Source organism: Nesterenkonia sandarakina (genome assembly GCF_014138825.1).
Lineage (GTDB): Bacteria > Actinomycetota > Actinomycetes > Actinomycetales > Micrococcaceae > Nesterenkonia > Nesterenkonia sandarakina.
In genome coordinates, this window is the sequence record NZ_JACJIH010000001.1 from 2,111,773 (window position 1) to 2,167,246 (window position 55,474).

56 protein-coding genes and 1 tRNA gene (2 of these 57 running past the window's edge) are annotated in these 55,474 nt (G+C 68.9%); 29 read left to right on the plus strand and 28 right to left on the minus strand.

Features of this window, described 5'->3' with window-relative positions; translation table 11 throughout:
- The 3 genes in view from HNR24_RS09505 to HNR24_RS09515 are tightly spaced (each overlapping or abutting the next) and all read right to left on the minus strand, a layout consistent with a single transcriptional unit that may run on beyond the window.
- Positions 1-528, minus strand: partial view of a response regulator gene (locus HNR24_RS09505; protein ID WP_179441413.1) — the 5' portion only. The gene continues 153 nt to the left of window position 1, outside the view; 528 of the gene's 681 nt are visible here — the first part of the coding sequence; it begins with the start codon at positions 526-528; its stop codon lies beyond the left edge, outside the window.
- Positions 525-1,853 (minus strand): sensor histidine kinase, encoded by a 1,329-nt coding sequence (locus HNR24_RS09510; RefSeq protein WP_182495655.1) that lies wholly within the window; start codon positions 1,851-1,853, stop codon positions 525-527. Before HNR24_RS09510 ends, HNR24_RS09505 begins: the two co-directional genes overlap by 4 nt.
- Entirely contained in the window at positions 1,828-2,244 is a 417-nt protein-coding gene (locus HNR24_RS09515; protein WP_182495656.1) for a PLDc N-terminal domain-containing protein, read from the minus strand. Before HNR24_RS09515 ends, HNR24_RS09510 begins: the two co-directional genes overlap by 26 nt.
- Before the next feature lie 224 nt (positions 2,245-2,468).
- Here HNR24_RS09515 and HNR24_RS09520 point away from each other — a divergent pair, with 224 nt between their 5' ends.
- Positions 2,469-4,226: an alpha/beta-hydrolase family protein gene (locus HNR24_RS09520; protein WP_182495657.1), complete on the plus strand. Its 1,758-nt coding sequence runs from the start codon at positions 2,469-2,471 to the stop codon at positions 4,224-4,226.
- Between the two features lie 3 nt (positions 4,227-4,229).
- On the opposite strand, the gene HNR24_RS09525 is transcribed toward HNR24_RS09520, so the two are convergent.
- The gene (locus tag HNR24_RS09525) at positions 4,230-4,595 is read right to left on the minus strand and encodes a universal stress protein (RefSeq protein WP_182495658.1); all 366 of its coding nucleotides are present in this window, start codon (positions 4,593-4,595) and stop codon (positions 4,230-4,232) included.
- A 264-nt stretch (positions 4,596-4,859) separates the two neighbouring features.
- Between HNR24_RS09525 and HNR24_RS09530 the strand changes: the two genes are divergently transcribed.
- From HNR24_RS09530 to tctA, 3 genes are read left to right on the plus strand one after another with little or no spacing between them, the layout of a single operon-like run.
- Positions 4,860-5,876, plus strand: coding sequence for a tripartite tricarboxylate transporter substrate binding protein (locus HNR24_RS09530; RefSeq protein ID WP_182495659.1), 1,017 nt, complete (start codon positions 4,860-4,862; stop codon positions 5,874-5,876).
- Complete coding sequence (locus tag HNR24_RS09535) at positions 5,873-6,469, plus strand: tripartite tricarboxylate transporter TctB family protein (RefSeq protein ID WP_310735423.1); 597 nt, start codon at positions 5,873-5,875, stop codon at positions 6,467-6,469. The genes HNR24_RS09530 and HNR24_RS09535 overlap by 4 nt, the downstream gene beginning before the upstream one ends.
- Position 6,470: 1 nt before the next feature.
- Positions 6,471-7,976 carry a tripartite tricarboxylate transporter permease TctA gene (tctA, locus tag HNR24_RS09540; protein ID WP_182495660.1) on the plus strand — a complete coding sequence of 502 codons (1,506 nt, stop codon included), beginning with the start codon at positions 6,471-6,473 and terminating at the stop codon, positions 7,974-7,976.
- 9 nt (positions 7,977-7,985) lie between these two features.
- Here the strand turns inward: tctA and HNR24_RS09545 are convergent, their stop codons facing one another.
- The 14 genes from HNR24_RS09545 to HNR24_RS09610 all read right to left on the minus strand — a co-directional run bounded on the left by HNR24_RS09545 (position 7,986) and on the right by HNR24_RS09610 (position 17,872).
- A complete protein-coding gene (locus tag HNR24_RS09545) occupies positions 7,986-8,534 on the minus strand; it encodes an AbrB family transcriptional regulator (protein WP_182495661.1) in 549 nt (182 codons plus the stop codon).
- Between the two features lie 13 nt (positions 8,535-8,547).
- On the minus strand, positions 8,548-9,096 hold the full coding sequence (locus tag HNR24_RS09550; protein WP_182495662.1) for an AbrB family transcriptional regulator: 549 nt from the start codon (positions 9,094-9,096) through the stop codon (positions 8,548-8,550).
- A gap of 16 nt (positions 9,097-9,112) precedes the next feature.
- Positions 9,113-9,946 carry a glycerophosphodiester phosphodiesterase family protein gene (locus tag HNR24_RS09555; RefSeq protein WP_058887952.1) on the minus strand — a complete coding sequence of 278 codons (834 nt, stop codon included), beginning with the start codon at positions 9,944-9,946 and terminating at the stop codon, positions 9,113-9,115.
- Complete coding sequence (locus HNR24_RS09560; protein ID WP_058887951.1) at positions 9,947-10,903, minus strand: Cof-type HAD-IIB family hydrolase; 957 nt, start codon at positions 10,901-10,903, stop codon at positions 9,947-9,949.
- A gap of 4 nt (positions 10,904-10,907) precedes the next feature.
- A complete protein-coding gene (locus tag HNR24_RS09565) occupies positions 10,908-11,900 on the minus strand; it encodes a carbohydrate kinase family protein (RefSeq protein WP_058887950.1) in 993 nt (330 codons plus the stop codon).
- 28 nt (positions 11,901-11,928) lie between these two features.
- Positions 11,929-13,170, minus strand: coding sequence for a molybdopterin-synthase adenylyltransferase MoeB (gene moeB, locus HNR24_RS09570; protein ID WP_058887949.1), 1,242 nt, complete (start codon positions 13,168-13,170; stop codon positions 11,929-11,931).
- Positions 13,171-13,183: 13 nt separating this feature from the next.
- Entirely contained in the window at positions 13,184-13,993 is an 810-nt protein-coding gene (locus tag HNR24_RS09575) for a thiazole synthase (RefSeq protein ID WP_058887948.1), read from the minus strand.
- Between the two features lie 12 nt (positions 13,994-14,005).
- Positions 14,006-14,245, minus strand: a complete 240-nt coding sequence (thiS, locus tag HNR24_RS09580) for a sulfur carrier protein ThiS (protein WP_182495663.1) — start codon at positions 14,243-14,245, stop codon at positions 14,006-14,008.
- A gap of 117 nt (positions 14,246-14,362) precedes the next feature.
- Positions 14,363-15,715, minus strand: a complete 1,353-nt coding sequence (locus HNR24_RS09585; RefSeq protein ID WP_182495664.1) for an FAD-dependent oxidoreductase — start codon at positions 15,713-15,715, stop codon at positions 14,363-14,365.
- 2 nt (positions 15,716-15,717) lie between these two features.
- A tRNA-Gly gene (locus tag HNR24_RS09590) sits at positions 15,718-15,788 on the minus strand.
- A 115-nt stretch (positions 15,789-15,903) separates the two neighbouring features.
- Positions 15,904-16,359, minus strand: coding sequence for an Asp23/Gls24 family envelope stress response protein (locus tag HNR24_RS09595; RefSeq protein ID WP_058887945.1), 456 nt, complete (start codon positions 16,357-16,359; stop codon positions 15,904-15,906).
- Positions 16,349-16,789: a hypothetical protein gene (locus HNR24_RS09600; RefSeq protein ID WP_058887944.1), complete on the minus strand. Its 441-nt coding sequence runs from the start codon at positions 16,787-16,789 to the stop codon at positions 16,349-16,351. Before HNR24_RS09600 ends, HNR24_RS09595 begins: the two co-directional genes overlap by 11 nt.
- Positions 16,782-17,291 carry a hypothetical protein gene (locus HNR24_RS09605; protein ID WP_058887943.1) on the minus strand — a complete coding sequence of 170 codons (510 nt, stop codon included), beginning with the start codon at positions 17,289-17,291 and terminating at the stop codon, positions 16,782-16,784. The genes HNR24_RS09600 and HNR24_RS09605 overlap by 8 nt, the downstream gene beginning before the upstream one ends.
- Positions 17,288-17,872 carry an RNA polymerase sigma factor gene (locus tag HNR24_RS09610; RefSeq protein WP_058888167.1) on the minus strand — a complete coding sequence of 195 codons (585 nt, stop codon included), beginning with the start codon at positions 17,870-17,872 and terminating at the stop codon, positions 17,288-17,290. The genes HNR24_RS09605 and HNR24_RS09610 overlap by 4 nt, the downstream gene beginning before the upstream one ends.
- A 112-nt stretch (positions 17,873-17,984) precedes the next feature.
- On the opposite strand from HNR24_RS09610, the gene HNR24_RS09615 reads away from it, so the two are divergent.
- The 4 genes from HNR24_RS09615 (at position 17,985) to thiE (ending at position 22,108) form a co-directional block, all read left to right on the plus strand.
- Positions 17,985-18,596 (plus strand): malonic semialdehyde reductase, encoded by a 612-nt coding sequence (locus HNR24_RS09615; protein WP_058887942.1) that lies wholly within the window; start codon positions 17,985-17,987, stop codon positions 18,594-18,596.
- Between the two features lie 168 nt (positions 18,597-18,764).
- Positions 18,765-19,319 carry a type 1 glutamine amidotransferase domain-containing protein gene (locus HNR24_RS09620; RefSeq protein WP_058887941.1) on the plus strand — a complete coding sequence of 185 codons (555 nt, stop codon included), beginning with the start codon at positions 18,765-18,767 and terminating at the stop codon, positions 19,317-19,319.
- A 156-nt stretch (positions 19,320-19,475) separates the two neighbouring features.
- A complete protein-coding gene (locus HNR24_RS09625) occupies positions 19,476-21,311 on the plus strand; it encodes an ABC transporter ATP-binding protein (protein ID WP_220477200.1) in 1,836 nt (611 codons plus the stop codon).
- A gap of 68 nt (positions 21,312-21,379) precedes the next feature.
- Positions 21,380-22,108, plus strand: a complete 729-nt coding sequence (thiE, locus tag HNR24_RS09630; RefSeq protein WP_083504659.1) for a thiamine phosphate synthase — start codon at positions 21,380-21,382, stop codon at positions 22,106-22,108.
- Here thiE and HNR24_RS09635 read toward each other — a convergent pair.
- Both HNR24_RS09635 and HNR24_RS09640 read right to left on the minus strand, forming a co-directional pair.
- The gene (locus HNR24_RS09635) at positions 22,005-22,994 is read right to left on the minus strand and encodes a LysR family transcriptional regulator substrate-binding protein (protein ID WP_083504658.1); all 990 of its coding nucleotides are present in this window, start codon (positions 22,992-22,994) and stop codon (positions 22,005-22,007) included. The two genes, thiE and HNR24_RS09635, sit on opposite strands and share 104 nt — an antisense overlap.
- Positions 22,960-23,673, minus strand: a complete 714-nt coding sequence (locus HNR24_RS09640; protein WP_058887939.1) for a dienelactone hydrolase family protein — start codon at positions 23,671-23,673, stop codon at positions 22,960-22,962. The genes HNR24_RS09635 and HNR24_RS09640 overlap by 35 nt, the downstream gene beginning before the upstream one ends.
- Positions 23,674-23,920: 247 nt before the next feature.
- Here HNR24_RS09640 and HNR24_RS09645 point away from each other — a divergent pair, with 247 nt between their 5' ends.
- Genes HNR24_RS09645 through HNR24_RS09680 form a run of 8 tightly spaced genes read left to right on the plus strand, consistent with a single transcriptional unit; the run spans position 23,921 to position 31,449 of the window.
- Positions 23,921-24,202 (plus strand): hypothetical protein, encoded by a 282-nt coding sequence (locus HNR24_RS09645; protein WP_058887938.1) that lies wholly within the window; start codon positions 23,921-23,923, stop codon positions 24,200-24,202.
- Positions 24,199-24,537, plus strand: coding sequence for a monovalent cation/H(+) antiporter subunit G (locus tag HNR24_RS09650; protein WP_058887937.1), 339 nt, complete (start codon positions 24,199-24,201; stop codon positions 24,535-24,537). The genes HNR24_RS09645 and HNR24_RS09650 overlap by 4 nt, the downstream gene beginning before the upstream one ends.
- Positions 24,534-25,472: a hydrogenase subunit MbhD domain-containing protein gene (locus HNR24_RS14300; protein WP_058887936.1), complete on the plus strand. Its 939-nt coding sequence runs from the start codon at positions 24,534-24,536 to the stop codon at positions 25,470-25,472. The genes HNR24_RS09650 and HNR24_RS14300 overlap by 4 nt, the downstream gene beginning before the upstream one ends.
- The gene (locus HNR24_RS09660; protein WP_058887935.1) at positions 25,469-25,873 is read left to right on the plus strand and encodes an NADH-quinone oxidoreductase subunit K; all 405 of its coding nucleotides are present in this window, start codon (positions 25,469-25,471) and stop codon (positions 25,871-25,873) included. The genes HNR24_RS14300 and HNR24_RS09660 overlap by 4 nt, the downstream gene beginning before the upstream one ends.
- Positions 25,870-27,531: a complex I subunit 5 family protein gene (locus HNR24_RS09665; RefSeq protein ID WP_157075359.1), complete on the plus strand. Its 1,662-nt coding sequence runs from the start codon at positions 25,870-25,872 to the stop codon at positions 27,529-27,531. Before HNR24_RS09660 ends, HNR24_RS09665 begins: the two co-directional genes overlap by 4 nt.
- Positions 27,525-29,087 (plus strand): complex I subunit 5 family protein, encoded by a 1,563-nt coding sequence (locus HNR24_RS09670; RefSeq protein WP_058887934.1) that lies wholly within the window; start codon positions 27,525-27,527, stop codon positions 29,085-29,087. The genes HNR24_RS09665 and HNR24_RS09670 overlap by 7 nt, the downstream gene beginning before the upstream one ends.
- Entirely contained in the window at positions 29,087-30,910 is a 1,824-nt protein-coding gene (locus tag HNR24_RS09675) for a complex I subunit 5 family protein (protein WP_182495665.1), read from the plus strand. The genes HNR24_RS09670 and HNR24_RS09675 overlap by 1 nt, the downstream gene beginning before the upstream one ends.
- Positions 30,907-31,449: a Na+/H+ antiporter subunit E gene (locus tag HNR24_RS09680; RefSeq protein ID WP_182495666.1), complete on the plus strand. Its 543-nt coding sequence runs from the start codon at positions 30,907-30,909 to the stop codon at positions 31,447-31,449. Before HNR24_RS09675 ends, HNR24_RS09680 begins: the two co-directional genes overlap by 4 nt.
- 34 nt (positions 31,450-31,483) lie before the next feature.
- Here the strand turns inward: HNR24_RS09680 and HNR24_RS09685 are convergent, their stop codons facing one another.
- Positions 31,484-31,846, minus strand: coding sequence for a hypothetical protein (locus HNR24_RS09685; RefSeq protein WP_182495667.1), 363 nt, complete (start codon positions 31,844-31,846; stop codon positions 31,484-31,486).
- A 134-nt stretch (positions 31,847-31,980) separates the two neighbouring features.
- Here HNR24_RS09685 and HNR24_RS09690 point away from each other — a divergent pair, with 134 nt between their 5' ends.
- The gene (locus HNR24_RS09690; protein WP_058887931.1) at positions 31,981-32,211 is read left to right on the plus strand and encodes a hypothetical protein; all 231 of its coding nucleotides are present in this window, start codon (positions 31,981-31,983) and stop codon (positions 32,209-32,211) included.
- Positions 32,212-32,217: 6 nt separating this feature from the next.
- Here the strand turns inward: HNR24_RS09690 and HNR24_RS09695 are convergent, their stop codons facing one another.
- Complete coding sequence (locus HNR24_RS09695) at positions 32,218-33,435, minus strand: ROK family protein (protein WP_182495668.1); 1,218 nt, start codon at positions 33,433-33,435, stop codon at positions 32,218-32,220.
- A gap of 107 nt (positions 33,436-33,542) precedes the next feature.
- Between HNR24_RS09695 and HNR24_RS09700 the strand changes: the two genes are divergently transcribed.
- The 5 genes from HNR24_RS09700 to HNR24_RS09720 all read left to right on the plus strand — a co-directional run bounded on the left by HNR24_RS09700 (position 33,543) and on the right by HNR24_RS09720 (position 39,510).
- Positions 33,543-35,063, plus strand: coding sequence for a sugar ABC transporter ATP-binding protein (locus HNR24_RS09700; protein WP_182495669.1), 1,521 nt, complete (start codon positions 33,543-33,545; stop codon positions 35,061-35,063).
- Positions 35,060-36,121, plus strand: a complete 1,062-nt coding sequence (locus tag HNR24_RS09705) for an ABC transporter permease (RefSeq protein ID WP_182495670.1) — start codon at positions 35,060-35,062, stop codon at positions 36,119-36,121. The genes HNR24_RS09700 and HNR24_RS09705 overlap by 4 nt, the downstream gene beginning before the upstream one ends.
- Before the next feature lie 69 nt (positions 36,122-36,190).
- A complete protein-coding gene (locus HNR24_RS09710) occupies positions 36,191-37,243 on the plus strand; it encodes a substrate-binding domain-containing protein (RefSeq protein ID WP_182495671.1) in 1,053 nt (350 codons plus the stop codon).
- A gap of 9 nt (positions 37,244-37,252) precedes the next feature.
- Positions 37,253-38,503 (plus strand): Gfo/Idh/MocA family protein, encoded by a 1,251-nt coding sequence (locus tag HNR24_RS09715; RefSeq protein ID WP_182495672.1) that lies wholly within the window; start codon positions 37,253-37,255, stop codon positions 38,501-38,503.
- 5 nt (positions 38,504-38,508) lie between these two features.
- A complete protein-coding gene (locus HNR24_RS09720) occupies positions 38,509-39,510 on the plus strand; it encodes a sugar phosphate isomerase/epimerase family protein (RefSeq protein ID WP_058887926.1) in 1,002 nt (333 codons plus the stop codon).
- A gap of 93 nt (positions 39,511-39,603) precedes the next feature.
- Here the strand turns inward: HNR24_RS09720 and HNR24_RS09725 are convergent, their stop codons facing one another.
- The 6 genes from HNR24_RS09725 to HNR24_RS09750 form a co-directional block, all read right to left on the minus strand.
- Positions 39,604-40,137, minus strand: coding sequence for a YceI family protein (locus HNR24_RS09725; RefSeq protein ID WP_058887925.1), 534 nt, complete (start codon positions 40,135-40,137; stop codon positions 39,604-39,606).
- Positions 40,138-40,258: 121 nt separating this feature from the next.
- Positions 40,259-41,263 carry a LacI family DNA-binding transcriptional regulator gene (locus HNR24_RS09730; RefSeq protein ID WP_182495673.1) on the minus strand — a complete coding sequence of 335 codons (1,005 nt, stop codon included), beginning with the start codon at positions 41,261-41,263 and terminating at the stop codon, positions 40,259-40,261.
- 47 nt (positions 41,264-41,310) lie between these two features.
- Positions 41,311-42,756, minus strand: coding sequence for a GH1 family beta-glucosidase (locus HNR24_RS09735; RefSeq protein ID WP_058887923.1), 1,446 nt, complete (start codon positions 42,754-42,756; stop codon positions 41,311-41,313).
- Complete coding sequence (locus HNR24_RS09740) at positions 42,753-43,718, minus strand: carbohydrate ABC transporter permease (RefSeq protein WP_083504656.1); 966 nt, start codon at positions 43,716-43,718, stop codon at positions 42,753-42,755. The genes HNR24_RS09735 and HNR24_RS09740 overlap by 4 nt, the downstream gene beginning before the upstream one ends.
- Positions 43,715-44,716 carry a carbohydrate ABC transporter permease gene (locus HNR24_RS09745; RefSeq protein ID WP_058887922.1) on the minus strand — a complete coding sequence of 334 codons (1,002 nt, stop codon included), beginning with the start codon at positions 44,714-44,716 and terminating at the stop codon, positions 43,715-43,717. The genes HNR24_RS09740 and HNR24_RS09745 overlap by 4 nt, the downstream gene beginning before the upstream one ends.
- Before the next feature lie 2 nt (positions 44,717-44,718).
- The gene (locus HNR24_RS09750) at positions 44,719-45,990 is read right to left on the minus strand and encodes an ABC transporter substrate-binding protein (RefSeq protein ID WP_058888160.1); all 1,272 of its coding nucleotides are present in this window, start codon (positions 45,988-45,990) and stop codon (positions 44,719-44,721) included.
- Positions 45,991-46,349: 359 nt separating this feature from the next.
- On the opposite strand from HNR24_RS09750, the gene HNR24_RS09755 reads away from it, so the two are divergent.
- The 7 genes in view from HNR24_RS09755 to HNR24_RS09785 are tightly spaced (at most 13 nt apart) and all read left to right on the plus strand, a layout consistent with a single transcriptional unit that may run on beyond the window.
- A complete protein-coding gene (locus tag HNR24_RS09755) occupies positions 46,350-47,129 on the plus strand; it encodes an FHA domain-containing protein (RefSeq protein WP_182495674.1) in 780 nt (259 codons plus the stop codon).
- A 13-nt stretch (positions 47,130-47,142) separates the two neighbouring features.
- Positions 47,143-47,643 carry an FHA domain-containing protein FhaB/FipA gene (locus HNR24_RS09760; protein ID WP_058887921.1) on the plus strand — a complete coding sequence of 167 codons (501 nt, stop codon included), beginning with the start codon at positions 47,143-47,145 and terminating at the stop codon, positions 47,641-47,643.
- A gap of 3 nt (positions 47,644-47,646) precedes the next feature.
- A complete protein-coding gene (locus HNR24_RS14090; protein ID WP_182495675.1) occupies positions 47,647-49,554 on the plus strand; it encodes a BofC C-terminal domain-containing protein in 1,908 nt (635 codons plus the stop codon).
- Positions 49,551-51,056 (plus strand): FtsW/RodA/SpoVE family cell cycle protein, encoded by a 1,506-nt coding sequence (locus HNR24_RS09770; RefSeq protein WP_232301704.1) that lies wholly within the window; start codon positions 49,551-49,553, stop codon positions 51,054-51,056. The genes HNR24_RS14090 and HNR24_RS09770 overlap by 4 nt, the downstream gene beginning before the upstream one ends.
- Positions 51,053-52,498 (plus strand): penicillin-binding transpeptidase domain-containing protein, encoded by a 1,446-nt coding sequence (locus HNR24_RS09775; protein ID WP_182495676.1) that lies wholly within the window; start codon positions 51,053-51,055, stop codon positions 52,496-52,498. The genes HNR24_RS09770 and HNR24_RS09775 overlap by 4 nt, the downstream gene beginning before the upstream one ends.
- The gene (locus tag HNR24_RS09780) at positions 52,495-54,366 is read left to right on the plus strand and encodes a protein kinase domain-containing protein (protein WP_182495677.1); all 1,872 of its coding nucleotides are present in this window, start codon (positions 52,495-52,497) and stop codon (positions 54,364-54,366) included. The genes HNR24_RS09775 and HNR24_RS09780 overlap by 4 nt, the downstream gene beginning before the upstream one ends.
- Positions 54,363-55,474: the 5' end (the start) of a protein kinase domain-containing protein gene (locus HNR24_RS09785; RefSeq protein WP_182495678.1), read on the plus strand. It continues 1,168 nt past the right edge of the window; only the first 1,112 of its 2,280 coding nucleotides appear in the window; its start codon is at positions 54,363-54,365; its stop codon lies off the right edge, out of view. The genes HNR24_RS09780 and HNR24_RS09785 overlap by 4 nt, the downstream gene beginning before the upstream one ends.

Below are 55,474 nucleotides of genomic sequence, written 5' to 3' on the forward strand. Positions count from 1 at the left end.
GAGTTCCAGCAGGATCTCCCGCTCCCGGTTGGTCAGCCGGTCCAGCCGGAGCTGCTGCTCGGCGTCGGGACTGCGACGGTGGTGCGGCTCCCGAAGCGTGGCGTCCAGGAGCCGGCGGGTCGTGGTCGGGGCGATGACGGCCCCACCGGCGGTGACGGTGCGGATCGCCTCCAGCAGGGACTCCGGCAGCACATCCTTGAGCAGGAAGCCGGAGGCGCCGGCGCGCAGCGCCTGGAGCGCGTATTCGTCGGTGTCGAAGGTGGTCAGCACGATCACTCGGGTCTTCGAGAGCGCCGGGTCCTCGGTGATCCTGCGGGTGGCTTCCAGCCCGTCCATGATCGGCATCCGGATGTCCATGAGCACCACGTCGGGGCGGTGCGCGCCGGCGGCCGCCACCGCATCCTGACCGTTGCCGGCCTGCTCCACCACCTTCAGATCCGACTGGGAGTCGATCACCATGGCGAATCCGGCGCGCAGCAGCGCCTGGTCATCGGCGAGCAGCACCGTGATCGGTTCCGGGCCGGTCATCGGGTCTCCTCGGTGCGGTGCGGCGGCGCTGCCTCGGCAGTGGTTCTGGCTGTCGTCTCACCGGCTCCACGGGTCAGCGGGAACCGGGCCAGCACGTCGAAGCCGCCGACGTGGGCGCGGGTGGTCACGGTGCCGCCGTAGAGCCGGGCGCGCTCGGTCATTCCGAGCAGCCCGGAGCCCGCGCCGTCGTCGGTCGCGGCCGAGCCCCGGCCGGAGTCGCGGACCTCCAGCATCAGCGCCGGCGAAGGCTGCGCCGCCGTCGCCACCCAGACCTCCGCCTGAGCCTGCGGGCCTGCGTGTTTCAGCGTGTTCGTCAGCGCCTCCTGCACGATCCGGTAGGCCGCCAGTCCCACCCCTTCGGGCAGCTGCGGGATGGATTCGCTGAGCATGTGCAGCCGGACCGGCAGCCCCGAGGCGGCGACGTCGTCGATCAGCTGCGGCAGGTCCTGGACCCCGGGGGCCGGCCGCTTCTGCAGCGCACCGTCCTCCTCGCGCAGCACCCCGAGCATCCTGCGCATCTCGGTGAGCGCCTCCCGCCCGGTCTGGCTGATCGTGGTGAACGCCTGCTCGGCGCGCTCCGGGCTCTGCGCCAGGACGTAGCGGCCGCCGTCGGCCTGGGCGATCATCACCGACATCGAATGCGAGACCACATCATGCATCTCTCGGGCGATCCGCATCCGCTCGGCATCGGCGGCCAGTCTGGCCTCCTGGTCCCGCTCCCGGATCAGCAGCTGGTTGCGCTCGGAGATCGCGCCGAGCTCACGACGACGGCGCCCCGCCAGGTGCCCGGCCAGCCAGAAGACCAGGGACACAGCAGCGGCGAAGCCTGCAAAGAGCGCCGCGCTGACCAGCGAATCGGACCAGTCCCGGTAGTACTCGTACTGCTGCATGTAGTACATGTCGACGTACATGACATAGGCGGCCAGGGCTGCCGCACCGAGCAGGGCCACTGCCAGATAGCTCCAAGACACGCGGGGGGTGCCGTATTTCGCGCAGGCATAGAGGATCAACGGCACCGCCAGGGCAGAGACGCTCGGTGCCGCGCCGATCACCAGCTGCGCCGCGCAGAAGACCGCCATGAACCCGGCGGCGGCCCCGGGATTGGTGCGCGAGAACGCCAGCGGAAGGATGCACAGGATCTCGATGAGGATCCCGGCGTACCAGGGGACCTCGATCCCGATCTCGTTGAAGGAGCGTGTGCCGCCGGAGTGGGACAGGAGCAGCAGCACCAGCACCGGAAGCACCTTGACCAGCGCATCGATCAGACGCTGCCGGGTGCGGGTCTGGGCCTCCTGGGTATCAGTCAGCAGCGGCGCCACGGTCATCACCTCGTTCCCTCGCTCGCCGGTCCTCCTCGCTGCGGCCCTCCTCGAAGTGGGCGCCTTCTCGCCGGGCCGCTTCCCGCCGAGCCTGCGCGCGGCGCTGCGCCGCCTCTTCGGGAGCGTGCTTCTCGACCAGGCCCTTCTCTGGGCGGCCATGCTGTCTTCGGTACCGGATGGTCTCGACGATCAGATAGGTCGCAGGCCCCAGGATGGGCAGCGCAAGGATCAGCAGGGCCCAGATCGCGACTCGCCGGCCCCTCGGCCGCGGCTCCTGGATGAGCACCATCAGCGCCGCCACCAGCAGTCCCACTGCGGCGACACCGAGCGCCCAGGACCAGACCGGATTGCTCTGGGCGAGCAGGCGCGCGGCGACGGCGGAGACGGGAGGATTCACCGTCTCAGTCTAGAAGCCGTGCCTGGGCGGGTCCTCATACTGCAGGACCAGATCAGGACCGGGTGAGATGAGGCAGACCCGGGGCGGGTGAGGCTCACCGGGGTTGAAGCGGGCACTGCCGCAACGGGCCCGACAGGCCTAGACTTCGCTCACGGATCGACCTGCTGGGCTGGAAGCTCCTGGTCCAGGGCCGCGCCGAGGTGGTTCACGAGAGGCGGGACGACATGGCGGGGTTCTCCGCGCGCGGCGCTGAGTTTCTGCGAGCGCACCTGATCAACCTGATCCTTGCCCTGGCCCTGGCGTCCCTCGCGCTGACCCCCTCCCTGGTGCCCCGCCCCACGGTCTTCCAGGGGGTCATGGCGGGGCTGTGGTTCATGATCGGCTTCCAGCTCGGGTTCGCGGTGCGTGCCGCTGCGCGGATCCTCGCCCGGCGTGTGCACGGTGGGCGGTCAGCCTCCGGGGCGGCAACGAATCCACCTGCCGGGTCCAGCCCGGCTGCGCAGAGCAGCCGGTCGCCGCTTCGCGCGGCGGGCCTGGCCGCTGCCATCGGGGTGGGGTTCTTGGTCTATGTGCTCGGTTATGGGGCGCTCGTGGTGTCCTGGCAGAACGAGGTCCGCGCACTGGTGGAGATGGAACCGGTCGACGGCGCCGGACACCTCGCGTTCCTGATCAGCATGTTCACCACACTGCTGCTGCTCTTCGGCATCGTCCGGGGGATCAGGGCGCTGCGGCAGGCGGCGGGTGCTCAGGTGGCTCGCCGCGGCGGATCCCTCCGGCAGGCCCGCTGGGCCTCACATGCCACCGGCCCGGTGGCGGTCCTGGCGCTGGTCCTGGGACTTCTCGGCGGTGGGCTCGGCGTCGTCGCGGAGGTCTATCAGGACCGTGATGCGGCGACGCCCGAAGGCATCACCGCCCCGGTGCTCCCCGGCCGCTCCGGGGGCCCGGACTCCGCTCTGGCCTGGGACGGGTTGGGCCGGCAGGGACGAGCCTTCGCCCGCGGTGGCCCCAGCGCGGCGCAGATCAGCGCCGTGACCGGGACCGCTGCCCAGGAGCCGGTGCGGGTCTACGCGGGACTCTCCCAAGGTGCGGACCTTCAGGCCCGCGCCGAGCTGGTCGCGGCGGAGCTCGAGCGCCACGGCGGGTTCGACCGCGAGGTGCTGCTTCTGGCCACACCCACCGGCTCGGGCTGGCTTGAGCCGCAGGCGATCGCGGCCCTGGAGTACCTCTACGCCGGGGACGTCGCCAGCGCGTCGATGCAGTACTCGACCCAGCCCAGCTGGGTCTCCTTCCTGTTCGATCCCGAGCTCCCAGAAGACTCCAGCCGGGCGCTCTTCGAGGCCGTGCACGAGCGCTGGCGGGAGCTGCCCGAGGCGGAGCGGCCCAGACTGGTGGTCTACGGGCTGAGCCTCGGGGCGCTGGGCATGTCCGGCAGCTTCGAGGACCTCGATGACCTGCTGGCCCGCACCGACGCGGCCCTGTTCACCGGGCCTCCGTCGAACACCGAGCCCTGGGCCACCCTGCAGGCGAACCGGGACCCGGGCAGCCCGGTCTGGCAGCCCGTCTACCGGGAAGGTGAGCAGGTGCGCTGGCAGTCCAAGCCCGGTGACTTCGCCGCGCTCGACGGGGCCTGGCAACAGCCGCGCCTGGGCTACCTCCAGCACGCCACCGATCCGATCACCTGGTTGGACCCTGCGGTGATCCACAGGTCCCCGGAATGGCTCCAGGGGCCTTCGGCCGCCGGGGGCCGCGGCCCCGACGTCAGCGATTCGATGCGCTGGATCCCGGGGGTCACCTTCGCGCACCTGGTGGCGGACATGCTGGTCAGCGAGGCGGTCCCGCCGAGCCACGGCCATAACTTCGGCGACGTCGCCGTGGACGGGTGGGCGCAGGTGCTCCCCGGACATGGGCGCAGCCAGGCTCAGCGGGACGCGGTCCAGACCGTCGTCGAGCAGATCGACACCCAGAACCCGTCCTGGGAGTGAGGCTCAGCGGGGGTTCATGCCGGGTTTCACGCAGAGCACCGGGGTGTTGGCCTGCAGGATGATCTGCTGCGCCGCGGAGCCCATGATGAACTTGCTTGCCGGGGTGCGCTGCCGGATCCCGACCACGATCACCGAGGCCCCGGTGCGCTCGGCGGTGTCCAGGAGGTCCCCGATGCCGTCCTTGCCGCGCGCATCCGGCTGCGCGTAGCTCTGCTGGACTCCGGCCTCGGCGGCAGTCTGCGGGGAGGGCTGCTCTCCGCTGAGCCCGAAGTAGAGCAGCTCTTCACCGCGTCGCGCCGCCTCCTGGAGCGCGTAGGTGTAGGCGGCCTGCCCCTCGGCGGTGTCGGTGCCGGCGACGAGAACGGTCATCAGGTGCTCCTTGGAGATCGAAGGTGGGGTCGAGGCGTGAGTCGAGGGGGTGTCTGAGAAGGTGCGAATGCGGTGTCGAAGATCCGCGCGATCCGCTGCAGCGACCACGAAGTGGAAGTCTGACCTCGGAACTGCAAGAGCGCTGCCCGACCTGTGTAGGATACCGCCCTATGGCGTGACACCGGTCACTGGCGATCCGGTGCGCGCCGCACTACACGAGAGAGTCCGATCCGCAGTGACGCTGATCGGCGCCGAAGGGAACTGATGAGCCAGCAGGCCATACCAGATGCCGCACCGCCATCGCGCACCAAGAAGATCCTCACAGGGGCATTCGCCGTCGTCGCAGTGGGCTGCGTGGCGGCCGCCTCGTTCTTCTCCATCCAGTCCGCCTCCGGGGGCACCGATGTGCGCGGGAACATGACGCTGATCGCACCGGCGGCGGCCGGCGGCGGCTGGGACACCTTCCAGCGGGAGCTGCAGCAGAGCCTGCAGACCAACGATCTGGTCAGCAACGTCCAGGTCATCAACGTGCCCGGGGCTGGTGGCACCATCGCCATCGGCAACGTCGCACAGCTGCCCGAGGCGAACAACCTGATGGTCGGCGGCACCGGGCAGATCGCGGCCCAGATCCAGTTCGACACCCCCTCCCGGCTCCAGGACGTCACCCCGGTGGCCAAGGTGCTCGAGGAGTACGACATCGTCGTGGTTCCGGCCGATTCACCCCACGAGACCATGGGAGACCTGGTCGAGGCGTGGCAGCAGGACCCCAGCGGCACGCCGTGGACCGGCGGCGGCTCCTTCGACCAGCTGGTGATGACCGAGATCGCTCTGGTCTCGGACATCGCGCCCAGTGAGACCACCTACATCCCCTCCGACGGTGGCGGCGAAGCGATCCAGGCGCTGCTCAACGGGACCGCCGTCGCCGCCGCGGGCGGCTTCGCTGATATGTACCCCCAGGTCGAGTCCGGCCGGCTGCGGGTGCTCGGGGTGGCCGCCGAGGAGCGCCTCGACGGGGTCGATGACATCCCGACCCTGGCCGAGGAGGGCTACGACGTGACCCTGACCAACTGGCGGGCGCTGTTCGCCCCGCCCAGCGCCACCGACGAGGAGGTCCAGGCTCTGACCGAGGTGATCGACGAGGCCGTTGAGACCCCGGAATGGAAGGCCACCGTGGAACGGAACTACTGGCGCGAGGCGCCCCTGCAGGGCGAGGAGCTGGATCAGTACATCGCCGAGGAGACCGAGCGCATCGGCGGCCTGTTCGAGGAGATGGAACAGTGAGCGGCTCGATGCCAGCGTCCGCGGCGGCGCACGAGGAGCCCTCGGCCTCGGTGGGCTCCGGCGCGCCTGCCGAGAAGTCCGACCTGCCAGGCCCGGCCCCCGCCGGGGAAGGCACCTTCTGGTACGGGCGCTCCGGGCTGATCATGCCCGCCGTGATCGCCGGGTTCAGCCTCTACATCCTCATCGGGGTGGCGAGAATGGACGCCGGTGACGCCGATTTCCCGGGTCCGCAGTTCTTCCCCGGCATCCTCGGGGTGCTGGGACTGGTGCTGGCCGGGATCATCGCCCTGGGGGTGTTGCGGCGCCCTGAGCACCCAGAGAACGCGTCCGGGCGGTCCTGGCGGTTCCACTCCGACTTCACGGCACTGGGCTGGACGGTCGGGGGCTTCCTCGCCTTCGCCGTGCTGCTGCCCTGGCTGGGCTGGATCCTCGCCGGCGGGCTGCTGTTCTGGTGCGCCGCGCGCGGCTTCGGGTCCCGCCGGCCGCTCTTCGATGTGCTGGTGGGACTGTTCATGAGCTCCGTGGTGTACCTGGCCTTCGGGGTCGCGCTGGGTCTGAACCTGCCCTCGGGCATCCTGGGGGGCGGTTTTTGAGATGGAATCACTGTCACTGTTGATGGAGGGGTTCGCCGGTGCGCTGACCCCCATGAATCTGCTCTGGGTCGTGGTGGGGTGTCTGCTGGGCACCGCCGTGGGCGTGATGCCCGGCCTGGGCTCCTCGATGGCGGTGGCGCTGCTGCTGCCGATGACCTTCGCCCTGGACCCGACGGCGGCGTTCATCCTCTTCGCCGGGGTCTACTTCGGTGGGCTCTTCGGCGACTCGACGATGGCGATCCTGATGAACACCCCGGGGCAGGCCTCCGCGATCGCCTCGACCTTCGAGGGCCACCGGATGGCCATGGACGGGCGGGCACCCCAGGCGCTGGCCACGGCGGCCATCGGCGCGTTCATCGGCGGGATCATCGCCTCGGCGATCGTGGTGTTCTTCGCCCCCACCTTGGCGGAGCTCTCCCGCTACTTCGGGCCGGCCGAGTACTTCGCGCTGGCGGTGTTCGCGTTCATCGCGACCTCTTCGGTGGTCTCCGACTCGGTGCCCAAGGGTCTGGCATCTCTGGTGCTGGGCCTGGGCATCTCCACCGTGGGCATCGACGCGGTCACCGGGACCCAGCGCTTCACCATGGGAGCTCCGCAGCTGTTCGAGGGAATCTCTCTGATCACCGTGACGGTGGCGATCCTGGCGCTGGGCGAGGTGTTCTACGTGGCCTCGCGGGCGCAGCGGGATCGTCGGGACCTGAAGACCCGGTCCGCCGGGCGGCCCTGGCTGAAGTGGGCGGAGTTCAAGGAGGCGGCTCCTGCCTGGGGCCGCGGCACCGCGATCGGGCTGCCGTTCGGCGTGATCCCGGTGGGCGGCTCCGAGGTGCCCACTTTCATGGCCTACGACGTGGAGCGCCGACTGGACCGGCGGCGTCGGTTCCCGATGTACGGCAAGGGCGCCATCCGCGGCCTGGCCGCCCCGGAGGCCGCCGGGAACTCGACCACCGGCATGGCCATGGGGGCGTTGCTGGCCCTGGGGCTGCCGGTCTCGGCGACCGCGGCGATCATGCTCGCCGCCTTCCGGCAGTACGGCCTGCAGCCGGGGCCGCTGCTCTTCGACCGCAACCCCGATCTGGTGTGGGCGCTGCTGGCGAGCTTCTTCATCGCCATGGTGGTGCTGCTGATCATCAACCTGCCCTTCGCGCAGCTGTGGTCGAAGCTGCTGCTGATCCCGCAGCCCTATCTCTACGCCGGCATCACCTTGTTCTGCGGGCTGGGGGTCTTCGCCACCTCGGGGCGGGTCTTCGACCTGCTGCTGCTGCTGGGCATCGGCGTGCTCGGCTTCGGGATGCGACGCTACGGCTATCCCCTGGCCCCGCTGATGATCGGCATGGTGCTGGGGCCCCTGGCCGAGACCTCCATCCGAGACGCCCTGCTGTCCTCGGACGGCGACTACGCGGCACTGATCGACAGTCCGATCACCTGGTTCATCTACGGTCTGCTGGCCCTGGTGCTGGCGTTCACCGTGCGTGCCGCGGTGCGCAAGCGCAGTCGCCAGGACATCTGAACCGGTGGGCTAGGACGGGTCCGGCTCGGCCCCGTCCTGCCCGGTGACCCAGCGTCGCTGGATCCGCACGGCGGCCCAGAGCACCAGGGGAAGGCTGAGCAGCACGGTGAAGAGCCGCACCATATGAGCACCGATGATCACCGCGCCGTCATGGCCCAGCGCCACCCCGGCGGTCACCATCTCCCCCACACCGCCTGGCATCAGCGAGAGCATCGCCTCCGCCGGGTCGAGGATGCCTAGCACCGCGAACATCCAACCGAAGAGCACACCCGCCGCGAGGACGGCCCCGACGGCCAGGGTGCCGGGGGCGAGGAAGCGTCTGAACTGGGCGAAGGTGTCCGGGGCGATCGTGGCGCCGATGGCCGTGCCCACCAGCAGCTGGGCGAAGAGCACGATCAGATCCGGGACCTGCACCGCCAGGCCGAAACCGAGGTTCACGGCAGCGGCTCCCACCAGACCGCCGGTGATCGGCCACAGCGGGATCCGACACCCGCGGAAGATCAGCGCGGCGGCGGCTGACCCGGCGATCACCGCGAGCAGTGCGGGCAGCTCCGTCATCGGGTCACCGTCCTCATGAGAGCACCAGCAGCAGGATCGGCAGGATCACCAGCACCAGGGAGAAGAGCCGGACCGCGTGGACGCTGAGCACCACCGCGACCTGCGCGCCCTTGTCGATCGCGATCGAGGTCACCTCGGCGAGCCCTCCCGGAGTCACCGCCAGCACTGCGGTGACCGGGTCCACCTGGTAGCGCGACATCAGCACGGTGATGAAGATCAGGTTCAGCGCGGTCAGACCCAGATAGGCCAGCACGACGGGCAGGGCGATCGCCGCGGTGTTCAGCAGCGAATCCACGGTGAGCAGGACCCCTGCGGCGAGACCGACGGTGACCAGACCGATCTGGCGTGCCAGGATCGGCAGTCGCGCGGGTTTCATCCGGCGGGTCCAGGGTTGGTTGACCAACGCCGATCCGATGATGCTTCCGATCAGCATCCCGGCGGGGATCCCGAGGAGCTCGAGGGCGGAGCCGACGCTCACCCCGCCCAGCAGCAGCTTCCCGACCCCCCACAGCCGCAGCCATCGGGACTCAGCACCCTGGGACTGAGCACCCCGGGCGGTCACGACTTCCTCGCCCGGCTCAGCGCTGCGGCCAGACGGAGCGTTCTCGCATGACCTCGGCGAGCGCCTCGGCGTCGTCGGTCATCAGACCGTCCACTCCCATGTCCAGCAGCTCGTGCATCTGACGGGGATCGTCCACCACCCACACGTGGACCTGCAGCCCCGCCCGGTGACAGCGCTGGACGAAGCGTGGCGTCACGACGCGAAGCCTGCCCTGGGAGATCGGGACCTGGACACAGTCGATCTCGGTGAGGCGCCCGGTGAGCCGGCCCAGCAGCCCGAGCGGTCCCAGCAGCACCAGCAGCGCGGTCACGGTCCAGCCGCCCGAGGTCGCGATCGGTCGGGTGAGCCGGCGCCGCACGTGGTGCCGGCGGGCATCGTTGAAGCTCGCGGCGAGCACCCGGTCATGCGCCTGATGCTTCTCGATGAGCCGCACGAACTCTTCCACCGCGGCCGCGTCCTTGAGGTCCACGTTGAGGTGCACGTCCTCGAAGGCGCTCAGCAGCTCCTCGAAGCGCACCATCGGTTCGGCCAGCTCGCCTTCGGCGCCGACGCGCAGCCCGGCGAGCTCTTCCCAGGTCTTCTCGCTCACGGGGCCGCTGCCGGTGGTGGTGCGATCAAGCTCTTCGTCGTGGAAGACCACCAGGGTCCCGTCGGCGCAGGTGCGCACGTCGACCTCGAGGTAGCGGAATCCCAGCTCCACCGCCCGGCGGAAGGCGCCCATGGTGTTCTCCCGGCGCGGATCCGCGCCTCGGTGGGCGAAGGCCAGAGGCCGGTGGTGCAGCGGGCCCGGGCGGGTGTTCAGCAGGTACGCCACGTCCCGGTAGGGGTGCCGACGGTAGGGCCGGGCCATCTAGAGCTCCCCGGTGAGCAGCTTCTCGATCACCTGCGCGACGCCGTCCTCGTCGCAGGAGGCTGCGGTGTGATTCGCGGCCGTGCGGGCCAGCGGATGGGCGGATCCGACGGCCCAGGAGGTCCCGGCCCAGCGCAGCATCTCGATGTCATTGGGCATGTCCCCGAAGGCGATCACGCGTTCCCGCTCGATCTCCAGGGACGCGGCGTAGCGGGCCAGGCCGGCGGCCTTGTTCACCCCGGGGGCGGAGAGCTCCAGCAGGCTGATCCCCGGTGCCGAGTGCGTGACGGTGAGCAGGTCGCCGACCTTTTCCTGGACCCGGCCGAGGAACTCATCCGGGGCCATGGTGTCGGTCTTGCACAGCAGCTTGACCACCCGGTCGGTGACATGGGCGCTGGTGACATCGCTGCCCGGGGTCTGCGCCGCGTCGGTGAGCCCGTCACGTTCCAGGGTCTCATCCAGGGGCCCGAGACGCAGGTCCTCCTCCGTGACGCCGGCGGCCCGGCGGCGGTCCTCCTCGAAGAACAGCGAGCCGGCGATGAAGGGCTCCTCCATGTGCAGGTGCTGCAGGGTCTCTGCGGCGAAGGAGGCTTGCGGATCGATCTGGGCGATCATGTCCTTCACGCTGAAGAGCGCCTCGGCGTTCAGCGCGGACTCGTGGATCAGCCGGTCCGCGGCGAGGTCATAGATCACCGCACCGTTGGAGGCGATCACGGTGCCCAGGGCGCCGAGGGTCTGGCTGATGTGCTTGAGCCAGCGCACCGGCCTGCCGGTGACCAGCACGACCTGGACCCCGGCCGCCTGGGCCGCCTGGAAGGCGTCGACGGTGCGGGTCGAGACGGAGCCGGAGTGGGTGTGGGTGTAGCTGAGGATGGTCCCGTCGATGTCGCTGGCGATCAGGTGGACCGGGCCTGCGGCGAGCGAGGGGACGAGGGCGCGGGAGGAGAGCTCGGTCATCGGCTCAGCTCTCGAGGGCCTGGGTGAGCTCCTCTGCGGTGGGCGGCTGGGCGCCGAATCGCGAGGAGTTGATCGCGGCGGCGCGCGCGGCGGTGCGCAGCACGGTGCCCAGCTGTTCGGTGCTGATCTCGCGCAGCGCGGCTCGTCGTGAAGCGCCGAGCAGGTGCATCCCGCGCAGCGTGGAGAGCGTGGCGGCCATGAAGGAGTCTCCGGCGCCGACCGTGTCGGCCACTTCGATGGAGAAGGCCTCCTGCTCGGCGAAACCTGCCCGGGTCAGTCCCATCGCCCCTGAGGGTCCGCGGGTCACGGTGACCAGGGCGGGGCCCATCTCGAGCCAGGCCTCCATGGTCTCGCGGTGGCTGCGCTCGGGGTAGAGCAGGTCCAGATCATCGGTGGAGGCCTGGATGACGTCGGCCCGGGCGATGAACTCCTCGGCCTGGCTGCGGGCCTCTTCGCGGTTGGGCACCAGCGTGGGGCGGTAGTTCGGGTCATAGGAGATGGTCGCGACCGTCCGTGCCCGGTCCAGCACGCCCTTGACCGTCTCGGCGCCGGGCTGGAGCATGGCCCCGATCGACCCGGTGTGCAGGTGCTCCAGCGGGCCGGACTCGGGGGCAGCCTCTGCCGCGGCGTCGGGCTTCGCCTCCCGGGCCAGGTCGCAGAACTTCTGCTCCAGCTCGGCGGCGCTGGGAAGCGTCCAGTCCAGGGTGAACTCGTAGCTGGCCTGCCCGGTGGGGTCCAGGGTGGCCCGAGCGACGGAGGTCGGGGAGGCGTCGGCGTCGAGCAGGGCGGTGATGCCCTGGGCGCGCAGACTGCGCGCGATCATCCGTCCGTAGTCATCGTCCCCGCGGCGACCGGCGAAGACCACGTCGTGCTCCAGCCGGGCGAGCCCGACCGCGACGTTGAACGGCGATCCCCCGACGTGCGCCTTGGGGGCAGATGTCTCCGAATGGACGACATCTACCAAGCATTCACCGATGACCGCCAGGTATGCACTCACCCCACTAAACTACCGCACCCCGCGAGGCTCAGAGCTGTTTATAAAGTTCGTAGCCTCCGATGAGGTTGCGCAGCTGCGCCTGCGGGTGGCGCCGGCGCAGCACTTCCAGCGCCTGCCGGGAACGGACCCCGACCTTGCAGTAGAGCACCACGGGCTTCTCCGCGCCGGCGTCGAGACCGGCGACCCCGGCGTCGTCCTGGTGCAGCGTCCCCAGCGGGATGTTCACCGCACCTTCGATGGTGCCCAGCTGGTGCTCCCAGGGCTCCCGGACGTCCACGATGCCGCCGATGCGCCCAGCCTCCATGAGCGCCCGGAGCTCCCGGGGTGTGAGCTCATCGGCCAGCTTGGGGTCCCCGGTGAAGGGGTTGAAGTCGAGGTCCTCGACGGCGTCCGGGGCGGGCTCCGAGGCCGGGTGCGGTTCGGCCGCCGGTGACGTTTCATCCGCAGGGTGCGGTGCAGCCGCGGGAGCCTCGGGGCTGAACCCGCCCAGTCCGGTGACGTCGGCGCCGATGCTGGTCACCGGGACTCGATCCGGGTCCGGGTGCAGGCTGACCTCGCGGAAGCTGGCGTCCAGCGCGTCATAGATCAGCACCCGTCCCAGCAGGCTGCGACCGATCCCGGTGAGGAACTTGATGGTCTCAGTGGCCATGATGGAGCCGATCACCCCGGGCAGCACGCCGAGCACGCCGGCCTGGGCGCAGGTGGGGACCTCCCCGGCGTCGGGGGCTTCGGGGTAGAGGTCGCGATAGGTGGGTCCGTGTCCGGCCCAGAACAGGCTGACCTGCCCGGCGAAGCGCAGGATCGAGCCGGAGACCATGGGCTTTCCCGCGATCTCGCAGGCATCGGCGACCACGTAGCGGGTCGCGAAATTGTCCGAGCCGTCCACCACGATGTCCGCCTCGGCGATGCGTTCCAAGGCGTTGGCGGCAGTGATCGGTTCCCGGTGTTCGTGGATGACCACCTCGGGGTGGAGTCCGCGCATCGCCGCAGCGGCGGAGGCGGTCTTGGGCTCACCGATGCTGGTCTCGGAGTGGATCACCTGGCGGTGCAGGTTGGAGCGGTCGACGACGTCGTGGTCGATCACCTCGATGGTGCCGACCCCGGCGGCGGCCAGGTAGGTCAGGATCGGTGCGCCGAGACCCCCGGCGCCGATGACCGCCACCCGGGAGTTCAGCAGCTTCGCCTGGGCCTCGATGCCGAAGCCGTCGAGGGAGAAGTGCCGCTGGAACCGTTCCATCTGGGTGCGGGAGAACTGGGAGAGATCATTCATCGTGGCAGCTTCCTCAGGTGAGTTCGTCGATCGGGGCGATCCGGCCGTCAAAGGCGGAGGAGGCCTGGGCGTGCTCGCGCCGCGGGATCCGGCCGGAGCGGGCGGAGAGGTAGCCGGCGTGCACGGCCAACCGCATCGCGGTGGCCATCTCGGTGGGGCGCTGCGCGCGGGTCACCGCGGAGGCGACCAGTACGGCGTCGCAGCCGAGCTCCATGGCCAGTGCGGCCTCGGAGGCGCTGCCGATCCCGGCGTCCAGGACCACCGGGATGCTGGCCCGGGAGGTGATCAGCTCGATGTTGTGCCGGTTCAGGATGCCCAGACCGGTGCCGATGGGCGCACCCAGCGGCATCACCGCCGCGGCGCCGGCCTGTTCCAGGCGCAGCGCGACGGCCGGGTCATCGGAGGTGTAGACCATCGGGATGAAACCGCGGTCGGCCAGCTGCTCGGTGGCCTCCAGGGTCTCGATCACATCGGGGAGCAGCGTGTGCTCATCGGCGATGACCTCCACCTTGATCAGGTCGGTCTCCAGCGCCTCGCGGGCCAGCTCGGCGGTGAGCACCGTGTCCTTGACCGTGTAGCAGCCTGCGGTGTTGGGCAGGATGTCGATCCCGAGCCGCTCCAGCATGGAGAACACCGAGGTCTTGGTCTCCGGGCTGTATCGGCGCATCGCGACCGTGGTCAACGTGGTTCCCGAGGCCAGCAGGGCGCGTTCCAGCGCATCGAGGTCGGTAATGCCGCCGGTGCCCATGATCAGGCGGTTGGCCAGGGTGTAGCCGGCGATCTCGAGGGCGGGCAGATCTGCTGCGGGCGATGGTGTGGTCATGAGGCTCTCTTCTCAGCCGCCTTGCACGGCGGTGACGATCTCGATCTCTTCGCCCCCGGTCAGGGTGGTCGCGGCCCAGCGGCTGCGCGGGACGACGGCGGCGCCGATCGCGACGGCGACGCCGAGCCTGCCGCCGTCGGCGGGGGTTCCGTCGAAGTTCAGGGCGCGCCCGGTGGTCTGCGCGACGGCGTCCACCACCGTGGCCTGCTCGGGCAGCTTCACGTGTTCTTCATTGATGCGGACGGTGAGCATGGTTCTCCACGTCATCTGGTGCGGGTGGTCTTGGCACAACACGGCGCGGGCCAGGTGTGTTCCTGGTCCGGTGCAGGCCTCGGGCCAGCGAGTGCGGGCCGGGACCAGTCTAGTGAGTCAGTCCTGGTGCCGGGTGAGCCGCATGCTCGCCAGCAGCTGGCGGTCCTGAGCGCTGAGCCTTTCGGCCCGGTCGCCGGTCGGCTCTAGCGGCTCTGACGGCCCTGGGCTCTGCAGTTCGGAATCCGGCAGCGCGGGATCCTGGGGCTCAGGATCCTGCAGCGCGAGATCCTGAGGAGCAGCGTGCAGCAGCGCGGCACCGAGCCTGGCGGCCAGCGGGGCGAGCAGGATTCCGTGCCGGGAGTACCCGGTGGAGACCACCAGTCCCGGGCGCAGCTGTCCCAGGTAGGGCCGCTCGTCAGGGGTGCCGGGGCGGGCACGGGTGGTGACCTCGGTGAGCTCCATGTCCTTGACCCCTGGGAGCACGGCGACGGCGTCAGTGAGCAGCTCCTGGACGGATCCGGCGTGGGTGCCGGTGAGACCGTCCTCCCGGGAGGAGGCGCCGATCACCAGTCCCCCGTCGGCGCGCGGGACCAGGTAGACGGAGCGGCCGTTCACCTTTGCTCGGACCGTCGCGTCCAGGATGTGGGACTCCCCGGGCATCAGCTGGGCCGGGGTGACCTGCAGGCGCAGCACATCCCCGTGGATCGGACGCAGATCCAGCGGGCAGGTCTCTGGAAGCCCGGTGATCTCGGGGTAGCCGAGCCCGGGGATGAGCAGCACGGAGTCGAAGCGGTGCGCCGCGCCGTCGTCGGTGGTGACGCTGAAGCGCTGCCCCGGTCTTCCGCGCTCCCCGGGCGGGGCTGCGGCAGCGGACTCCTCGACAGCAGACTCCTCGACCGCGGTGACCGTGGCGGTGAGCCATCGGACCGGGGCTCCGGCCTCGGGGAACTGCTGCGCGTCCAGCTCCGTCTCGAGGGCGGCGCGGGCGGCGGCGACGAGCTGGCGCGGATCGATCTGGTGGTCGCTGGGGACATCCCATCCCTTCGAGAGCCCCGGGGCGAGGCCCGGCTCACGACGGCGCAGAATGGAGCTGGTCAGCGCGGTGACCTCCATACCGTGCTCGCGCTGGAGAACTGCCAGCTCGGCCACGGCGTCACGGTCGGAGCGGTCGGCGGCGATGAGCAGCGTGCCGTTCTCGCGATAGCCGGTGGGCACGTCAGTGGCGCGGGAGAGCGTGGCGAGGAACTGCGGGTACTCCGCACGGGAAGCCGTCATGATCGGCCAGAGATCGTCCTGACCGTATTGGACCTCGCTGATCGGGGCGAGCATGCCGGCGGCGGCCCAGGATGCGTCCTGGGCGATGCTTGGAGAGATGACGGTGACGTCACAGCCGGTCAGACGCAGCTGCCAGGCGGTCAGCAGACCGATCACGCCGGCACCGATCACTGCGGTGTTCGCCCTGGTGTTCACAGAGCGGGCGACGGGAATCGAACCCGCGTCGTCTGCTTGGGAAGCAGAAGCTTTGCCATTAAGCTACGCCCGCATCTGGCCTGTTCCGGCCAGGCTTCGAGGTTACCAGGTGCGCCGAGTTCGCGCGCACACCCGGACGGACCTGGCCCGCGACACTCAGCCGGGAGCAGCGCCAGGGGTCCGGGCGTTCAGCGCAGCGCCCGGTCGACTTCCCCGGGCGGTTCCTCGTCACCGGGAATGAGGACATCGGCGACCGTGATGTTGACCTCGACGACCTGAAGCCCGGTGCCATGTTCCACCGCTTGGACCACCTCCCGGCGGATCTTCCCGGCGACGTTGACGATCGGGGCCCCATAGTCCACGATGACGATCAGATCCACGGCCGCCTGCCGCTGACCGGTCTCCACTGCGACCCCGCCGCCAGCCTGCGTGCGAGAGCCCGGAATCCGCTCGGAGAGCGCATCGAAGGACCGGCGTGCGGCGCTGCCCAGGGCGTGGACCCCGGGCACCTGGCGGGCGGCAAGTCCAGCAAGCTTGCGCACCACGATCTCCTCGACCGTGGTGACGCCACGATCGGTGACCAGCGGACTCGGCGCGCTCCCGGGCGCTGAGGCAGCAGCGGTGGCAGCGCCCTCAGCGGGCATCGGAGACACCCATCACGCGCACCCTGACCTGCACTGCTTCCGCACCCGCACCGGCGGGCAGCTCCTGATGCATCAGCGACTGGATCGCGGCGTTGACATCATCGACCACGACGCCGGCAGGGCGGCTGCCGTCGGTGTAGAGGTCGACGTAGACGACGACGCCGGCGGGCTCCCTGACGATGTCCACCCCGGTGGCGGGCGTCGCGTCGGCTTTGAGCAGTCGCTGCGCGGCGGCGGTGAGCACCTGCCGGAAGCTCGGCACCAGGCGCGCCACTCCCGGGACGGAGGAGACCGACTCCACGACCGCGGCTTCCAGGGCTGAGCGGTCACTGTGCCCAGCACTGTCCCGGGGTGCCTCAAGGCCCTGGGTTTCACCGCCGTCCTGTGGTGCGCCACCGTCCTGGGCAGCCCCGCCGGTGATCTCACTCATCGTGGATGTCCTCTACGACCAGATCCACATACCCGGCTCGCACGCCGATGATCAGCTCGATCCGTTCTGCGATCCGAGCACGCAGCCGCGGAGCGAACTCGATCAGCGACTGTCCGGCAGACATCGTGAAGGTGACTCGCAGGTCGAGCGGGGCGCCCGGCGCGCTCTCCGAGAGGACCTTGACCCTGCGGGCGCGCAGGCCAGGCTCCGCGTCCACTGCGGCGCGGACCTGAGCGCGCAGTGAGGCGGTGGTCATGGCGTAGGGAAGACCAGCAGAGGAGTACAAGGAGGTGCTGGGCCCTCGAGCCGCCTCGTCCTCGACGATGCTCATGATGCGAGCCTTCAACCCGGTGAGCTCCTCGCCGGCGGCGGTCTCGGTGCGGCGGTAGTCATCGACCACGGTGCGCAGCCGGTCATAGCTCTCCAAGGCCTGCGCCTCGCTGATGTCATCGAAGACATCCTGATCTGCGGGTTCGCGCGGGTCTGAGGGCGGCTGTGTCATGCCCATCCTTTCATTCCCTCGACGATGGCCAGGCGTGCGCGATGAATCCGTCCTCGCACGCTCCCTTCGGTCACGCCCAGCACCTCGGCGATCTCGGCGTAGGACTGGCCCTCGATCTCGTAGAGCAACCAGGCGATCCGCTGCTCCGGGGAAAGGGTGACCAGCACCCGATCAAGCTCCCGCACAGCGGCGGAGGTCTCCGCCCGCTCCTCCACCGAGGGACCTGTCGCTAATTCTTCCACCATGTCGGCAGGATCAACAGCCTCAGTTCCGCGCGAGCGACGACGCCGCAGGAGATCCAGGCAGCCATTGCTGGCAAGCCGGAAGACCCAGGCCTTGAACGCCGAGGGCTCATCGAGTGAGTCCAGTCGGCGCCAGGCCGTGAGGAACGTGTCCTGAACGATGTCCTCGGCGTCGGCGCGATGGCGCAGCATACGGATGCAGAGTCCGAGCAGTCGGGATTCGTAACGGTCCACGAGCTGCTCGAATGCCACCAGATCACCGTCCTGGGCGCGAGCGACAAGCGTGACCTCATCGGGACCGGAGGAATCTGCCCCGGCGCCGGTGGTCTGGCGTGACATGGGCTCGTAGTACACAGGCTCCGGGGAAGAACTGCGCAGGCCTCGACGTTGCTGTTCAGTGATGCCGCACGCGGCACCTGCACGCACACATCGACAAGTACGAGGAGCCCTCATGCCCACGGCGACTGCACCAGTGGACCGCCAGACCATGCACCAACTCTTCGAGGGTCGCCACACCACGCACCTCTTCTCGGAAGGGACCGTGGACCTGGAGCTGATCCAGCAGGCCTACGAGGACGCCCGCTGGGCCCCGACCTCCATGAACTGCCAGCCGATGCGCCTGACGGTGCTGGGCCCCGGGGAACGGCGCGACGCCGTCGTCGGACATCTCAAAGGCGACAACGGGGAGAAGACCTCCGCCGCACCGATCAGCGTGGTGCTGGCGTACGACCCGAACTGGCACGAGCACATGCCCACGCTGTACCCGCAGATGGACGGGCTCCGGGAGAAGTTCGCCCCGCGGGTCGAGTTCCGCGAGAAGATGGGCCGCGACAACGCCTATCTGCAGGCCGGGTACTTCATCCTGGCGCTGCGCGCGGTCGGGCTCGACGTCGGTCCGATGGGAGGACTCGACCCCGAGGGCGTAGACACCGAGGTCCACGCTGAGACCGGCTGGCAGACCCTGATGGTGCTCAACCTGGGACACGGCCCCAGCAGCGACGAGGCCGCCCAGTACCCGCGCGGCGAGCGGTTCGAGTTCGACCAGGCCTCCCAGGTCCTCTGACCCCGCATTTCGCTGGTGCATCCAGTGTGCACATCAGCAAGACAGCAGTCGGTCTTCAGCGCGCGCACAGGAAGCACCCTGGGACCGATCAGCGCTGCGCATTAGATTCCACAGGTGCAGATGACCCTGACGGGCCTGACCTGACCATCGATCACGAGGAGCATCATCATGGCTGAGAACACCCCCCAGATCACCGGAAAGAACATCGCTCTGCTGGTCACCGACGGCGTGGAGCTGCCTGAGCTCAGCGAGCCGATCGCCGCCATCAAGGCGGCCGGCGGGACCCCCAGCATCGTCTCCCCGAATGAGGAGTCGCTGCAGGCGATGGAGGGCGACTGGAAGCACTCGGAGCACTTCGACGTCGATGTCCAGCTGAGCACCGCCTCCGCCGGGGACTTCGACGGGCTGATCCTGCCCGGCGGCACCCTGAACGCGGACAGCCTGCGGATCGACAAGGCCGCCCAGCGCTTCGTCTCGGCGTTCTTCGAGGCGAAGAAGCCGGTGGCAGCGATCTGCCACGGCCCGTGGATCCTCACCGAGATCGACCAGGTCAAGGGTCGCCGGGTCACCAGCTTCCCGTCCCTGAAGACGGACCTGACCAACTCCGGAGCCGAATGGGTGGACGAGTCCGCCGTCGTCAGCGAGGGTCTTGTGACCTCACGGACTCCCGATGACCTCGATGACTTCAACCACGCGTTCCTGACCCTGGTGGCACAGGGCTGAGCCGAACGCCCCACTGACCGGCCCCGGGCCGGATCCATCACGACAAAGCGGTCAGGACCCGAGAGGTCCTGGCCGCTTCTGCGTGCTCGGGGCCGCCAGTACGGGCCCGAGCCATTGCGCCGGAATTCCGCCCGTGCCTGAATAGTGTCCATGTCGGTGAGCGAGAGCGCCGTCTCCACCTCCGTGAGAATGCGTCTGCTCTGGGCCTTCGCGCGGCCCTACAGCAAGGTCCTGGTCTCCGCCCTGCTGCTCTCCCTCCTCGTCTCGGCGATGGCGCTGGCCACGCCGCTGGTGACCCAGTGGGTGCTCGAGACGGTCGCCGTCGGCGGTTCCCTGCGTGATCCGGTGCTGGTGCTCATCGCTCTGCTGATCCTGGGCGCGGTGGTGAGCTGGTTCCAGTGGGTGATGCTGGGCAAGCTCGCCGAGGACGTGGTCTACGACGCCCGCCGCGCCATGATCACCCGCTACCTCGGAGCCCGAGTCTTCGACCTGGGCAGGCGCGGGCCGGGCCAGCTGGTCACCCGGGTGACCTCGGACACCCTGCTGCTCAACGAGGCGGCGTCGAACTCCATCGTGGGCCTGGTCAACGGGAGCATCATGGTTCTCGGCTCCCTGGCACTGATGGCCACTCTGGACTTGGTGCTGCTGGGCACCACGCTTGCCTCGGTGCTGCTGGTGGGCCTCGTGTTCGTGGTGCTGATGCCGCAGATCTCCAGGGTGGAGGAGCGCTCCCAGGCAAGCCTCGGAGACCTCGGTGAGGAGCTGACCGGCACGATGCGCGCGATCAAGACCGTGAAGTCCTCCACGGCAGAGGCTCGCAGCTTTGCTGAGCTGATGCGCCACGTGGGCGAGTCGCGCCGCTGGAGCTTGAAGTCGGTGCGGATCCAAGCCGCGGCATGGACCATCGGCATGGCCGGAGTCAACGCCGCGGTCATCGCAGTGCTGGCCCTGGGCGCCTACCGGGTCTCCACCGGTGAGATGACCGTCTCCGTGCTGGTGGCGTTCCTGCTCTACGTGTGGGGCCTGGCCGGCCCGGTCCTGGAGCTCACCGAGGACCTCACAGCGCTGCAGTCCGGGCTGGCCGCCGCGGCGCGGATCGGCCAGATCCAAGAGCTGCCGGTGGAGTCCGAGCTCTCAGATGTCAGCATCGTGCCCGCGACTCAGCCGGTGGAGGAGGACGCGCAACGTCGCCAGGACCTTCCCGCACCGGGTGCCGGGTCTGAGCCGCCCGCCGGCTGGGACGGCCCGGCGCTGGAGTTCCAGGGGGTCACCGCCGGCTACGGCGCGGACCTCGATCCGGCGGTGATCGACCTTGACCTGGCGATACCGCCCCGGGGCCATATCGCCCTGGTCGGCACATCCGGTGCCGGCAAGACCACAGTGCTGTCCCTGATGCAGCGCTTCCTGGAACCTTCGGCAGGCACACTGCGACTCTTCGGCACGCCCTATGCGGAGCTCAGCCACGCGGAGGTACGCGGCGCTCTGGCGTATGTGGAGCAGGAGACGCCCCTGGTCCCGGGCACACTGCGGGAGAATCTGCTCTTCTCCAACCCGGCAGCCAGTGATCAGGCCGTCGCGGAGGTCCTGGAACGACTCCGGCTCGCGGAGAAGGTCTCCTCCCTCCCCGAGGGCCTCGATACGCGGCTCACCGAGACGAACCTCTCTGGAGGCCAGCGCCAGCGGGTGGCGTTGGCGCGCGCCCTGCTGGCGGCGCCGCGGATCTTGCTGCTGGATGAGGCCACCGCGCAGATCGATGGGATCACCGAGGCGGCGGTGCACCGCACGATCCGTGATCACGCCACCCGGGCCAGCGTGATCACGGTGGCACACCGGCTCTCCACGGTGATCGACGCCGATCGGATCCTCGTGATGCACGCCGGCCGGATCATCGCAGCCGGCACCCACGCCGAGCTGCTGCGGCACAACGCGCTCTACCAGGACCTGGTGGGCAGCCTGGGCCTGGGCCCGGGCTCAGGCGCACCGAGGCTCTGAGCTTCACCTCTCAGGGTTCCGGCACGGAAGCAGGCACGGCGCTGCAGGGGTGCCCTAATGTAGGAGGCATGACTGAGAATGACACCATGGCACACACCCCGCACCCCAAACATCTGGGTCGTATGCGGCGCGAGCGCCTGTCTGGCTCGCGTCTCTACGTGTGCACAGACCTGCAGCGCTTCGTCACGCGCCCCGAGGCGGGTCCGGTGGATGAGCTCGACTTCGACGCGCTGCGCGAGTTCTATGTGGCGTGCTACGCCGGCGGTGTGGACATCATCCAGGTCCGCGATAAGCAGGTGACCGTCCAGACCGAGATCGCCGCCCTGGTCCTGCTGCGCCAGGTGGCAGATGAGTACGGCGGGCTCTCGGCGGCCAATGATCGGGCCGACGTCGCGCTGATCACGGGGGTTGATGTCTTCCACGTCGGCCAGGAGGATCTGAGCACGGAAGAGGCCCGGCTGGTCCTGGGCGACGACGTCGTGATCGGACGCTCCTGTCAGACCATCGAGCAGGTGCAGGAGGCGGATTCTGACATCGGCCTGGACTATTACTGCACCGGACCGATCTGGGAGACACCTACGAAACCAGGACGGGCCGCCGTCGGTCTGGAGCTGCCCGCACAGGCGGCGCGGCTGGGAAGCCGGAAGACCTTCTTCGCCATCGGCGGGATCGATGCCACCAACATCGGTGAGGTCACCGCGGCCGGCGCCGACCGCGTGGTGGTTGTCCGCGCCGTGACCCAGGCTTCGGACCCGACCGCGAGCGCCCAGGCGCTGCGCCAGCAGCTCCCCGCCTAGCACCGGACTTCGACTTCGGGTCTGTCTTCGACCTGGAGTCCGATGTCGACGCCTTCGAGGCCGACCTGGTCTCGGAGGCGGGGCTGATCTCGTTGCGCCCGCTGCCAGGCTTCCGCCCGCGCGCCACCCCGATGAACTCCTGGATCACCGGGCCATCGGCCTCCCGAAGCCAGGCCAGGCCCACGTCATAGCCCAGGACCCCCTGAACCTCTCGGATCACGATGTCCCGGCGGCTCAACATCCGCGCCACCGAACTCGGCAGGATCACCAGACCGGTGCCCGCGGCGACGATCTCCAGCGCCATCCGCTCCCCCGCCGCCAGATCGACCCCGCGCTTGGGCGTGTGCACCGGATCCAGCTGCGCTGCAGGGTCTGGCTCAGCACCTTCCGAGGGCGGGACCGGAGCAGCGTCAGGGTCACGGTCGAGCTCGGGGTGCTCGGTCGCTGACTGCGCCGCCTCCGGCGCGGAGATCTCGGCGCGCAGCTCTGCCGGATCGAAGAACGGCTCCGACGCGATCTCCTCCCAGGTCACCGAGGATTCAGCGGCTGCGACCCAGTGATCCCGGGAGGCACAGACCACCGGGGCCTCCCGGTAGAGCCAGACTCGGTGCAGATCTTCGCCGATTCCGGCCGCTGCATCCTCCGGGAACCGGATGTAGCCGACGTCGACGGTGCCGGCGCGGACCCGCTCCAGCTGGCCAGCCTCGTCGAAGCGCTCCACGCGCAGCGTGAAGTCGGGGTAGCGCTCTCTCCAGCGGGTCACCCACTTATCCGGCGTCGCCCCCGGAATCGCTCCCAGCCTCAGTCCCCGCAGGGGTGGCTGGGGCTCTGCGTCCTCGGCGCGGCCGTGATCAGACAACTTTCTCCTGCAGGAATTCCACGGCACGGTCCCAGGCGAGCTTGGCCCGCTGCGGGTCGTAAGTGCCGATGGCGTTGGTGTCGTTGTGGAAGGCGTGGCCGGCGTCGTAGTAGAAGTAGCTGACCTCCGCGCCGGACTCCGCCCGGATCGCCTCTTCCTGCTCGCGGGCCTGCTCCACGGGGTAGCTCTCATCGTGCTCGGCGTAGTGTCCCTGCACCGCGGCGGTGATCCCGGCGTAGCTCTCCGGCACGCCCTGGCCGACCCCGTAGAACGGCACGGCCGCGGAGACCTTGTTCCCCTGCTGCGCGGCCATGGCCAGCACGAAGCCCCCGCCCATGCAGAATCCGATGGCACCGACAGTGGCGGAGCTGACCGCGTCCAGCCCGAGCAGGTGATCGGTGGCTCCGGCGAGCATCCGGGCACCCTCCTCGGCGGGCAGGTTCGACATCATCTCCTGGGCCTCGGCGCCGTCATGGGTGATCGACCCGCCATAGAGATCCGGGGCCAGGGCCACGAAGCCTGCGGCGGCGAGGCGGTCGGTGACGTCCTTGATGTGATCGGTGAGGCCCCACCATTCCTGGATCACGATCACTGCGGGCCCGGAGCCGCTCGCCGGAAGAGCCAGGTAGCCGTGACCGGTCTCGGCCTGCGCGTCGATGCCGGCGAGCGAGAAGGTGATGTTCTGGTGTGGAGTCTGTTCACTCATGCTCCGACTCTAACGAAGTCCACGTTCCAGGGAGCGCCCCATGGCGCGGACCCGGTGGTGGTCACGTCTGGGACCGCCCGGCCGAGGGGCGAGCGGCTGATCAGTCCGCCGGGATTGAGAGACCGAGCACAGAGGCCCTGGGAATGTCCTGGCCGCGGCGCTTGGATCGCTAGGCTGGTGGGGGTCACGAGCTCCCCTCCAGGACGGGCGTGGCCAGAGACGCGACCCCGGCAGAGAAGGAGCGGTGATGATCCAGGCAGTGCTGCTCGCCGTGTTCGCCGTGCTGCTGGGCAACTACGTCCTGGCTCTCGCAGTCTTCTCCCGGCGCGGCCTCTCCGGGAACTGGCTGCTGGTGGTCCTGCTCACCGGCACCACCGGTGCCGCGCTGGCGGCGGTGCTCGCAGTGCTCTCCGAGGGTGGCTCCCGGTATCTCGATGTGGCCCTCGTGCTCACCGGCACGGCCGCTGTGGCTGCTGCAGTGCGCGCCGGACTGCCCAGGCCGTCCGCGCGCGCGGAGCGGCCGAGATGAGCGGGCTGACTCCGTGGTTGGCGCTGACTCTGATCCTGCTCGGGACCTTCTTCTTCACCGTGGGCACCTTGGGACTGATCCGCTTCCCCGATCTGCGCAGCCGCCTGCATGCACTCACCAAGGCTGACAACCTCGGCCTGGGACTGGTGCTCGCCGGCGTCGCGCTGCTGCTGGGCAGCTGGACCGCCGCCGGCGTGCTGATGCTGACCTGGGTGCTGGCTCTGGCGGCGGCGTCCGTCTCAGCCCATGTGCTCGGCGGACTCGACGCCGGCCCGGAGCGCTCGACGCCGGATCCGGACCCCGCGACCTCGGACTCCCCGGAGCCCACCCCGTGACCGGCGGGGTGCCAGCGGCGGATCTGGTGCTCGGCGCGGGGCTGATCGCCTCGGTGCTGTGCACCGTGCTTCCGCGGTCGCGAACCGCTCAGTCCATGGGACTGCTGGGCCTGGGCGTGCTGGCCACGCTGGCGTGGCTGCGGCTTGGCAGCGTGGATGTGGCGCTGGCCGAGGCCGGCATCGGAGGTGGGATCCTCGCCGCGCTGCTGGTCTGGGTGTCCGTGAGCTCTCCGACCGCGCCCGCCCCCGACGGCGCGAGCGCGCCCCGGTGGCCCTGGCTGCGACCAGCGGTGGGCACGCTCTGCGCCATCACCCTGACCCTCATCGCCGGTGCTGTCTGGCTGCGCGCCGAACAGTCGCTGCCCGCCTGGGAGGCCGCGCTCACCGAGGGCATGGACCTCACCGGGGTGGAGCATGAGATCACCGGGGTGCTGCTGGTGTTCCGGTTCTACGACACGCTGCTGGAATCAGCGGTGCTGATGCTCACTGCGGTCGCCGTGCTCAGCCTGGGCCGGGGCGAGGCCGGCCCGCACCACGGGCTCCCCGCGACAGCCGCCCCGCCGGTCCCTGCGAGCCTGCACTGGCTGATGCGAGTCTTCGCCCCGGTGCTCTTCCTGGCCGGGCTGTGGCTGCTCTTCGCCGGCAGCACCGACTCCGGCGGCGCGTTCCAGTCCGGGGCGGTGCTCTGCGCGGTGCTGATCCTCCTGCGCAGCGCCCACGTGCCGCTGGCGAAGCTCACCGTGGGATGGCTGCGCCCGATGCTGGTCGCCGGCGTCCTCGCGTTCAGCCTCACGGCCCTGGCGCATCTGGAGGCGCCGTTCTCCTTCCCGGTGCTGCTCACGGTGGAGATCCTCTTGACGCTGGGGATCGCAGCCGGGCTCTACGCGATCTACCTGTCCCTGGAGAATCCGACGCAGCCGGAGGTGAGCACATGAGGACCGACGGGCTGGACCTCGGGCTGCACGCTGCCGGCAGCCCCGCACTCGGCATGCTGGAGCTCAGCCAGGTGCAGTGGTATCTGCTGCTCGGCACCGGGATCGCGGTGATCGGGCTGGTCCGGATGCTGCTCACCAGCGATCTCGTGGCCCGCCTGATCGCGCTGAACGTCACCGGCATCGGTTCGCTGATGATCATCATGGCCCTGGCGGCCCGCGCCGCGGAGCCCGAGGGCCCGGTCAGTGACGGTGCCGCCGGCATTGATCCGGTGCTCTCGGCGCTGGTGATCACGGGGCTGGTCATCACCGTGGCCTTCACCGGGTTGGGAGCGGTCCTGATCCGTCGGATCGAAGGCTCAAGGGACGGCGACGACGCCCCGGACGGGGAGGTTCAGCGATGACCGCTCCGCTGAACCTGGCGCCGTTCTGTCTGGCCGCGGTGGTGCTGATTCCGCTGCTGGCCAGCGCGCTGAGCGTGCTGCTGGGCTCCCGCGCGCGGCGGGTCCTGGGTGTGGTCACCTCGGTGACGGTGCTCGGACTCAGCGCGCCGATCCTGGTCCACGTCAGCTCCGGGCAGACGCTCCAGCTGGCCCTGGGCGGCTTCGATCCCCCGCTGGGCATCACCCTGCGTGCGGACGGTCTCTCCGCGGTGTTCCTGGCGATGACCACGGTGATCGGGACGGTGCTCAGCTGCTACGCAGCCGCGCGTCCCGCGGCCACCGGGACACACCGTGCGGCGCTGCCCGGCGTCACGGAGCCAGACGGCACCGCCGCAGCGCCGGGGCCTGCGAGCGCGGCGACCGACGGAGGGTGGCGCCCCGGACATGCCGGGTTCTGGCCGCTGTGGCTGGGTTGCTGGGCCGGGCTCAACGCCGTGTTCCTCTCCGGTGACCTGTTCAACACCTATGTCGGGCTGGAACTGGTGGGTCTCACTGCGGTGGCGCTGGTGGCCCTGGGCGGTCGCGAGGCCTGGCCCGCAGCGCTGCGCTACCTCTTCATCGCGGTGCTGGGCTCGCTGCTCTTCCTGATCGGAGTGGCGCTGATCTACTCGGTGACCGGCACCCTGGACATCATCGCCTCGGGTCAGAGCATCGCGGAGCTCGCCGCCGAGGACGACGCCGACCTCGTCGCCGTCGTGCTGGCGATGTGCCTGATCAGTCTGGGGCTGGCGCTGAAGATCGCCCTGGTGCCGCTGCATCGATGGCTGATCCCGGCGCACTCCGCGGCGCCCAGCGCGGTCTCCCCGCTGCTCTCGGCGCTGGTGATCAAGGCGGCGCTGTTCGTGCTGCTGCGCAGCTGGCTGTGGGTGGCCGGGCCGCTGCCGGAGCTCACCGCCCTGGCGTGGGTGCTGGCCGGGATGGGCACCGCCGCGGTGCTGCTGGGCTCGGTGATGGCCCTGCGGCAGAGCCGGCTCAAGCCGCTGATCGCCTATTCCACCGTGGCCCAGGTCGGCTATTGGTTCCTGCTGCTGCCGCTGCTGCTGGACCCGAGCACCAGCGCGCTGGAGGCACAGACCACCCTGGATGACGGCGCCGTGCTGGCGGGCGCACTGAGCGGGACCGTTGCCCTTGCCCTGGGGCACGGGGTGGCGAAGTCCAGCCTCTTCCTCTGCGCAGGACACCTCAAAGACCGCTACGGCACCGATGAGATCGCGCAGCTGCGCGGCGCCGGGCGGGCGCATCCGATGCTGGTGATGAGCATGGGACTCAGCGCGGTGGGTCTGATCGGGCTGCCGCTCTCGCTTGGGTTCTCCGGAAAGTGGCTGCTGGCCACCTCCGCCGTGGCCGCGGGAGACTACTGGATCCTGCTGGTCCTGGTGGCCGGGACGCTGTTCAGCGCCGCCTACCTGCTCAAGGCCGTGGCCCCGCTGCTGGTGATGAGCGAAGACGACCAGACGGCGCTCGCCCTGCCCCAGGCCAGGACCGCGCAGCACGTGGCCGAGGCCAGCACCACCGGGAAGGCGCAGCTGGCACCCTTCGTGCTGGGGCTGCTCACCGTGCTCACCGGCTTTCTCGGCGTCTGGCTCAGCGAGATCCTGGAGGTGGGCGCCCCATGGTGACCTGGCTCGAACAGATCCCGGCGGAGCTGCTTCCTGCCATCCCGGTGGTGATGGTGCTGCTCTCGCTGACCGCCGCCGTCGCGATCTTCCCGCTGCCGGAGAACAGTGTGCGGCTGCGCGCCGGGATCAACCTCACCGCCGCGGTGGTCAAGGTGCTGCTGATCATCGCCCTGGTCCCGGCGGTGGTCGCCGACGGCGCCCGGCCGGAGTTCTCGGCACCCTTCCTGCCCGGCATCGACCTGGTGCTGCGGGTGGATCCGCTGGCGCTGTTCTTCGCCGGACTCTCCGCGCTGCTGTGGCTGCTGACCACCATCTACGCGCTGGGGTACCTGCGCGGGTCTAAAAACAAGAGCCGGTTCTTCGGGTTCTTCAGTCTCTGTGTCACCGCCACAGTGGGCATCTCCTTCTCCGGGAACCTGATCACGTTCCTGGTGTTCTACGAGCTGCTCACCGTGGTGACCTACCCGTTGGTGGCGCACTGGGGAACGCCTGCCTCGTTGCGGGCGGCCCGGATCTACCTGCGCTACGCGCTCGGCGGGGGGCTCGCCGTGCTCGTCGGAGTGGTCTGGCTGACCATGTATGTGGGCCCGGTGGACTTCGCCGACGGCGGCGCCGAGGGGGTCGCCGAACTGGTGGGTTCGAACCCGGTGCCCGCGCTGCTGATCTTCGTGCTGCTCGTGGGCGGACTCGGGGTCAAGGCGGCGCTGTTCCCGCTGCACGGCTGGCTGCCGCTGGCCATGGTCGCTCCTGCCCCCGTCTCAGCCCTGCTGCACGCGGTGGCAGTGGTCAAGGCCGGTGTCTTCGGGATCGTGCGGGTGCTCCACGACGTCTTCGGGGTCGACGCCGCCGCCGAGCTGGGGGTGCTGACCCCGCTGCTGATCCTCGCGGCGTTCACCATCCTCTACGGGTCCTATCAGGCGCTGCGCCAGCAGGAGATCAAGAAGCGGCTCGCCTATTCCACGGTCTCCCAGGTCAGCTATGTGGTGCTCGGAGTTGCGATGGTCAACGTGCTCGCCACCACCGGCGGGGTGGTGCACCTGGTGCACCAGGGACTGATGAAGGTGACCCTGTTCTTCTGCGCAGGGCTCTTCGCGGAGGTGATCCGGGCCCATACGGTGAGCCAGCTGCGCGGGGCCGGGCGGCGGATGCCGCTGACCTCGGCGGCGTTCACCGTGGGCGCCTTGGGGATGATCGGACTGCCCCCGACTGCTGGGTTCATCTCCAAATGGCAGCTCGGCACCGGCGCGATGGCCTCGGAACATCCCTGGGTGCTGTGGGTCCTGGTGGGCTCCTCGCTGCTGAATGCGGCGTATTTCCTGCCGGTGGTCTACGCGCTGTGGTTCGTCGACCCGGAGGAGGTGGACCCGGAGACGCTGCTCAGCGGTGACTCTGAGACCGCCGCCTCAGCTGACCCGCTGCGTGTGCGTGAGCCCAAGAGCCTGCTGATCCCCGCGCTGAGCACCGCAGTGCTGACGCTCTTGGTCGGGATCGGGGCCTCGCTGGCCTTCGCCCCGCTGCAGATCGCGCGGTTCATCGCCGAGGGGGTGCTGGGCTGATGCTCACCTCACCCTCCCTGCTGATCACCGTGACCCTGCTGACCCCGCTGGTCCTGGTACTGGGACTCAGCGGACTGCTGTCCCCGCTGCGGGCATTCAGGATGCGACGTCGGCTCACCGTGCTGGCTCCGCTGGCTGTGGTTCCCGCAGTGCTGCTGGCGGTGGTGGCGGGCCCTGGCACAGCGGCGGCGAGCCTGGAGGTGCCGTGGCTGCTCTTCGGTGCATATTTCGCGGTGGACCTCTATGCCAGACCGCTGCTGCTGATCGCCGCGCTGCTTTATGGCGCTGCCCTGCTGGGGATCAGCTGGATCAAGCTGCGCGACACCGAGCGCGGCTCGGGCGCGCTCTCAGCGTTCCTGCTGCTCAGCTTCACCGGCAACATCGGGACCTATCTCGCTGCCGACGTCGCCAGCTTCTACCTGAGCTTCGCGCTGATGAGCTTCTCTGCGGCGGGGCTGGTGATCCATTACCGGACCGCGGCGGCGCAGCGGGCCACCAAGGTGTATCTGGTGATGTCGGTGCTCTCGGAGACCGCCATCCTGGCCGCCCTGATCCTGGTGACCTCCGCCGGGGGCTTCCTGCTCGCCGATGCTGGGCACGCCGCCGGCACCGCGCACACCGGCCTGATCCAGGGGCTGCTGATCTTCGGCTTCGGGGTCAAGGCCGGCACCGTCCCGCTGCATGTCTGGCTGCCCCTGGCTCATCCCGCCGCGCCCCCGGCGGCCTCCGCGGTGCTCTCCGGGGCGATGGTCAAGGCCGGGCTGATCGGCTGGCTGCGGTTCCTGCCCGAGGGAGCGACCGCCGGTGCGGTGCTGCTGGCCCTGGCGCTGGCAGGTGCCTTCGCCGCCGTCGTGCTGGGGGTCCTGCAGCGGGACCCGAAGGTGATCCTGGCCTATTCGACGATCTCGCAGATGGGGTTCATCACCGTGCTCATCGCCGTGGGGCTGATGCTCCCCGAGCTGCAGCCGGCGACGTCGGCCGCTGCGGTGGTCTACGCGATCCATCATGGCCTGGCCAAGGGCGCGCTGTTCCTCGGGGTTCCGGTGGTCAAGCACTACGCCCGGGGCAGGACCGGGATCCTGGTGCTGCTCGGGATGCTCGGCGCGGGACTGGCGGTGGCGGGCGCCCCGTTGACCTCCGGGGCCTTCGGGAAGTACGTCTCCAAGGAGGCGGTCAGCGGGATCGAGGTGCTCGGCGTGGGGCTGGACACGCTGCTTCCGCTGGTCGCGACCGGCTCCACCCTGCTGCTGCTGCGTTTCGCGGTGGTCCTCTTCAGGACAGAGCGCGATCCACGCCGTCGCGCGGATGGGGAGCTGTACTCCTGGCTGGGTGTCTGCGCGGCCGGGATCCTGGTGCCGTGGCTGATCGGCGCCCGGTGGGTCACCGATCCGGTGCAGGCCGAGGGCGTCGCGGTGCCCAGCTGGGAGCCGAGCACACTGTGGGACGCGACCTGGCCGATTCTGCTGGGCGTGCTGCTAGCGGCGCTGACCTGGGCAGCGGCCCGGCGTGAGTGGCTGCCGGACCGGCTCACCGACGCTGAGACGGCCGTGATTCCACCGGGTGACCTGTTGCTGGCAGAGGAGTCGTTGCTGCGTCGCGCTCGGAGAGACGGCGGCCGGACGCTGGATGGAGCGCACCGACTCATCACCGCCGCGGCGCAGCGGTGGGGCACAGCCTTCTCCGCCGCGGCGCAGCGCGGACGGCACGGGGTCTCCTGGACTGAGGCCCGTCTGAGCGGATGGGAGTCCACCGGCCTGGTGCTGGTGGTGCTGCTGACCGTGGTCACCGCGGCCACGATGCTGTTGGTGGGGAGAAGCTCATGAGCAGTTTCGTGGTGGCCGGGGTGCTGCGTGCGCTGCTTCTCGGGCTGCTCTGGTGGGCGCTCTCCGGAGGGGGCGCGGACTACGTGAGCTACGGGGTGATCTCGGTGGCGCTGGCCACGGCGCTGAGCCTGGTGCTGCTCCCGCCCTCCTCAGCGCGCTCTCCGCGCGAGTGGCCGCGTCGCTGGGGTGCCATCGTGGTGCTGCTCGGCTGGTTCCTGGGGCAGTCGGTGATCGGCGGGCTCGACGTGGCGCGCCGGGCGCTCTCCCGCCCCATCGACGTCGAGCCCTGTGTGATGGTGGCGCCCTTCGCGCTGGAACCTGGTCAGGCCCGGCAGCTCGCGCTGGCGCTGATGAACCTGATGCCCGGATCCATGGTGCAGCAGGTGATCGACGCCGAGGGTGAACCGGCGGACCACACCGCGGAGGGACCGGTCAGCACGCCGGTGGCGGTGCAGCTGCATACACTCTCCGCGCAGCTGGATCCGGCAAGCCAGTGGGCGCGGCTGCAGCGCCGGGTCGGCGCCGCCTTCGGGTTGTAAGCCCCGGCTGACGCCTGTCTTCACCGCGGGCAGGTCAGCGCTGGCCGGGACCGAGCGGCGAGTCTGCGGCGGCGGGCTGTGCCGCCGGGTGCCCGCGCTGCCCATGCTGTCCCCGTGCCACCCGTCGGTTATGCAGGACGTTCATGATCATCACCGGCAGGAAGGCAGGCAGCAGCAGAAGCAGGCCGGCGTAGCCCAGCGTCGAGCTCCAGCCGGCGACTCCCAGGAGCAGCAGCCCGATGGCCGCGGCTCGCACCGCGTGGATCCGACGCGGGTGGCGCGCCGGACGGCCCCAGAGCTGGGGGATGCGTTCGCTGGGATTGGCCTGGCTGACCATGCGGAACGAGATCGTGAACAATACCGCGCCGATGATCAAGCTAAGAGTTGGAAGAAGCACATCCATTTCTCCATGACATCGGCTGAGGTCTCAGCCGTCAATCCTGATGAGCGGTTTCCTGTTTCATTCTCCAGGGCTCCGGTAGCGTGGAGAACTGCGTCAAAATCCGATTCTCCGAGAATGAGGCTGAACACATGGCACGTCGCAGAAACATCATCAATGCGCTGCTGTTCTTTGCCCCGATCGGGATCGTGCTCTCCGCCATTCCACAGGCTCCGGACTACACGGCGACGATCGGCTGGGGGCTCGCCCCGGTGATGCTGGGCGCCGCCCTGGTTCTGGCGCTGCGCAACGCCCAGGAGCAGCGCGCCCAGGCACAGCGTGACGGGGAGTCCGAGCACACGGTGACCTCAGGGTCGACCTGAAACAGATCAGCCGATCAGGCGGTTCACGTTCTCGACCGAGAGCCCGTGACCAGTCACCAGCGCTGAGGCGCCGAGCACTCCGGCGCGCGCCGTGGTCTGGCTGGCCACGATGCGCAGATGCTGAGTGGCCAGGGGCAGCGATCGGGAGTAGACGGCTTCGCGGATGCCGGCCAGGAAATGCTCCCCGGCGGTGGAGACCACCCCGCCGATCACGATGACCGAGGGATTGAGCAGGTTCACGCAGCCGGCCAGCACCGATCCGACCTGCCGTCCGGCCTGGCGCACGGTGCGCAGGGCCTCCAGATCCCCGGAGCGCACCAGCTCCAACATCGCGGCATGGTTCGGCACGTCAAAGCCACGTTCCCGCAGCTGGGCCGCAATCGCCGGCCCGGAGGCCACCGCCTCCAGACAGCCCGAATTCCCGCAGGTGCAGGGCGTCGCATCCCCGTCCGGGGTGGCGATATGCCCGAGGTCCCCGGCCGCCCCCTGCGCGCCGTGCTGGAGTCGACCGTCGCTGATGATCCCGGAGCCGATCCCCGTGGCCACTTTCACGAACATCATGTTGGCGACCCCCGGATAGGCCACGGCGTGCTCTCCCAGGGCCATCGCGTTGACGTCGTTGTCCACCAGGATCGGCCCGGGGAACCAGCGGCGCAGATGTCCGGGGATGTCGAAATGATCCCATCCGGGCATGATCGGCGGGCTCATCGGCCGGCCGGTGGCGAACTCCACCGGTCCGGGCACACCCACCCCGACGCCCAGCAGGTCCTCCGGGCTGCGGCCGGCCTCCTGAAGCAGCTCCAGGCCGATTCTTCCCACCGCGTCGAGCACAGCCACCGGGCCCTTGGTGATGTCGAGCTCCTGCTGCCGCTCGCTGAGCACCCTGGTGGCCAGATCGGTCACGGCGATGCGGGCATGGGTGCCCCCCAGATCCACCGCCAGCACGGAGCGGGCCTCGGGGTTGACGGTGAAGGTGCTCGGGGGACGACCGCCGGTGGAGGAGTTCTCACCCGCCGGCCGGATGAGCGCGGCATTCAGCAGCTCCTCCACCCTGGCGGAGATCGTGGAGCGCGCAAATCCTGTCATAGCGGTCAGGTCAGACCGGGTCCGCGGCGTGCCGTCCCGAAACAGCTGGAACAGTGCGCCCGCGCTGTTGGGCAGGGTGTTCCCGGACGGCGCGGAGGCCACTGCGTTCTGCTCATCGATCACGGAGACGTAGGCCATGGATCAAGTAAACCACCCCCGCTTCGGACTGCGGGAGTTCTAAAGTTTTCCAGAACACGGTCGACTTTTGATTGACACCCGACAGAAGTGCGCTCACTATTGTGATTATGATCACACAAAATGCTGGGTCGGAGCTCCTGCGCATGCGGGGCATCAGCAAGCACTTCCCCGGTGCCAAGGCCCTCGACGGCGTGGACCTGGACATCCGCCCCGGCGAGGTGCACTGCCTGCTGGGCCAGAACGGTGCCGGGAAGTCCACGCTGATCAAGGTGCTCTCCGGGGCCCACCAGCCCACCGGGGGTGAGATCTCCTGGAAGGGCGAGCCGGTCACCATCGACACCACCATGGCGGCCCTGCGACTGGGCATCGCCACGATGTATCAGGAGCTCGACGTCGTCGACGGGCTCAGCGTCGCTGAGAACGTGTTCCTCGGTCACGAGCTCAGCACCGGAGGCGTGCTGCGTCGATCCACCGCCCTGGAGCACACCCGTGATCTGCTCCGACGCCTGGGCCATCCGGAGATCCCCGCTCAGCGTGAGGTCGGACGGCTCTCCGCAGCCGGAAAACAGATCGTCTCAATGGCGCGGGCCCTCTCCCACGACGCCCAGCTGATCATCATGGACGAACCCTCCGCGGTCCTGGACCCGGAAGAGGTGGAGAACCTGTTCCGGGTGGTGCACACGCTGCGAGACCAGGGGGTTGCGGTGGTCTACATCTCTCACCGCCTCGAAGAGATCCGGCGCATCGGTGATCGGATCACGGTGCTCAAGGATGGGCGCACCGTGGCCACCAGCCTCGAGGTCAGCGACACCCCGACCAGAGAACTCATCGCGCTGATGACCGGACACGAGGTCATCTCTGACTTCGGCGGTGCTGCGATCGGGCCCACAAGCGATCAGCCGCTGCTCGAAGTCGAGGGACTCAGCCTCCAGGGCGTCTTCGAACCGGTCTCCTTCGATGTCCGCCCGGGCGAGGTGGTCGGACTGGCAGGCCTGGTGGGTGCAGGCCGTTCAGAGATCCTGGAGACCATCTACGGGGCTCGCCGCGCCACCACCGGAGAGGTCCGGGTGAAAGGCAGGCGCCTGCGCCGCGGGTCCGTGCCGGACGCGGTGCAGCACGGGGTGGGCCTGGCCCCGGAGGAGCGCAAGAGCCAGGGACTGCTGCTGGATGAACCGATCTATCGCAACATCACCCTCTCCACCTTTGCCCGCTTCGGCAGATCCGGACTGCTCAACGAGCGTGCCGAACGCAGCGCGGCCCGCGCGCAGGCCCAGGCGCTGCACCTCTCCCCTGCCGATGTGCAGCGCAGCATCCGCACACTCTCCGGAGGCAACCAGCAGAAGGCGATGCTCGCCCGCTGGCTGGTCCACGGGTGCGAGGTGCTGCTGCTGGATGAGCCCACTCGCGGCGTCGACGTCGGCGCCCGGGCTGAGATCTATGGTCTGGTCCGCGAACTGAGCCGGCAGGGCACGGCGGTGCTGATGGTCTCCAGCGAGATCGAAGAGGTCCTGGGGCTCGCCGATCGAGTCCTGGTCGTCGCCGACGGCCGCGTGGTCCACACCGGATCCACCAAGGACATCAACGAACACCAGGTGCTTGATCTTGTGATGGAAGGAGCTCACGGATGAGTGAGACAACAGCAACAGGCTCCCCCGCCGGAACCTCTGCCGAGGACGGAGCCCCCGGCCGGGACCTCGCCCCGGCCCAGGAGCAGTCCGCGAAGACCGCCTCGGGGTCAAGGCTCAGCCTGGGGCATAGCCTCGGCCTGATCCTCGCCCTGGGGGCACTGATCGCCTTGGGCGTGATCACCGGCGGTGACCGCTTCCTCAGCGTGGCCAACCTCATGGTCATCCTGCAGCAGGCGGCCGTGATCGGAGTGATCAGCATCGGAGTCACCTTCGTGATCACCTCGGGAGGCATCGACCTCTCGGTGGGCTCGGTGATGGGGCTGGCCACCATCTGGGCCACCACCTTGGGAACCCAGGCGATGGCCACGGACATCCACTGGTCGATCATGTTCTTCACCGCCCTGGCGGTGGGCGCCGCGGCGGGCCTGCTCAACGGGGTCATCATCGCCTACGGGAAGGTGGTGCCGTTCATCGCCACCCTGGCGATGCTGGTCGCCGCGCGCGGCTTCGCCGAGCTGATCTCCGGGCGGCAGACCCAGATCGTCACGGTCCAGGAGTTCAACAGCGTCTTCCGCGGGGACTTCCTGGGCATCTCGGTGATCGTGTGGATGTTCCTGCTGGTCGCGGCCGCCGGGTGGTTCCTGCTGAACCGGACCACCTTCGGACGCCGCACCATCGCGGTGGGCGGAAATGCCGAGGCCGCCCGGCTCGCCGGGATCAAGGTCAAGCTTCACCTCGTCATGGTCTACGCCCTCTCCGGGCTCTGCGCCGGAATTGCGGCCGTGATGATGATCAGCCGGACCACCTCAGGCTCCTCCACCCATGGCTACCTCTACGAGCTCGACGCGATCGCCGCGGTGGTCATCGGGGGCACGCTGCTCGCCGGTGGCCGCGGCACCATCTTCGGCACGGTGCTCGGTGTCCTGGTCTTCGCGGTGCTCACCAATGTCTTTGTCCAGAACAACCTCGATTCATCCGTCCAGGCGGTGGTCAGCGGCGCGATCATCGTCGCCGCGGTCCTGCTGCAGCAGCGCTTCTCCGCGCACCGAACCACCTAGACCACCTAGACCACACGTTCATCCTCGTCCCGCTTCGCACCGCACGACCCACTCTCATCAGGAGGAATCATGTCCCGCTTCACCCCCCGATATCTCTCAGCGGCCGCCCTCATCTCGGTCACCCTCATGGTCAGCGGCTGCCTCTCGAATGACCCCGAGGAGGTCGAGTCAGAGGACGACGCCGGCGCCTCGGCCGCGGAGCCGGCCGGCGACAACGCCGAACCAGGTGAGGAAGTCGTGATCGGCTTCTCCGGGCCCGCCGCCGGCCACGGTTGGATCGGCGCCATCACCGAAGGCGCCCAGGCGCAGGGCGAGGAGTTCGAAGACATCGATCTGCGGGTCTCGGAGGGCACCGATGACGTCAACGAACAGATCAGCCAGATCGAGCAGTTCATCAATGACGGAGTGGACGCGATCGTGGTCCTGCCCTTCGACGGCGCCGCGCTGACCGAGGTGGCCACCGACGCGATGGAGGCCGGGATCCCGGTGGTCAACGTGGACCGGGAGTTCTCCAGCCCGTTCGCCGCGCGCACCACGATCCTCGGCGACAACTACGGCATGGGCGTCTCGGCCGGCAACTACATCTGTGAACAGCTCGGTGATCAGGAGGACGCCGTGGTCGCTGAGATCGCCGGGATCGACTCGCTGCCGCTGACCCAGGATCGCAGCGAGGGCTTCGAACAGGCGCTGAGCGACTGCGGCCTGGAGGTGGACAACCGGGTCGCGGCTGACTTCACCGTCGCCGGCGGGGAGAGCGCGGCCGCCAACCTGCTTCAGGCGGCACCGGAGATCGACGCGATCTGGAACCACGACGACGATCAGGGCGTCGGGGTCCTCGCCGCCATCGAGAACGCCGGACGTGATGAGTTCTTCATGGTCGGCGGCGCGGGTTCAGCCAATATGATGCGCGAGATCAAATCCGGGGACTCTGTGGTCGAGGCGACCGTCGTCTACCCGGCCTCCCAGGCGGCCGACGGCGTGCGTCTGGCTCGGCTGCTGGCTCAGGGACGCGCCATGGGAGACCTGGTGCAGAGTGACGTGCCCCGCGAGATCCAGCTCTATGCCCCGGTGGTCACCGAAGAGAACGTGGAACAGTACCTGCCCGACGCCTTCGAATCCTGAGCGGCAGCCATGGTTGAGCGAGACAAGCCGCGCCTGGGCGTGGCGATGATCGGGCACGCCTTCATGGGCAGGGTGCACTCCCAGGCCTGGAGATCCGCCTCACGGTTCTTCGACCTTCCGATGGAACCGCGCATGCGGGTGATCGTCGGTCGTGACGCGCAGCGGAGCAAGCAGGCGGCGCAGCGGCTGGGCTGGGTGGAATCTGCCACCGACTGGCGGCGGGTGCTCGAGCGCAAGGATGTCGACCTAGTCGATATCTGCACGCCCGGAGACACGCACGCGGAGATCGCTGAAGCCGCGCTGGCGGCCGGCAAGCACGTGCTGGTGGAGAAGCCGATGGCCAACTCGGTCGCGGAGGCGCAGCGGATGACCGAGGCCGCTGCGCTCGCCCGGGCCCGGGGCATCCACGCGATGGTCGGCTTCACCTACCGTCGCGTACCGGCGCTGAAGCTGGCCCAGGAGCTGATCTCCGAGGGCCGGATCGGTGAGGTGCGTCAGGTGCGGGCGCAGTATCTGCAGGACTGGCTCGGGGATGAGACCGCCCCGCTGTCCTGGAGGCTGGACAAGACCCGGGCCGGGTCCGGGGCGCTGGGAGACATCGGAGCCCACATCGTGGATCTGACCTACTTCCTCACCGGTCAGCGCTTCGCCGGGGTCTCCGGGATGCTCGACACCATCGTCGCTGAACGTCCGCTCGCCGCCAAGGTCGCCGTCGCGGCGGGGGGCATCGGCGGCAGCGGAGGTGGACTCGGCAGCGGTCTCGGCACCGCGGTCGAGGCGCCCGATGCCGTCGGGATGGGCCCGGTGACGGTGGACGACGCCGCGCTGGTCACCGCTCGACTGACCTCGGGAGCCCCGGTGATCCTGGAGGCCTCCCGCTTCGCCTGGGGCCGGAAGAATGCGCTGCGCATCGAGATCTCAGGATCCCGGGGCGCGGTCAGCTTCGATTTCGAGGACATGAACGTCCTGCACTACTACGATGCGACTCAACCGGCGCGGACTTCGGGGTTCACCCGGATCCTGGCCACCGAGCCGGAGCACCCGTACCTCGAGGCCTGGTGGCCGCCCGGCCACGGACTGGGCTACGAGCATGGGTTCACCCATCAGGTGGTGGATCTGGTGCGTGGGATCGCCGCCGGGGAGGACCCGCGGCCCTCCTTCGAGGACGGACTGCATGTGCAGCAGGTGCTGGAGGCGATCCAACACTCGAGCGGGGCCTCCCACCAATGGACCGAGATCCACGATCAGGAACGGAGCTGAAGACCATGGCACGACCAGTCACGCTGTTCACCGGACAATGGGCGGACCTGCCCTTCGAGGAGGTCGCCCGGCTCGCCGGGGAATGGGGCTACGACGGCCTGGAGATCGCCTGCTGGGGGGATCATCTGGACCCACGGCGCGCAGCCGAGGACGATGCCTACGTGAAGGACCGCCTGGACATCTTGGAGAAGAACGGGCTGAAGGTCTACACGATCGCGAATCACCTGCGCGGGCAGGCGGTCTGCGACGATCCGATCGACGCCCGCCACCGGGACATCCTGCCCGATCACATCTGGGGTGACGGTGACCCGGAAGGCGTGCGGCAGAGGGCGGCTGAGGAGATGAAGTACACCGCGCGGGCCGCGGCCCGGCTGGGGGTCAAGACGGTGACCGGCTTCACCGGATCGGCCAGCTGGAAGTACGTCGCGATGTTCCCTCCGGTCTCACCGGAGCTGGTGGAGGCGGGCTACCAGGACTTCGCCGACCGCTGGAACCCGATCCTGGATGTCTTCGACGAGGTCGGGGTCCGGTTCGCCCACGAGGTGCATCCTTCGGAGATCGCCTATGACTATTGGACGACCCAGCGCGCCCTGGAGGCGATCGGGCACCGCGAGGCCTTCGGTCTGAACTGGGACCCCTCGCACATGGTCTGGCAGGACCTGGACTCGGTGGCGTTCCTCTGGGACTACCAGGACCGGATCTACCATGTGCACTGCAAGGACACGAAGAAGCGCCTGAACGGTCGCAACGGTCGGCTCTCCTCACATCTGGCCTGGGCCGATCCTCGACGCGGCTGGGACTTCATCTCCACCGGACGTGGAGATGTGCCCTGGGAGGATGCCTTCCGGATGCTCAACGCGATCGGCTACACCGGTCCGCTCTCCGTGGAGTGGGAGGACGCCGGAATGGACCGGCTCATCGGCGCGCCCCAGGCCCTGGAGTTCGTGCGGTCCCACGCGTTCGAACCCTCCGACGCCGCCTTTGATGCGGCGTTCTCCTCCTCCTGAGCCGAGAAGGGCCGCAGCACGCCGCAGGGCCCGACCCTGGCCCCTGGTGTTTGCATCTACCAGGTTTCATGGTCGGGCCCTGCGGTCACGCGATCACTGCTCCAGGACGAAGGCTGCCTCGAGGTCGATAGAGACCTTGTCGCCGACCAGCACGCCGCCGGCTTCCAGGGCTGCGTTCCAGGTCAGGCCGAACTCCTTGCGGGAGATCACGGTGTTCGCGGAGAAACCTGCACGGGTCATGCCGAAGGGGTCCACGGCCTGGCCGCCGAACTCCACCTCGAAGGTCACCGGCTTGGTGACCCCGCGGATGCTCAGATCGCCCGAGATCTCGAACTCCTCGCCGCTGGCGGTGATGTTCTGCGCCACGAAGGTGAGCTCCGGATGGTTCTCGGAATCCAGGAAGTCCTCACCGCGGACGTGGGCGTCGCGATCGGCGTTCTTGGAGTTGAAGGATGCGGCCTTGACGCGGGCGTCCAGGGTCGCCACGTCACCTTCGGAGACGACGAGGGTGGCCTCGGCCTCCTCGAAGATGGCCCGCACCTTGGAGATCCCGGCGTGGCGCACGGTCATGCCGATCTCGGAGTGTGCGGAGTCGAGGTTCCAGGTGCCGGTGGTCAGATGTGCCATGAAGAGATCTCCTAGGGGTTGCCGGTCCGCGCCGAACGCGCGGAGCCATCGTGGTTGGTCGATGATGCCAACAGCAGTCTGCCGCAATTTATTTCAAAACTGAAGCAAGTTCATCGGAATGTCACCCAGATGTCCGTTTCACCATCTGCGTCTGCAGCACCACCGGGTCCACGGCCTCCCCCTTCATCAGCTGCAGCAGCAGGTCCACGGCTCGGCCAGCAAGCTCCCCCACCGGGTTGATCACTGTGGTCAGCGGCGGGCGGGTCAGCTGCGCGGCGTGGGAGTCATCGAATCCGACCACCGCGATCTGCTCCGGCACCGCGATCCCTCGAGACTGGATCTCGTGCATGGCGGCCACCGCCATCAGGTCCGAGGCGACGAAGACTCCGTCGAGCTCCGGGGCACGCTCGAGCAGCCGCTCCATCGCCGCCGCCCCGGAGGCCGAGGTGAAGTCCCCGAACTCCACGAGGTCTGAGGCCAGGCCGGCACCGTCCAGCGCAGCCCGCCACCCGGCAAGCCGGTCCGAGCCCGCCGCCATGTCCTGCGGCCCGGCGATGGTGGCCAGCCGACGTCGTCCCTGGCCGATCAGATGCTCCGCCGCGAGGGTGGCCCCGAAGTTGTTGTCCACATCCACCCAGGGGATCCCGACGTCCCCGGCGTAGGGTCGGCCCACGTAGACCGCGGGCAGCTTGGTCTCATGGAGCACACCCGAGAGGTCGTCGTCGCGGTGATGCGAGACGATGATGGCCCCGTCGGTGTACCCCCCGCGCAGATACCGCTCGATCTTCTGCCGACCCCCCGGCTGACCCATGGCCAGCAGCACCTGCACCGGGGAGTCCGCCAGCCGCTGGGTGATCGAGGCCAGCATCGAGGCGAAGAACGGATCCGCGAAGACCCGGTCCTCGGCCTCGGGCACGACGACGGCGATGGAGTCCACCTCCTGGATCACCAGCGAGCGCGCGGCCCGGTTCGGTCGGTAGCCGAGCTCGGTGACCGCGGCCTCCACCGCGAGCCGAGACTGCGAGCGCACCCGCGGGTCGAGGTTGACCGCGCGCGAGGCGGTGGCGCGTGAGACCCCTGCCCTGGCCGCCACATCCTCCAGAGTCGGCAGTCGCCGAGCCGGCATCAGTTCCCCCTTCGTCGGATGTGCGCACCAGGGCCAAGTGGGCCTGGTCAGTCCACCACGCCGGTGGCCGCCACCTGTGCGTACCAGTTCGCGGAGGCCTTCGGAATGCGCGCAAGCGTATCGTAATCCACCCGCACGATCCCGAACCGGCGGTCATAGCCGAAGGCCCACTCGAAGTTATCCAGCAGCGACCACACGAAGTAGCCGCGCACATCCGCGCCGGAGGAGATCGCCTGGTGCACCGCGTGCAGGTGCTTCCGGATGTAGCTGAGCCGGTCGTCGTCCTGGACGAAGCCCGCGGCGTCGGGCACATCGGGGTAGGCCGCGCCGTTCTCGGTGACATAGAGCGCCACCCCGGCCGGCCCGGTGTACTCCCGGTGCAGCCGCAGCAGCAGGTCGTGCAGCCCCTGCGGGAAGACCTCCCAGCCCATGGCGGTGGCCGGCAGCCCGCGCGGGATCGAGGAGACGTGCTCCGATCCCACGTTCGGGTTCGGGGCTCCCTGGGTGCGTGCCGCGGCGGCCGCCTGGGCGGCGTGCTCCGGATCCGCGCCGGTGAGCAGCTCTCCGGTGTAGAAGTTGACTCCCAGCACATCGATCGGCGCCGAGATGATCTTCAGATCTCCGGGCTGGACCAGGCCTTCGCGCCAGAGTCCGGCCTGGTCCTGAAGCACATCGGACGGGTAGGCCCCGTTGAAGATTGCGGAGGCGAAGAAGCGGTTGAAGCTGCCATCCAGACGCCGGGCGGCATCCACGTCTCCCGGCGTGGCCGGGTCCGCAGGGCGATAGTCGGTGAAGTTCAGCGTCAGTCCCAGCTCGAGCTCCGGATCCCGACGTCGCAGCGCGCCGACCGCCAGCCCGTGCCCGAGCAGCAGGTGATGCGCCGCCGCCAGGGCATCCTCCGGGGAGGTCCGTCCCGGAGCATGGTGTCCGTTGGCGTAGCCGAGGAAGGCCGCGCACCAGGGCTCGTTCAGCGTGGTCCAGTGACGCACCCGGCTTCCCAGGGCCTCATGCAGCGTGACCGCGTAGTCGGCGAAGAGCTCGGCGGTGCGCCGGTTCGCCCAGCCACCCTGATCCTCCAGCGCCTGGGGCAGGTCCCAGTGATATTGCGTGAGCCAGGGCAGGATGCCGGCGGCCAGCAGCTCATCGACCAGATCTGAGTAGAACTTCAGCCCCTCCGGGTTCACGTTGACCCCATCGGGCATCACCCGGGACCAGCTGACCGAGAACCGGTAGACCTTGAGGTTCAGCCGCTTCATCAGCGCCACGTCCTCCCGGAAGCGGTGGAAGTGGTCGCAGGCCACGTCTCCGGTCTCGCCCTCGTGGACCTTCCCGGGGGTGTGGGCGAAGGTGTCCCACACCGAGGGGGCCCGGCCACCTTCTGCCGCGGCACCCTCCACCTGGTAGGCCGCGGTGGCCGAGCCGAAGAGGAAGTCGGTGGGGAAAGCCACAGCGCTGCTGGCGTCGGTGGTGCGGGCGGTGAGTGAGGAAGTCATTGTTTGACGGCTCCTTGCATGATTCCGGATACGAGCTGACGGCCCGTGAAGATGAACAGGATGAGCAGCGGGATAGTGGCCATGGTGGCTCCCGCCAGGACCAGTGAGTAGTCCACGAAGTGCGCGGCCTGCAGCTGCTGCAGCGCCACCGGCAGGGTGGGGTTCTGTGGGCCGAGCACGATGAACGGCCAGAAGAAGTTCGTCCAGTTCAGGACGAAGGTGAAGAGGAACAACATCGCCGCCGCCGGTTTCGCGGCGGGCAGCGCGACGTGGAAGAAGGTGCGGATCATGGAGCACCCGTCCACAGTGGCGGCCTCGATGAGCTCGTCCGGGATCGCCTGACGCAGGTACTGGGTCATCCAGAACACCCCGAAGGCGGTGACCAGTCCCGGCACGATGACCGCCTGCAGCTCCCCGGTCCAGCCCAGCCGGGCCATCACCTGGTAGAGCGGGACCACACCGAGCTGGGTGGGGATCGCCATGGTGGCGATCACGAAGACCAGCAGCGGGACCGCGCCCTTGAAGCGCAGCTTCGCGAAGGCGTAGCCGGCCAGGGTGGAGAAGAAGACCACCGAGACCGCGGTGACGGTGGAGACGATCACCGAGTTCATCGTGGCCCGCCAGAACGGAACGGTGTCGATCACCTCGGCGGCATTGGAGAAGAAGTTCCCACCCGGGAGCAGCGGGAAGGAGTCCCGGGACAAGATGGTGGAGTCATGGCTTCCGATCAGGAAGGACCACCAGAGCGGGAACATGCTGCCCAGGATCACCGCTGCCAGGCAGCCGTAGACGATCCACCCGGGCCCGCGGCCGGGGCCGCGGGAGCCGCGTCGCCGATGACGGCGGGAACCGTCTCCGGGCCCCGATCCGCGGCGACCGAACGGGTCGGCGTCGTTCTTCGGTGCGCTGGCCGGTCCCGTGCGCGGGATGATCGGCAGCGGCTTCTCTTCGAGCGCGCTCATCGCTTGACCTCCGAGCTTGAGATGCGGCGGGTGATGACGAAGTTGATCAGTCCGATGGCCACGATCAGCAGGAACAGCAGCACGGCCACCGCGGAGGCCTGCCCGAAGTCTGAGCGGGTCCAGCCGAGTTCGTAGAGATACATGGTCATGGTCTGCCACTGCCCGTCGGTGCCGCCGCGACCGTACTGGTCGAACATCCGCGGCTCGTCGAAGATCTGCAGTCCACCGATGGTCGAGGTGATGATCACGAAGATGATGGTGGGACGCAGGTTCGGGATGGTCACCGAGATGAACTGGCGGACCTTGCCCGCGCCGTCGATCGCCGCCGCCTCGTAGAGGTCACGTGGCACCGCCTGCATGGCGGCGAGGAAGATCAGCGCGTTGTACCCGGTCCAGCGGAAGTTCACCATAGTGGCGATGGCCAGGTGGCTGGGAAGCGTCCCGGAGTGCCAGCCGATCGCGTCGATGCCCACGGTCTCCAGGATCGAGTTCACCAGCCCGAATCGGTCCCCGAAGAGGTTCGAGAAGATCAGCGCCACGGCGACGGGGGTGACCACGTAGGGGATCAGCACGCCCATCCGCCAGAAGGTCCTGGCCCGGAGGTTGTAGTCCAGCAGGTAGGCGATCAGGATCGCGATGACCACCTGGGGCGCCGAGGAGAGGATGAAGATCGAGAGCGTGTTGCGCAGCGAGATCCAGAAGCCCCGCTCCCCCAGCACCGCCATGAAGTTCTCGCCGCCGATGAACTCTCCCTGACCCATGATCAGGTCCCAGTCGTGGGTGGCGACCCAGGCGGTGTAGATCAGCGGGAAGAGCCCGACCACGGCGAAGAGGATGAAGAACGGACTGATGTAGAGGTACGGCGAGTATCGACGATCCCAGGCCGAGGCCCGGTGCCGGAAGCTCACCTTCGGCTTCCGGCGACCGGTCCTCGGTTCTGGCGCGGACCCGCCGCTGCGTGTGGTGCTGACTGGTACCTGCGCAGCTGGGGCGGACATGATCAGCGCAGAGCTTCCATGTCGTTGACGAACTTCTCCCAGGAGGCGTCGGGGTCATCGATCCCGTCCACGTCCACCCGGTTGATCGCGTCCTGGATCGCCACGTTGATGGTCAGGTACTCGGTGCCCTTCAGCGGCTGGGTCTCCACGGCGTCGGCACGCTCGGCCAGGATCTCGCCGGTGGGGGCGTCGTTGAAGAACTCGTTGGTGGCCGAGAGCAGCTCGTCTGCCTCCAGCGCCTCGGTGGTGGAGGGGAATGCCCCGACGACCCCGAACGCCTTGAGCTGCTGCTCCGGGGCGGTCAGCCAGGCCGCGAGCTCCTTGGCCTGCTCGATGTTCTCGCCCTGGGAAGGAACGGTCAGGTAGGACCCGCCCCAGTTTCCGCCGCCACCTGGGAAGGTGTTGGCGATGTCCCAGCCCTCGACCTCGGCGGCGTTGCCCTCGATGATGCCCAGCATCCAGCCGGGGCACATCATGGTCGCGAAGGTCTCTTCGCGCTGGAAGGCATCTGACCAGTCGCCGCTCCACTGGGCGAGGCCCGCGGAGAGCTCATTCTCCACCGAGGCCTCCAGGAGCTGGTCGTAGAGGTCCTTCACCTCGGGGTTGGTGTCGGCGATGATCTCCCCGGATTCGTCCTGGTAGGGGACCTCGACCTGGTTGATCATGCCCTGCCAGATGTTGTCCGAGCCGGAGTACCAGGCGGAGTCAGACTCGGCGACGAACTCCTCACCGGCGGCGAAGTAGTCCTCCCAGGAGTCGCCGAGGAACTCGGCCACCTCTTCACGATCGGTGGGCAGTCCGGCCTCCTCGAAGAGGTCGGCCCGGTAGCAGACGGCCTGTGGCCCGCTGTCGGTGCCGTAGCCGATCAGGCTGCCGTCCTCGAGGACTGCGTCCTCATACTTCCAATCCAGCCAGCGGTCCTCCAGTTCGGGATCGGTGAGATCCTCGAAGCGGTCGGGGTACTGCTGGAACTCTGCGAGCCAGTCCACCTCGATGGGTTCGATGTCCGAGGCTCCCTGACCGGCACCCAGGCTGTTGCGCAGCGAGTCGCGGGCGTTCTCGGCGGTGTCGATCTTGTTGTGCTCGATGGTGATGTTCTCGTTGAGCTCCTCGTACTCTTCGAAGAGGTCCTCATAGCCGAACTCGTTGAAGGTGGTCACGCTGAGGGTGACCGCCTCCCCGTCGGCTGCTCCGCCTTCGTCGTCGCCATCGGCAGCACCTCCGCAGGCGCTCAGCCCGAGCGCCAGCACCGAGCTCAGCGCGACTGACTGCATGACCCGACGGTGGCGGCGCCCGGCGTGGGGCGAGGCGGATGGCCCGGTGGGGCGATCCGGTGCGGAGTCTTTGTGCTCCGCGTGATCAGTAGTCCTCATCACAGCTATCTCCTTCGATATGAGGTGCGAGCGGGTCCCCAAGTCCTCTTATGAGAGCGCTCTCACGGTGAGATGAAGGTAGCACCTCCTCCCGGAGTGTGGCAAGAGTCACATCGCGGCGCGTCCGAGCAGTTCACCGCGCGGGCGACCGGCGAACCGCACAGGCGGGGAGTGAGACAGTAGACTCAGGACATATTGCCCACCTCGCGAGCCGACCTTGCTGAGCGTGGACAGACATTCATCAGAAGAAGGAGGTGCCGGTGGGACTGCTAGACAACCTGGAGCGCGGCATCGAAAAGGCCGTTCGCGGTGCCTTCTCAGGACGAGGAGGGAGTCTGGGACCCGTGGAGATCGCCACCGCCGTACGCCGCCACATGGACCGAGAGTCCAAGACCATCGCCGAAGGCCAGCACCTGGCACCGAACCTGTACAAGATCCGGCTCGCCGGAGAGGACTTCACCGAGGCCAAGAAGTACGGCGTCGCCCTGGCCGAGGAGCTCTGTGAGGAGATCCTGCGCCATGCCGAATCCCAGGGATACACCCTTCTGGGACCGGTGAAGGCCACCTTCGTGAAGAACACCGAGCTCAAGCGTGGGCAGCTGAGCATCGAGTCCCGCACCGACAAGGACCCGCAGTCGGGACCGGTCGCTCCGGCGCAGTCCTCTCCTGCGGCTGGCCCCAGCGCCGCAGCCCCGCTGCCCTCCACCATGGCCCAGCCCACGGTCCCCGCCCACCAGCCTCCCGCCCCGGCGGCCGCCGCGAGCCTGGAGTACGAGGAGCAGAGCTACCCGCTGCGCCCTGACTCCACCGTGATCGGGCGCTCCACCTCGGCTGACATCACCGTTCCCGACACCGGGGTCTCCCGGAAGCATCTGGAGCTCTTCCGCTCCGCGGGTGCCTGGTACGCCCGGGACCTGGGATCCACCAACGGCTCCTACGTGGATGGCGAGCAGCTCACCGGTGAGACCCCGAAGGTCCAGCTCATCGACGGCGCCCTGATCTCGCTCGGCAACGCGCGCCTGCGCTTCCGCCAGAGCTGAAGGACACCGACCGATGAGTGAACTCGCTGTCACCGTGCTGCAGTTCGGAGTGCTGCTGCTGCTCTGGATCCTGATCCTTTCGATCATCGCAGCGCAGGGCCGGGACATGACCATCTCCAAGCGCTCCCGCGCCCGGGCCGCCGCCGCGCATCCCGCGCCCGCGCAGCGCAACGGACCCCCTGCTCCCGCCGGCGCCAGCCACTCCGGCCCCACCCCCCGTCCGCGGCCTCGGCGTCTGCTGGTCAGCGAGGGGCCCCTGGCCGGGACGGAGCTCCCGCTGGGCTCCGCCTCGATCATGATGGGCCGCGCCCAGGAATGCACCCTGGTGCTCGAGGACGACTACGCCTCCGGCAAGCACGCCCGGCTCTTCCCGCAGGGCTCGCGCTGGTTCCTCGAGGACCTCGGATCCACCAACGGCACCTGGCTCGGGGAGGAGCAGCTCACCCGCGCCTCCACCGTGGAGCCTGGAGACCGGATCCGGATCGGCAAGACCGTCCTGGAGCTGAGGACCTAGCCCGTGGCTCTGGTATTCCGCTTCGCCGCGCGCTCCGACACCGGTGCCGTGCGCTCGAAGAACGACGACTCCGGCTACGCGGGGCGCTACTTCGCCGTGGTGGCAGACGGCATGGGCGGCCACGCCGGGGGCGACGTCGCCTCGGCCTCGACGGTGCTGGACCTCGCACACCTGGACACCCGCGGCTTCGCGGACCCCGAGACGGTGCTGCCCGATGAGATCCAGACCGCGAACTCCTTCTTGAACAAGCTGGTCAAAGCCAACCCGAAGCTCGCCGGGATGGGCACCACGATCACCTCGCTGCTGATCACCCAGGACCGGCTGCAGTTCGCCCACATCGGAGACTCCCGGGCCTACCGGCTCAAGCGGGGACGCTTCCGGCAGGTGTCCAAGGACCACACCTTCGTCCAGCGTCTGGTCGACGAGGGGCGGCTGGACCCGGATCAGGCCGAGTACCACCCGCATAAGAACGTGCTGATGCGGGTGCTCGGAGACGTCGACGCCTCCCCCGAACTCGACATCACCTCCTTCCCGCTGGAAGCCGGCGAGCGCTGGCTGCTCTGCTCCGACGGTCTCAACGCCGTGGTCTCGGAACGACTGATCGAGCAGAAGCTGCGCTCCACCCAGAGCCTGGAATCGATCGTCGATGACCTGGTCGAGCTGACCCTCGGCGGCGGTGCCCCGGACAACGTCACCGTGGTCTGCCTGGAGGTCATGGAGGCCGACGAGGCCGCGCTGGCTCCCAGCGACGAGCTGCCGCTGAGCGAGGCCGCCGTGGCGGCGGCCTCCTCCGACTACGGCGGCACCGACGCGACCATGGAGCTGGACATGGTCCCGGTGGTCAACTCCGAGGCGTTCTCCGCCCACGACGACGAGGACACCCTCTCCCCGCTCTCCGCCGCCATGGTGCGCAAGAAGCTCGGAGCGCGCCCGCACCTGCTCGTCGGTGCCGCCAACAAGGCCGCCGAGACCGGGACGATCCCTGTGGTCGCCCGCAATGTGGACGAACACCCGATGGCCGCCCTGCTCACCGGCCAGCCGCTGCGCCCGGTGCGCCACACCTACTCCGAGCTGTTGGAGGAGCACCCGCAGGAGAAAGACCCCACCGGATCCGCGGCGCCGAACCCTGAGGCCGGCAACCCTGAGGCCGGCAACCCTGAGACCGGCACCTCGGAGCCAGGCGCGGAGACCCCCGGGACCGCGAGCCCCGCAGGCACAGCCGGGCTCGCATCCGGCGTCGCTGCCGGCGCCGAGGCATCCGATCCGCAGGCCGGCCCGGACGGCTCCGGGCCAGTTGCGACGCAGAACCCAGCGCAGGACGGGCCGCACCGCGCCGGCGCCGGACTGGCCGAGGCGCCCGAGAGCATCGAGGAGGAGCTGGTCCTGGACCAGGAGGAGCTGGAGGCGCTGGAGACGACCCGGCGCCGCAGCTCCTGGTTCCTGCCCACCTTCGTGGCCCTGCTGGTCGTGCTGGTCGCCGTGGTCACCTTCCTGGGCTACGTCTGGACCCAGACCCAGTACTACGTGGGCGAGGACGAGGGCGAGGTCGCCATCTACAGCGGGGTCTCGCAGTCCCTGGGTCCGATCCGGCTCTCCGAGGTCGACGAGCACGCCGACATCGCCCTGGAAGACCTCACCCAGTACCACCAGCAGCGCCTCCAGCGCGGAATCGCCGCCGACGACCGGGACCACGCGGAGCACATCGTCTCCCAGCTGCGTGCCATGGCGGTGGCCAACGCCGATCGGGACGAACCCAGTCCTGCCGATGAACCCGCCGAGGATGAGCCCTCCGAGGAATCCACCGGGTCGGCACCGCAGGAGGAGTCCACCGAGGAGTCCCCGGAGGACCCCTCGGGCGAGGACCAGTCAGCCGAGGACCCAGCAGCACAGAACCAGGGAGGTGAGCAGTGAACGCAGCAGCACAGCAGGCGTACAAGCCCCGCCGCAACCTGGAGCTTCTCCTGCTCCTGATCGCACTGACCGTCGCGATCGGCTCCCAGATGCTGGTGGCCTTCGCCCTGGACGAGCCGATCACCACGGACTATTACATCGAAGGTGCCGTCTTCGCCGGACTGGTCCTGGCCTTCCACGTCGTGCTGCGGCTGCGCGCCAAATACGCGGACCCGTTCATCCTTCCCATCGTGGTGACCCTGAACGGGCTCGGCATCGCCATGATCCATCGGCTCGACTTCACCCCGTCCTTCTCCGGGGTCGCAGACCGGCAGCTGCTGTGGACCGGCGTCTCGATCGTGGCCGCAATGGTGCTGATGTGGCTGCTGAAGGATCATCGGCGGCTGCGGCAGCTGACCTACATCTCTCTCGCGGCAAGCGTGGTGCTGCTGTTCCTGCCGATCGTGCCCGGATTGGGCCAGGAGCTCAACGGGGCCAGGATCTGGGTGAACCTCGGACCGCTCTCCTTCCAGCCCAGCGAGATCGCCAAGATCACGCTGGCCGTGTTCTTCGCCGGATTCCTCGCCAACAACCGGGATCTGATCCTGCTGGCCGGGCGCAAGTTCGGACCGGTGACCTTCCCCCGGCTGCGCGACCTGGCCCCGATGTTCATCGCCTGGGTCATCGCGATCGGGGTGCTGGTGGTGCAGAACGACCTCGGCAACGCGCTGATGTTCTTCGGGCTCTTCGTCGCCGTGATCTATGTGGCCACCTCACGCTTCTCCTGGATCGCGATCGGCGCGGTGTTCATGCTCATCGGCGCCGGGCTGGCGTATCAGTTCGTCAGCCATTTCCGGGACCGGGTGGACATCTGGCTCAACGCCTTCGACCAGGACATCTATGAGCGCACCTTCGGCGGCTCCTACCAGGTGGTCCAGGGCCTCTTCGGAATGGCTCACGGCGGACTGGTCGGCACCGGCCTGGGCTCGGGAAACCCGAACATGATCTCTCTGGCGAACTCGGACATGATCATCGCCGCCTTCGGCGAGGAGCTCGGCTTCATCGGGCTCTCCGCGATGCTGCTGCTCTACCTGCTGCTGTTCAGCCGCTACATGCGCGCCGGACTGGGCACCCGCGACACCTTCGGGAAGCTGCTTGCCGTGGGCCTCGCCGTGGTGCTGGTGCTGCAGGTCTTCGTCGTCGTCGGCGGCATCACCCGGGTGATCCCGATGACCGGTCTGGCCACGCCGTTCCTCGCCGCGGGCGGGTCTGCGCTATTGGCCAACTGGCTGATCGTGGCCCTGGTGCTGCTGATCTCGCACTCCGCGCGACAGCCGGTGATCGTGGGCCCGATGGTCAACGCGACCGGGGAATCCTCCTCCGGGACCGAGTCCAGACTGCAGCACTCCGGCGGACCGGGCGCTCGGGAGAGCGCGGTGCACCGGCACAGCGCAGGTAGGCACCACGATGAGGAGCCCACCCGCCTGAACCACGCACCAGCCGACCAGGGAGGGACGAAGTGAACAACGCGATTCGTCACACCTGGGTCGTCGCCGTCGGCCTGTTCATCACGCTCTTCGTCGCGCTCTCCATCATCCAGGTGGGCGTGACCGATGAGCTCAACGCCAACCCCAACAACGTGCGTCAGGTCTACGAGGACCGCGGCGCACCTCGCGGGGCGATCACCGTGGACGGCAGCGCGATCGCGGAGTCTGTGCCCTCGGACAACGCCAGCTTCGACTACCAGCGCGTCTACCACGAACCCGATCTGTACTCCGGGATCACCGGCACCTACTCCATCGCCGCCAATCCCACCGGGCTGGAGGGCACGCTGAACGAATACCTCTCCGGACACTCGGACAGCCAGTTCTTCGACCGGATCGCCTCGGTGTTCACCGGGGACACCATGGACGGCGGGCAGGTGGAGCTCACCCTCGACGGCGAGCTGCAGCAGCTCGCCTACGACCAGATCCCCGACGGCACCCGGGGCAGCATCATCGTCACCGAGGTCGCCACCGGTGACATCAAGGCGATGGCGTCGAAGCCCAGCTATGACAACAACCGGCTCGCCGTGCAGGACTCCGCGCAGCTGGTGCAGAACCAGGAGGAGCTCGAGGCCGACCCGGACCTGCGCTACACCTCCCGGGCGATCTCCTCCACGATGGCTCCCGGTTCCACCTTCAAGCTGGTCGACCTAGTCGCGATGCTGGAGTCCGGGGACTACGAGCCGGACACCGTCGTGGAGAACCCCAACTCGATCACCCTTCCGGAATCGAGCACCGAGCTGCGGAACTTCGACCGCGGCATCTGCGCCCAGCGCCCGCAGGCCGAGCTGTCCTGGATCGTGGCGCAGTCCTGCAACACGCCCTTCGCCGAGGCCGCCATGGAGCTCGGGGAGGACCCCATCCGGGAGGCCGCCGAGAACTTCGGATTCAACTCCGATGACCTGGGCATCCCGCTGCGCGTGGACACCTCGAACTTCCCGCGGGACCTCTCCGATGCGGCCCTGGCCCAGTCCTCCATCGGACAGTTCGACGTCACCTCCACCCCGCTGCAGATGAACATGGTCGCCGCCGCCATCGCCAACGGCGGCACATTGATGAAGCCCAATCTGGTCGACGCGATCCGCGGCTCTGACCTGCAGCTGCTCGAAGCCTCCGAGCCGGAGACGCTCTCCGAGGTGACCTCGGAGGAGGTCGCTGATGAGATCACCGAGATGATGGTGCAGGTCGTGGAGTCCGGCACCGGCACCCGTGCCCAGACCGGAAGCTTCCAGGTCGCGGCGAAGACCGGCACCGCCGACGTCGGCGAGACCGGAGAGGTGAACTCCTGGATCACCGGCTTCGCCCCCGCCGAGGACCCGCAGTATGCAGTCACCGTCGCCTATGAGCGGATCGACTACGACACCGGCTCGTCATTGACCGGACCCCAGATGCTGACCATGCTCGAGGCGGCGATCGAATGAGGCCGGTGGTCGGGATTCTGATGGGTGAGCGCTACCAGCTCACCGAACGCATCGCCATCGGCGGCATGGGCGAGGTCTGGAAGGCCTCCGACCAGGTGCTGGGACGCACCGTGGCGATCAAGATCCTCAAAGAGGAATACACTGGGGACGAGGCGTTCCTGCGTCGGTTCCGCGCCGAGGCGCGGCACACCGCGCTGCTGAACCACCCCGGCATCGCGGACATCTATGACTACGGCGAGCAGTCCGGCTCGGGCTACCTGGTCATGGAGCTCGTCCCGGGGCGCCCGCTCTCGGTGCTGCTGGAGACGGACAAGACGCTGTCCTGGGAGAAGACGCTCTCGATCATCGCTCAGACCGGCCGTGCCCTGCAGGTCGCCCACGACCAAGGGCTGGTCCACCGCGACGTCAAACCCGGGAACCTGCTGATCACGCCCACCCGTCGGGTGAAGATCACCGACTTCGGGATCGCTCGGCTCGCCGACCAGGTGCCGCTGACCGCCACCGGGCAGGTGATGGGCACGGTGCAGTACCTCTCCCCGGAGCAGGCCACCGGGCAGCACGCCACCGGCTCCTCGGACATCTACGCGCTGGGCATCATCGGCTACGAAGCCCTCGCCGGGCACCGTCCCTTCACCGGTGAGTCCCAGATCGCGATCGCGCTCAAGCAGGTCAACGAACCGCCGCCAGCGCTGCCGGAGACCGTCCCGGAGCCGGTGCGGGCACTGATCATGTCGATGCTGGAGAAGGACCCCGGCAAGCGACCGCTCACCGCGACCAAGCTCGCCGAGGCCGCCGATGCGCTGCTGCGCCACGACACCGAGTCGGCGCTGAAGGCGGTGCCGGCCATGGCCTCGCATCTGGACGGTGCGCGGGACGAGGATGACCCGACCACGGCCATACCGCGCACCGACACCACACCCACCGCCGTCGTCGCGCCGCCGAGCGGCCGCGCCCCCTCGGCCCGCACCCCGGAACAGCCTGCCGAGGCTCCGGAGCACACCGCGCAGTATGCCGCTGCCGCCCCGTCGGGGGCAGGGGCGCGCTCCGGGGCGCCCACCGATGCCGGAGAGGCCGAGAAGGGGAAGGATCAGCGCCGCCTCCACGGGGGCCGTCGGTGGTACTGGCCGCTGATCGCGCTGCTGGTCCTGGTGCTGCTGGCCCTGCTGGGCTCCTGGTTCTTCCCGCAGTTCGGCGGGGGCGGCGAGGACGACGAGCCCACCCCGACCCCGACCGTCACCGAGACCCTGACTCCGGGAACCGAGATGGTCGAGATCCTCGAGAGCGCCTTCCTCGGACTTTCCCTGCAGGAGGCCAGCGCCGCGCTGCAGGAGGCCGGGCTGCAGGTCCAGGCCGAACCCGTGGCCTCGGGTCAGCCCGAGGGAGTGGTCACCGGGGTCGCTCCGCTGGGCAGCGTACCGGTGGGGTCCACGGTGACCCTCTTCTACTCCGCCGGGTCCGGCGACACCGCTCCCGAGGATCAGGACCAGGCGCCGGGGAATCAGACGGATCAGGATCAGCAGGATCAGGGCCAGCCGGACCAGACTGAGAGCAGCCCCGAGCAGGGCAACCCCGGAGGTCAGGACGACGCGGAACCGGATCAGGGGACCTCGGGCTCCCCGACGCCGACCCCCTCTCCCTCACAGGACCCGCAGGACACCCAGGATCAGCCCGAAGCGACCGAGGCCGATCCCACCGGGGGTTCGAACCCCGAGGCGGAGTCGGCACCGCGTGATGAACAAGGCGCTGGCGCCCCGAGCAGCGAGGAACAGCTCGGTGCCGAATCCGGCCCGGAGAGCACCCAGGATCCGAACCGGGCTGGATTCTCGGCGGAGGATGGTCCAGGATCGGAGACAGGAACCGAGATATGACCGAGACTGCTGAGCGCGTCCTGAACAGCCGCTACCGAATCACATCGCTGATCGGACGCGGTGGGATGGCCGACGTCTACCTCGGCCACGACCTCACCCTGGATCGCAAGGTCGCGGTGAAGATGCTGCGTCCGGATCTGGCCCGCGACCCCCAGTTCCAGGGTCGCTTTCGCCGCGAGGGTCAGTCCTCCGCCTCCTTGAACCACCCGAACATCGTCGCGGTCTACGACTCCGGCCGAGCGGAGGTCGAGGACCAGTCCCATCACGAGGTCAAGACCCCCTTCATCGTGATGGAGTACGTGGACGGGGTCACCCTGCGCCACATCCTGCACGGGACCCCGCGCATCACCGACACCGCCGACGTCGACGACGAGGCGACCCGGATCGCGGCGACTCCCGACGCGGCCACCGAGTCCGAGGATGACGTGCTCGCCCTGGGCGACACCGGCAGGGTCCAGGATGCCGAGGAGCACCTGCCTGCCGCCCAGGTGGGCGCACAGCTGCGAACCAAGATCGATCAGGCGCTGCACACCCCGCTCTCGGAGCGCGAGACCGCCGGGTATATGCACGGCATCCTCGGCGCCCTGGGATACAGCCACGAGAAGGGCATCGTGCACCGCGATATCAAGCCCTCCAACGTGATGGTCTCCCAGACCGGAGCGATCAAGGTGATGGACTTCGGCATCGCCAGGGCCCTGGCGGACTCCGCCTCCACCATGACCCAGACCTCTGCCGTGGTGGGCACCGCGCAGTACCTCTCCCCGGAACAGGCCCGCGGCGAGGTGGTGGACCACCGCTCAGACCTCTACTCGGCCGGCTGTGTGCTCTTCGAGCTGCTCACCAACCGACCACCCTTCCAGGGCGAGTCCCCCGTCTCCGTGGCCTACCAGCACGTCCGCGAAGAGCCGCCCCAGGTCAGCGAGTTCAACCACCAGGTCAGCCCGGCGATGGAGTCCGTGGTGGGCAAGGCCCTCACGAAGGACCCGGCGCTGCGGTTCCAGACCGCCGAGGAGTTCAACCAGGCGATCCAGAAGGCACTGATCGGGATCGGGGTGGATGACGAGGACCACCCCACCGCCGCGATGACCGCAGTCGGCGGCCGCCAGGA

Coding starts and splice junctions, on each gene's coding strand:
- HNR24_RS09690 (WP_058887931.1), top strand. CDS start 31,981: ATGGCACGTCGCAGAAACATCATCAATGCGCTGCTGTTCTTTGCCCCG.
- HNR24_RS09670 (WP_058887934.1), top strand. CDS start 27,525: ATGGTGACCTGGCTCGAACAGATCCCGGCGGAGCTGCTTCCTGCCATC.
- HNR24_RS09640 (WP_058887939.1), bottom strand. CDS start 23,673: ATGAGTGAACAGACTCCACACCAGAACATCACCTTCTCGCTCGCCGGC.
- HNR24_RS09760 (WP_058887921.1), top strand. CDS start 47,143: ATGAGTGAACTCGCTGTCACCGTGCTGCAGTTCGGAGTGCTGCTGCTG.
- HNR24_RS09675 (WP_182495665.1), top strand. CDS start 29,087: ATGCTCACCTCACCCTCCCTGCTGATCACCGTGACCCTGCTGACCCCG.
- HNR24_RS09605 (WP_058887943.1), bottom strand. CDS start 17,291: ATGACACAGCCGCCCTCAGACCCGCGCGAACCCGCAGATCAGGATGTC.
- HNR24_RS09780 (WP_182495677.1), top strand. CDS start 52,495: ATGAGGCCGGTGGTCGGGATTCTGATGGGTGAGCGCTACCAGCTCACC.
- HNR24_RS09520 (WP_182495657.1), top strand. CDS start 2,469: ATGGCGGGGTTCTCCGCGCGCGGCGCTGAGTTTCTGCGAGCGCACCTG.
- HNR24_RS09600 (WP_058887944.1), bottom strand. CDS start 16,789: ATGAGTGAGATCACCGGCGGGGCTGCCCAGGACGGTGGCGCACCACAG.
- HNR24_RS09555 (WP_058887952.1), bottom strand. CDS start 9,946: ATGGCCCGGCCCTACCGTCGGCACCCCTACCGGGACGTGGCGTACCTG.
- HNR24_RS09615 (WP_058887942.1), top strand. CDS start 17,985: ATGCCCACGGCGACTGCACCAGTGGACCGCCAGACCATGCACCAACTC.
- HNR24_RS09620 (WP_058887941.1), top strand. CDS start 18,765: ATGGCTGAGAACACCCCCCAGATCACCGGAAAGAACATCGCTCTGCTG.
- HNR24_RS09610 (WP_058888167.1), bottom strand. CDS start 17,872: ATGTCACGCCAGACCACCGGCGCCGGGGCAGATTCCTCCGGTCCCGAT.
- HNR24_RS09595 (WP_058887945.1), bottom strand. CDS start 16,359: ATGCCCGCTGAGGGCGCTGCCACCGCTGCTGCCTCAGCGCCCGGGAGC.
- HNR24_RS09720 (WP_058887926.1), top strand. CDS start 38,509: ATGGCACGACCAGTCACGCTGTTCACCGGACAATGGGCGGACCTGCCC.
- HNR24_RS09545 (WP_182495661.1), bottom strand. CDS start 8,534: ATGACGGAGCTGCCCGCACTGCTCGCGGTGATCGCCGGGTCAGCCGCC.
- thiS (WP_182495663.1), bottom strand. CDS start 14,245: ATGCTCACCGTCCGCATCAATGAAGAACACGTGAAGCTGCCCGAGCAG.
- HNR24_RS09660 (WP_058887935.1), top strand. CDS start 25,469: ATGAGGACCGACGGGCTGGACCTCGGGCTGCACGCTGCCGGCAGCCCC.
- moeB (WP_058887949.1), bottom strand. CDS start 13,170: ATGAATGATCTCTCCCAGTTCTCCCGCACCCAGATGGAACGGTTCCAG.
- HNR24_RS09705 (WP_182495670.1), top strand. CDS start 35,060: ATGAGTGAGACAACAGCAACAGGCTCCCCCGCCGGAACCTCTGCCGAG.
- thiE (WP_083504659.1), top strand. CDS start 21,380: ATGACTGAGAATGACACCATGGCACACACCCCGCACCCCAAACATCTG.
- HNR24_RS09750 (WP_058888160.1), bottom strand. CDS start 45,990: ATGCAGTCAGTCGCGCTGAGCTCGGTGCTGGCGCTCGGGCTGAGCGCC.
- HNR24_RS09650 (WP_058887937.1), top strand. CDS start 24,199: ATGAGCGGGCTGACTCCGTGGTTGGCGCTGACTCTGATCCTGCTCGGG.
- HNR24_RS09645 (WP_058887938.1), top strand. CDS start 23,921: ATGATCCAGGCAGTGCTGCTCGCCGTGTTCGCCGTGCTGCTGGGCAAC.
- HNR24_RS09745 (WP_058887922.1), bottom strand. CDS start 44,716: ATGTCCGCCCCAGCTGCGCAGGTACCAGTCAGCACCACACGCAGCGGC.
- HNR24_RS09680 (WP_182495666.1), top strand. CDS start 30,907: ATGAGCAGTTTCGTGGTGGCCGGGGTGCTGCGTGCGCTGCTTCTCGGG.
- HNR24_RS09525 (WP_182495658.1), bottom strand. CDS start 4,595: ATGACCGTTCTCGTCGCCGGCACCGACACCGCCGAGGGGCAGGCCGCC.
- HNR24_RS09560 (WP_058887951.1), bottom strand. CDS start 10,903: ATGACCGAGCTCTCCTCCCGCGCCCTCGTCCCCTCGCTCGCCGCAGGC.
- HNR24_RS09725 (WP_058887925.1), bottom strand. CDS start 40,137: ATGGCACATCTGACCACCGGCACCTGGAACCTCGACTCCGCACACTCC.
- HNR24_RS09530 (WP_182495659.1), top strand. CDS start 4,860: ATGAGCCAGCAGGCCATACCAGATGCCGCACCGCCATCGCGCACCAAG.
- HNR24_RS09700 (WP_182495669.1), top strand. CDS start 33,543: ATGATCACACAAAATGCTGGGTCGGAGCTCCTGCGCATGCGGGGCATC.
- HNR24_RS09710 (WP_182495671.1), top strand. CDS start 36,191: ATGTCCCGCTTCACCCCCCGATATCTCTCAGCGGCCGCCCTCATCTCG.
- HNR24_RS09665 (WP_157075359.1), top strand. CDS start 25,870: ATGACCGCTCCGCTGAACCTGGCGCCGTTCTGTCTGGCCGCGGTGGTG.
- HNR24_RS09735 (WP_058887923.1), bottom strand. CDS start 42,756: ATGACTTCCTCACTCACCGCCCGCACCACCGACGCCAGCAGCGCTGTG.
- HNR24_RS09510 (WP_182495655.1), bottom strand. CDS start 1,853: ATGACCGTGGCGCCGCTGCTGACTGATACCCAGGAGGCCCAGACCCGC.
- HNR24_RS09740 (WP_083504656.1), bottom strand. CDS start 43,718: ATGAGCGCGCTCGAAGAGAAGCCGCTGCCGATCATCCCGCGCACGGGA.
- tctA (WP_182495660.1), top strand. CDS start 6,471: ATGGAATCACTGTCACTGTTGATGGAGGGGTTCGCCGGTGCGCTGACC.
- HNR24_RS09575 (WP_058887948.1), bottom strand. CDS start 13,993: ATGACCACACCATCGCCCGCAGCAGATCTGCCCGCCCTCGAGATCGCC.
- HNR24_RS09730 (WP_182495673.1), bottom strand. CDS start 41,263: ATGCCGGCTCGGCGACTGCCGACTCTGGAGGATGTGGCGGCCAGGGCA.
- HNR24_RS09715 (WP_182495672.1), top strand. CDS start 37,253: ATGGTTGAGCGAGACAAGCCGCGCCTGGGCGTGGCGATGATCGGGCAC.
- HNR24_RS09695 (WP_182495668.1), bottom strand. CDS start 33,435: ATGGCCTACGTCTCCGTGATCGATGAGCAGAACGCAGTGGCCTCCGCG.